This is a genomic window from Polaromonas sp. P1_H6 (assembly GCF_056405195.1).
Genome location: NZ_JBFUCN010000026.1, coordinates 1 through 56622, shown reverse-complemented (window position 1 = coordinate 56622; position 56622 = coordinate 1). Strand labels below are relative to the sequence as shown.

The window sequence follows — 56622 nt, the reverse complement described above, 5'->3', positions numbered from 1 at the left end:
GGAGTTCGCATTGCTGTCATCCGTGTCCGATCCCGTCCGCCCCGACGCGCCCAGCCCCGCCGGGGCGGGCGTACTGTTGCGCCTGGAAGGGATCACCAAACGCTTCCCGGGGGTGCTGGCACTGGACGGTGTGAGTTTTGAGGTGCGAAGCGGCGAGGTACACGCGGTGTGCGGCGAAAACGGCGCCGGCAAATCGACGTTGATGAAGGTGATCAGCGGCCAGTACCAGCCCGATGCGGGAACCCTGCACTACCACGGCGAGGTCTGTCAGTTCCAATCCACCGCCGAATCCGAGGCTGCCGGCATTGCCATCATTCACCAGGAACTGAACCTGGCTCCGCACCTCACGGTGGCCGAAAACATTTACCTGGCCCGCGAGCCGCGCAAAGGCTGGCTGATTGACCGGGCGGCGCTGCGCCGCCAGGCACGGCAATGCCTGGACCGGTTGGGGCTGGACATTGCCACGGACGCTCTGGTCAAAACCCTGTCGGTAGCCCAGCGGCAGATGGTGGAAATTGCCAAGGCGCTGTCGCTCAACGCCCAGGTGCTCATCATGGACGAACCCACCTCGTCCCTCACGGAGTCGGAGACCGAGAGGCTGTTTGCCATCATCCACGAGCTCAAGCGTACGGGGGTGGGTATCGTCTACATCTCGCACCGCCTCGACGAACTGGCGCTCATCGTGGACCGGGTCACTGTCTTGCGTGACGGACGCTACGTGTCCACCGAACACCTGGCCGACACCAGTGTGGAAGAGATCGTGGCCAGGATGGTGGGGCGCTCGCTGGACGATGTATTCCCCAAGAGAACATCCGTGCCCACTACCGACGTGTTGTTGCGCGTGCAGGGCCTGACACGCCAGGGGGTGTTTCACGACGTGAACTTTGAGCTGCGCCGCGGCGAAATCCTGGGCTTTGCGGGGCTCATGGGGGCCGGCCGCACCGAAGTGGCTCGCGCCATTTTTGGTGCCGACCCCATCGACGCCGGCGAGGTGTTTCTGGCCGGGCAGCGTCTCACCATTCACTCGCCGCGGGATGCCGTGCGCCAGGGGCTGGCCTACCTGTCGGAGGACCGCAAGCACGACGGGCTGGCATTGAAGATGACTGTGGCACAGAACATCACACTGGCCAACATGGAAGCCGTGTCCAACCGTGCGGGCATGATCCAGTTTGCCAAAGAGCAGGATGCCGCACGCCGCTACATCGGCGCACTCGACATCCGCACGCCCAGCAGCAACCAGGTCGTGCGCCTGCTCTCGGGCGGCAACCAGCAGAAGCTCGTGATCAGCAAATGGCTGTTCCGTGAATCACGCGTGTTGTTCTTTGACGAGCCCACGCGCGGCATCGATGTGGGCGCCAAGTACGCGATCTACCAGTTGCTGGACCAGCTCGCGGGCCAGGGCATCGGCGTCGTGATGATCAGCTCCGAGCTGCCCGAAATCATGGGGATGACGGACCGTGTCGCGGTCTTCCATGAAGGCCGCCTGGTCACCATCCGCCCCACCCGCGAGACCCACCAGGAGGAGGTCATGCACTACGCCTCCGGCCGCAGTGTGCCGCCTCTGCCAGCCGACCAGCTGGCCAGCTGAGCCCTCCAAGACCCTTTCCCCGGACCACACCAATGACCGAACAACAACAAGACCTGTTTCAAAAATTTGCCGCGCTGGCCAGCCTGCTGGGACTCATCGCCATCTTCTCGTTCACCAGCAACGCCTTCTTCAGCGTGGGCAATGGCATGACCGTGGCGCTCCAGGTGACGTCCATTGCCTACCTCGGCATCGCGGCGACCTGCGTGATCATCACCGGCGGTATCGACCTCTCGGTAGGCGCCATCCTGGCACTGTCCGGCGTCGTGGCGGCCATGCTGGTCAAGGCGGGCGCGCCCGTGCCTGTGGGCATGTTTGCCGGCCTGCTGGTCGGGGGCCTGTGCGGGCTGATCAACGGCCTGTGCGTGACGGTGCTCAAACTGCCGCCCTTTATTGCCACCTTGGGAATGATGCTGGTGGCACGCGGCGTGGCCTTGCAGCTGACCGATGCCCGCGCCATCAGCGGCCTGGGCGACAGCTTCGCGGAGCTGGGCAACGGAGCTTTGTTCCGCATCGTCAATATCGGTGCGGACGGCTTCCCCGATGTGGTGTTCGTCGGCATTCCTTACCCCGTGGTGCTCATGATCGTGCTGGCGCTGGCTGTCTCCATCCTGCTGAACCGTGCCACGTTGGGGCGCCATCTGTACGCCATCGGCTCCAACCTCGAAGCCGCCCGGCTTTCGGGCGTGAACGTCAAGGGCGTGACGCTGTTTGCCTATGTGCTGTCCGGTCTGCTGGCCGGGCTGACCGGCTGCGTGCTGATGTCACGCCTGGTCACGGCCCAGCCCAGTGAGGGCCTGATGTACGAACTTGATGCCATTGCCGCCGCGGTGATAGGCGGCACCTCGCTCACGGGCGGTGTGGGCACGGTGTCGGGCACCGTCATCGGCGCCTTCGTGATCGGCATCCTGCGCAACGGTTTGAACATGAGCGGCGTGTCCGCTTTCACCCAGCAAATTCTGATTGGCGTTGTCATCCTACTGGCCGTATGGATCGACCAGATGCGCCATCGCAAGTGATCCCTACCGGCAGGGCTTACCGGGACTTCGAGAGACAACCTCCACAACCATTACCCATGAGGAAAGAAATGAAAAAATTTATCCACACACTGATCGCAGCCGCCCTGGTGGCTGCGTCGTCGATGGCCCTGGCCGCCGACAAGGAAATTGCCGTCATCGTGAAGACCGCCAACTCGGACTTCTGGCAAAACGTGAAGAAGGGCTCCAACGCTGCCGTGGGAAATCTCAAGGGCTACACCGCCACCTTCCAGGGCGCGGCATCCGACACCGACCTGGCCGGGCAGGTAGCCCTGGTGGAAAACGCCGTGAACCGCAAGGTCGCCGGCATCGTGCTGGCCCCTTCGGATCCGGATGCCCTGATCCCCGCCATCAAAAAAGCCTGGGAAGCCAAGATTCCTGTGGTGCTGATTGACTCCGCCGCATCGGATGCCGGCAAGGCTTACTACCAATCCTTCCTGGCCACAGACAACAAGACTGCCGGAGAAATGTCCGCCAAGACGCTGATCGACAAGATCGGTACCACCGGCAAGATTGCCATCATGTCCTACACTGCGGGCTCGGGTTCCGAAATCGGCCGCGTGGGAGGTTTCACCGACTACATCAAGAAGCACTCCAAGCTGCAGATCGTCGGCCCGTTCTACTCCAACTCGCAGATGGGCACCGCACTGAACCAGACCACCGACGTGCTGGCTGCCAATCCCGACCTCAAGGGCATCTTCGGTGCCAACGAACCCACCGCTATCGGCATGGGCCGTGCACTGGTTCAGTCGGGCAAAGCCGGCAAAGTGGTGGCCATCGGCTTTGACGGCAACGCCGACCTGCAAGGCTTTGTGAAAGACGGCACCATCGAGGCGATTGCCGTGCAAAGCGCCTTCGAGATGGGCAACCTGGGCGTAAAGACCGTGGCGGAAATCGTGGCAGGCAAGAAAGTGCCCGCCTTCCGCGATACCGGTGTGTTGATGGTGAACAAGAAAAACATCGACACGCCCGCTGCCAAGAACGTTCTTTACTAAACCGCTCCAACCCAAGGACCCCTCCGGCACCGGCTGCCGGAGGATGGGCATATGCACACCACGGATTTGAAATCCCTTTCCCGCGTGGACCTGCGGCTGACCGCCTTGGGCCTGGGCTGCGCGCAAATGGGCGGCCTGTACCACGCCACCAGCGCCCGCGAGGTGGAGGATGTCTTTGCCAGCGCCTGGGCGGCCGGCGTGCGCTATTTCGACACGGCGCCTTACTATGGCTACACCCGCTCCGAGCACCGCCTGGGAGCCCAGCTGGCCGATTGCCCTCGTCATGAGTATGTCGTCAGCACCAAGGTGGGCCGCCTGCTGCGCCCCGATGCCAGCATGGCTCCCGGCGATGGCGGTTGGGCCAACCCCTACCCGTTTCGCCCGCAGTATGACTACAGCTACAGCGGCGTGATGCGCTCCTTCGAAGACAGCCAGCAGCGGCTGGGCCTGGCCCACATCGACATCCTGTACGTACACGACATCGGCCGCGACACCCATGGCGAACAGCATGCGCATTACTGGCAACAACTGACCACGGGAGGCGGCTTCCGCGCGCTGGACGAATTGCGCGGCAGCGGTGCCACCAAGGCGGTGGGCCTGGGCGTGAACGAATGGCAGGTGGTGATGGACAGCATGCAGGAGTTCGACCTGGACTGCACCATGCTGGCTGGGCGCTACACCCTGCTGGAGCAGGACTGCCTCACGCCCTTTCTGGACGAGTGCATGCGCCGCGGCAACGCCATCGTGGTGGCCGGGCCGTTCAACTCCGGCGTCCTGGCGGGCAACGCCAAATTCAATTATGCGGAAGCCCCGCCCGCCGTGTTGGCACGCGTGCAGGCGCTGGCGCTGGCCTGTGAGGAATTCGGCGTGCCCCTGCAGGCCGCCGCATTGCAGTTTCCACTGGCGCACCCCGCGGTGGTGAGCTGCGTCACCGGCACCCACACCGCAGCCCAGCTGCAACAGAACGTCGCCTGGCTGGAGACGCCCGTTCCCGCCACGCTGTGGCAGGCCCTGCGCACCCGCGGCCTGCTGAATCCCGATGCGCCGGTGCCACCTTGACCAACCTATAAACGGAAATTGACATGCAACGAATGGGATGGGTCATTGGTATCGACCCCCAGCACATCGCCGAATACAAGCGCCTGCACGCGGCCGTCTGGCCCGCTGTGCTGCAGCGCATTCGGCAATCGCAGCTGCGCAACTACAGCATTTTTTTGCGTGAGCCGGAAAACCTGCTGTTCGGCTACTGGGAATACCACGGCCAGGATTTTGACGCGGACATGGCAGCTATCGCCGCCGATGCCGAGACGCAGCGTTGGTGGACCCTGTGCGGCCCCTGCCAACGCCCCCTTCAAACGCGCGGCCCCGGCGAGCACTGGGCCGCCATGGAATCCGTATTCCACATTGACTAACCACTTCCACCCAAGGACATCTATGCTGACAGTCATTTGCGAAACCCCCGGCGTGCTGCGCACGGTCGAAGCGGCTATGCCCATCCGCAATGAAGGCGATGTGCTGCTGCGCATCCGCCGCGTAGGGGTGTGCGGCACCGATCTGCACATCTTCACTGGCAAACAACCCTTCCTGGCCTATCCGCGCGTCATGGGCCACGAAATCGCGGGCACCGTGGAGGAAGCTCCGGCGGACAGCCCCCTTCAGGCCGGTGACAGCGTCTTCGTCATGCCTTACCTGTCGTGCGGCCGGTGTGTAGCCTGCCGCCAGGGTAAGACCAACTGCTGCGTCAACATCCAGGTATTGGGCGTGCACCGCGACGGCGCCTTCACCGAATATCTCAACGTACCCGCGCAGTTTGTGCGCAAGGCGGAGGGGGTCTCACTGGACCAGGCCGCCATGCTGGAATTTCTGGCGATTGGCGCCCACGCCGTACGCCGCGCCGACGTGCAGCCCGGCCAGCGTGTACTGGTGGTAGGGACGGGCCCCATCGGCATGGCCGCCCTGCTGTTCGCCGGCCTGCGTGGCGGCCAGGTCACAGCGCTGGACACGCGAAAGGAGAGGGTGGAATTCTGCAAACAACACCTGGGTGCGCACGCGGGTGTTGTGATCGGTGACAAGGACCTGGACGAGCTGCGCGCGCTGACCGATGGCGATTTTTACGATGTCGTTTTTGACGCCACGGGCAACGCAAAGGCCATGGAGCGCGGCTTCCAGTTCATTGCCCATGGCGGCAAGTATGTGCTGGTGTCGATCGTGCTGGATAACATTACCTTCGCCGATCCGGAGTTTCACAAACGCGAGGCGACGCTGCTGGGCAGCCGCAATGCCACCATGGAAGACTTCGAAACGGTGCTTGAGGCGATGCGGGGCGGCAAAATCCCCACGGCGGCACTCAACACCCATCGCATGGCCCTGGCCGATGTACCCGCCCAGTTCGCCACCCTGCTGGACCCCACGCAGGGCGTCGTCAAGGCGCTGATCGAATGCTGACCGGAGCCCCCGCTTGAGCACGCCCATCCTCCAGTTCGGCACCGGGCGCTTTCTGCAGGCGCATGCGGACCTGTTTGTGTCCCAGGCCCTGGCCCAAGGCCAGGCACTGGGGGGCATCACCGTCGTGCAGAGCACAGACAGCCCGCAGAGCAGTGCGCGCGCCGCGGCACTGGCACATGGCTACCGCGTGGAATTGCGCGGCATGCAACACGGCCGGCGTATCGAGGAAACCGTGCAGGTCAACGCAGTCCAGGCCGTCTGGCATGCCCGCCGCGACTGGACACAATTGCGCGATGCCATGGCCACCACCGTGCAGGCCGTCATCTCCAACACCGCGGATACGGGCTATGTGCTGGACGACGCCGACACCGCGGCGCTGCTGGATAGCCCCACGACGGCGCCTCGCAGCTATCCAGCCAAGTTGGTGGCGCTTCTGCACCACCGCTGGCAGCAGCAGCCGGAGGCTGCCCTGACGCTGTACCCCTGCGAACTGGTCAGCCGCAACGGTGACACACTGCGCGACCTGGTATCCACGCTGGCACAGGGTTGGGGCGCTACGCCCGCCTTTCTTCGTTATGTGCGGGAGCACTGCGTGTGGGTCAATTCACTGGTGGACCGCATCGTGTCGTCTCCGCTGGAACCCGCCGGTGCGGTGGCCGAGCCCTATGCGCTGTGGGCCGTCGAACGCCAGCCGCGCATGGTGCTTCCTTGCAGCCACCCGGCCATGGTGGTGACGGATGCATTGGCACCCTTCGAGCAACGCAAGCTCTGGCTGCTGAACCTGGGCCACACGATATTGGCCGAACGCTGGCAGCTGCTGGGCGGTGCCGCGGACATGACCGTGGTGCAGGCCATGCACACCCCGGCGCTGCGCATCCCACTGGAGGCCGTCTGGGCCGACGAGGTGCTGCCGGTATTTGACGCCGAGGGCACAGGCCCCGAGGCCCGCGCCTACCTGGTGGAATTGCGCGACCGTCTGCTCAACCCGTTTCTGGAACACCGCCTGGCCGACATTGCCAAGGACCACGCGCAGAAGAAGCTGCGCCGACTGGCACCCGTGGTGGAGCGCGCCGTGGCGCTGCAACTGCCCATCGCACAGACCCAGCTGCGCAATGCCTTGGCCGGAGATGTTCTTGCTCTCTCTCCCTCTGGGAGCGGGTTGGGGTGAGGGCACGCGGCCTTTGAATACATGCTGCGGCGCAACATCCAACGCCATGAGTCTTCACGCCTGCCGAAATTCGCCACAATTGCACCTCTCGGGGTTACGATGCGTGAACCATTCACTCCGTTGGTGGTTCCATGGTGGCACTAGCCGCACAACTCGATCCGCCCCGCCGGCTGAATAAGAAGGCCAGTGACCGGCCGCAGGACTGGCTAGGCACGACGCCCCTGCTGGACCTGGACGACTCCAAGCTGCGTCTGAAGGCTCGCGCGCTTGTCCAGCTGTGCCGCACCGACAGGGACAAGGCACTGGCCATCTATCGCTTCGTCAAGCGCCTGCCCTATACCAAGAGAGTCAAGCTGCAGTACCCGACGGCCCGCGATGTACTCGAGGCGCGCGGGGGCGACGGCGACGACAAGGCGACCTTGCTGATCGCACTGATGCGCTCTGCCGGCATCCCGGCGCGATTGCGCTACATGGAGATGCGCGGCGAGATGCTGCGCGGCCTGATCCCCAGAGCCACGCCGGCTGCGCGCCCGCTGGCGGAAATCTGGCTGGGCCGTTGGGTGCGTACCGACACCTACATTTTCGATGCCGAATACGTGGCTGCCGCCCGTGAACGCCTGCAGGCGAACGGCTGGGAATGCGGCTGGGGCATCCATATCAATGCCCAGCTTCTGTGGGACGGGAAGAACGACGCCTTTCTCGGCGGCGTGCCTACCGACCAGGACCCCATGCTCACGCGGCTTCTGTGCGTGGTGAGCGATCCCCTGGAACTGGTGTCGGAATCCCTGCGGGCCAGCGGGCTGCGTTACCGCCGGTCGGTACGGGCCCTGCAATGGAATATGCTGGCGCCCACCATGATGCGGGCCATTCGCGAGCTACGGGCCGGCTCCCGTTTTAATTGAAATGCGCTGCGCCCAACTTTATTTTGTGACGCACCAAGCAAAAATAGCCCCGCACACGTGAGCGCTAGTACTTTGAGCTTGGATGCGGCAGGCAGCGCGCGCTGGTGCAAACAGGTAGAACGATTATTTGCATTCATCTGTTTGACACCAGGATTTGAGTTCTTGAGTCCGTTGAATGATTTGTTTCTTCAAACACGTGTGATAGGTGTAAGCGCGCGTCGCTGCTGACCCTGCATGGATTGCCACTGTAGCGCTGCAATGCATCTCAAAGTATTTAACCCAGGCTCTCTGCGCATTTATCCAGGTTTGCCTGGTATCGCCATTCAGATGAGCAATGAACTTTTTATAAGTTTCATTGAGTTTCTTGTCCGCCTCACCTTTTTCGTATTCAGCAATAGTGGCTTCACACCATTCCATCGACAAGGGGTCGGTTTTGCAAACCGGCTGGGCAAAGATGACGCCGGGTGCGAGGTACAACACGAGGGCAAGAACGTGTGTGGATATGGAAGCGCGGGACCCCATGTCAAGCGTGTAATGCAGCGCGTTGTTCGACAAGAGCTTGTACATCTGGAATTTCCCCCTCCAATAGATGGACCACTATCTGAGCATCACGATTCTAGGTGGCGTTCTGTTCAGTGCCCGCCCTCCGAATAGAGGAGGGCCATCACGGTCCAGCGTCTTAACCCATCCGCCCCAACAAGCCCGGCACGGATGACACCAGCATCGCCAGGCCCGAACAGGTCAGCAGGCTCAGCACCAGCTTGCGAAAGGCCAGGTCGCTGATGCCCATGTAAACCCGTCCACCCAGCCAGGCGGGAATCAGCGCGGCAGGCGCCACGATGGCCAGCATGGGAAGCGTCTCGCGGGTGACCAGGCCGGCGGCGCCATAGCTGGCCATGGTGACCGTCAGCACGGCCAGGTTGAAGTTCTGGATGACGGCGCGCTGGGCACTCTTCTCGTAGCCCCGAAGCGTGCACCACAGCGTTGGAATCACACCGCTGAAGCCACCCAGGGCCCCCATAAAACCGCCAGCGGCGCCTATCATGCCGTCGGCGATGCGGCCGCCATGGTGGATGCGCGGAAGCTTGCCCGAAAACAGCGTGGCCGGGCACCATAGCGCCAGCAGCACGCCGAGAAACAGCTTGAACAGCTGGACGTCAAGCCGCGGCAGCAACAGTAAACCCAATGGCAGCCCGAGCAGGCCGCCTGCCAGGAATGGCAGCAGGCGCTTCCAGTCAGTATTGCGGCTGACCGTGAAGGCCGCCATGACCTGGCCTGTCAGCCCACCGAACACGGCCATGACAGCCGCCAGTTTCGGGTCTATGGCCCAGGCCCAGAAAGACATGGCCACCAGGCTGAAGCCAAAACCCGACAGGCCCTGGACAAACCCCGCCGCCGCCGCGCCCACAATGATCAGGACGAGCGTGGCGTCCATGCGGCGGGCAAAGTGGCGTGGAGCAAGAGAAGCGTTTTAAGCGTAGTCGCTCACCGGCACGCAGCTGCAGAACAGGTTGCGGTCGCCGTAGACGTTGTCGACCCGGCCCACGGGCGGCCAGTACTTCACCAGCTTGAGCGAAGCCAGCGGGAAGGCGCCGGTCTCGCGCGAGTAAGGCCTGTCCCAGTCGGCGCCCAGCAGGCTGGCTGCGGTGTGCGGGGCGTGCTTGAGCGGGTTGTTGTCCTGCGGCCATTGCCCGGCTTCGATCTTGCGGATCTCGTCGCGTATCGCGATCATCGCGTCAATGAAGCGGTCCAGTTCGGCCAGGGTTTCGCTTTCAGTCGGCTCGACCATCAGCGTGCCGGGCACGGGGAAGCTCAGCGTGGGCGCGTGAAAACCGTAGTCCATCAGGCGCTTGGCGACGTCCTCGGCGCTGACGCCGCTGGTTTCTTTCAGCGGGCGCAAATCGAGAATGCACTCGTGGGCCACGTGGCCGTTTTCACTCGCGTAAAGCGTGGGGTAATGGTCTTTCAGGCGTGAGCTGATGTAGTTGGCGCTCAGGATGGCGACCTCGGTGGCTTGGGTCAGGCCCTCGGGGCCCATCATGCGGCAGTACATCCAGCTGATGGGCAGCACGGCTGCGTTGCCCAGGGGGGCGGCCGAAACGGCGCCCACGCCGTTGACGGGAATGCCGGCCGTCGCATGGCCGGGCAGGTAAGGTACCAGGTCGGCCACCACACACACGGGGCCCACGCCCGGGCCGCCGCCGCCGTGCGGGATGCAGAAGGTCTTGTGCAGGTTCAGGTGGCTCACGTCGCCGCCGAACTCGCCCGGCGCGGCCACGCCGACCAGCGCGTTCATGTTGGCGCCGTCCACGTAGACGCGGCCGCCGTGGCTGTGCACCATCGCGCAGAGTTCCTTCACCTGCGTTTCAAACACGCCGTGCGTGCTCGGGTAGGTGATCATCACGCAGGCCAGCCTGGCGCTGTGCTGTTCGCACTTGGCTTTCAGGTCGGCCATGTCGACGTTGCCTTGCGCGTCGCAGGCGGTCACAACAACGGTCATGCCCACCATCTGCGCGCTGGCCGGGTTGGTGCCGTGGGCCGACGAGGGAATCAGGCAGATATTGCGGTGGCCCTGGCCCTTGGCTTCGTGGAAGGCCTTGATGACCAGCAGGCCCGCGTATTCACCCTGCGAACCGGCGTTGGGTTGCAGGCTGATGCCGGCATAGCCGGTGGCCTGGCACAGCCAGTCGCGCAGCTGCTTGTCGAGTTCGGCATAGCCCTGCAACTGCTCGGCGGGCGCGAAGGGGTGGATGTTGGCGAACTCGGGCCAGGTGATGGGGATCATCTCGCTGGTCGCGTTGAGCTTCATGGTGCAGCTGCCCAGCGGGATCATGCTGCGGTCCAGGGCCAGGTCCTTGTCGCTCAGCATGCGGATGTAGCGCAGCATGCCGGTTTCGGAATGGTGGGTGTTGAACACCGGGTGCGTGAGGAAGGCCGTCGTACGGCGCAGCTCGGCGGGGATCAGCGATTCCACGCCTTTTTCGAAAGCGCTGACCACGGGAATCGTCTGGCCGGGCCTGGCGAAGAAGGACCAGAGCAGTTCGATGTCCTTGCGGCTGGTGGTTTCGTCCAGCGACACGCCCAGGTGGTTGTTCAGGCGAAAGCGCAGGTTGGCGCCGGCCTGGCGCGCGCGCTCGGCGATCGCATTGGTCGCCTCGCCGGTCTTCACCGTCACGGAATCAAAAGCGCCGGTATTGGTGATTTCATAGCCGAGTTCCTGCAGGCCGCGCACAAAGACGGCGGTGTAGGCCGCCACGCGTTCGGCGATGCGCTTCAAGCCTTGCGGGCCGTGGTAGACCGCGTACATGCTGGCGATGACGGCCGGCAGCACCTGCGCGGTGCAGATGTTGGAGGTGGCTTTTTCGCGGCGGATGTGCTGCTCGCGCGTCTGCAGCGCGAGGCGGTAGGTCGGGTTGCCGTGGCTGTCGACGCTGACGCCGACCAGGCGGCCCGGCAGCGAGCGCTTGAACTCGTCGCGGCAGGCCAGGTAGGCCGCGTGCGGCCCGCCGTTGCCCATGGGCATGCCGAAACGCTGGGTGTTGCCCAGCACGATGTCGGCGTCCCATTCACCGGGCGGGGTGAGCAGCGTGAGCGCCAGCAGGTCGGCTGCGACGCACAGGGCCGCGCCGTCGACGTGGGCCTGGCCCGCGAGCGGACGCAGGTCGTGGATGCTGCCGGTGGTGGCCGGGTACTGGGCCAGCACGCCGAAGTAGTCGCCCTCGGCCATCAGCAGGGGCAGGGTGGCCGACGCCGTGCTGACCTTGACCTCGATGCCCAGCGGCTTGGCGCGGGTCTGGATCACTTCAATCGTCTGCGGATGGCAGTCGCCGGCCACGATGAAGACATTACTCTTGCTTTTGACACTGCGTTTGGCCAAGGTCATGGCTTCGGCGGCGGCGGTAGCCTCGTCGAGCATGGAGGCGTTGGCGATCGGCATGCCGGTCAGGTCGCAGACCATGGTCTGGAAGTTGATCAGCGCCTCCATGCGGCCCTGCGAAATCTCGGCCTGGTAAGGCGTGTAAGCCGTGTACCAGGCGGGGTTCTCGAGGATGTTGCGCAGGATCACGCCCGGCGTGCAGGTGCCGTAGTAGCCCTGGCCGATGAAGTTCTTGAACACCTGGTTCTTGGCCGCGATGGCTTTCAGCTGCTTGAGCGCGGCGGCTTCCGTGACCGGGGCCGGGATGGCCATGGGCGTGCTGCGCGCGATGGAGCGCGGAACGATGCCTTCGACCAGCTCGCGGCGCGAGGCCGAGCCCACGATGCTGAGCATGTGGACTTCGTCGGTCTCGTCAATGCCGATGTGGCGCGCGATGAATTCGGAAGGGTTTTCAAGGTCGCCCAGGGGCTTGGCGGTTTGCATCAACATGTCGGGTCCCGTGTCAGGCTTGGCAGCCAGGAGTCAGAAAACAGAGAAAAAAGATCGGAAAAAAATCAGGCCGAGAAGGCGGTGTAGCGGGTCTCGTCCATCAGCGCGTTGAGCTGCGATGGGTCGGACAGCTTGATCTTGAAGAACCAGCCGGCGCCCATGGGGTCGCTGTTGGCCAGGGACGGGTCGTCCTTCAGGGCTTCATTGATGGCGGTCACTTCGCCGCTCACAGGCATGTAGACGTCGGCGGCGGCCTTGACCGACTCGACGACGCCGGCGGTTTCCTTTTGCGCGAAGGTCGTGCCCACGGCTGGGAGGTCCACAAACACCACGTCGCCCAGCGCGTCCTGCGCATGCACGGTGATGCCGACGGTGGCGATGTCGCCCTCAATCTTGAGCCATTCGTGGTCTTCGGTGTATTTGACGGTCATGAGAATCTCCAGGGGTTAAGGGGTGGGGATGGCAGGGGTCAGCCGCGGAAGTAGCGGTTGGGGACAAAAGGCATGGCCGCGACTTCCATGGGCACGGGCTTGCCGCGCACGATGGCGTTGATGCGCGTGCCCAGGGCGGCGAATTCGGGCTTCACATAGCCCATGGCGACCGGCTGGTTGATCGTGGGGCCCAGCAGGCCGCTGGTGACTTCGCCTATTGAAGCGCCGTCGGTGCTTTGCAGTTCGGTGTGGTCGCGCACGGGCACGCGCTCCAGCGCCACCAGGCCCACACGCTTGCGGGCCAGCGTGGCGGGGTCGGCCAGCTGCGCCAGGATTTTGTCCGCGCCCGGGAAGCCGCCCGCGCGCGCGCCGCCGGTGCGCCGCACTTTTTGCATGGCCCAGTTGAGGTTGGCTTCGATCGGCGTGGTCGTTGTGTCGATGTCGTTGCCGTAGAGGCACAGGCCCGCTTCCAGGCGCAGCGAGTTGCGTGCGCCCAGGCCTATGGGCTTGACCTCGGGCTGGGCCAGCAGCGCGCGTGCCAGCGTTTCGGCCTGCGAGGCGTGCACGGAGATTTCAAAGCCGTCTTCGCCGGTGTAGCCGCTGCGCGTGAGGAAGCAGTCGCAGCCGGCGACGCTGAAGCGCCCGCCGGTCATGAACACCAGTTTTTCGACACCGGGCGCCAGGCGCTGCAGCGCGTTGACGGCCTGCGGGCCTTGCAGGGCCAGGAGCGCCATCTCGGGCATGGGAATGACTTCGCAGCGCGAGCCGATTTTGGCCTGGATGTGCGCGATGTCTCCCACCTTGCAGGCGCCGTTGACGATGACGAAGAGGTCGCCGCCGTTGGCGTAATCGCGGTTGAAGAACATCAGGTCGTCGATGATGCCGCCCTCGTCATTGAGCAGCAGGCCGTAGCGCTGCTTGCCGGCGGGCAGGTCGATCACGTCGACCGGGATCAGCGATTCGAGCGCCGCCGCGGCATCGGCGCCCACCAGGCGCAACTGGCCCATGTGGGACACGTCGAAGAGGCCGGCGGCCTGGCGCGTGTGGAGGTGCTCGGCCATCAGGCCCGCGGGATATTGCACCGGCATGGAATAGCCCGCGAAGGGCACCATGCGCGCGCCGAGCTCCACATGCAGCTCGTGCAGAGGTGTTTTCAGCAGGGTTTCAGGGGCGGCAGCGGAAGAGGTGGACGAATCGGACAAGGCATTCTCCGGGGGGCAAACAGGTTCTAAATCCATGAGCTTGCCCCTGCTGTCCACTTTACCTGAGAGATTCACCCGGCGATGCGGGCTTGCTCCTTCGGTGGGCCGCTTTGAAAACGGCCTCTCTCCAGTAGGGAACGCCTTGCCGCGTGGTGCGCCGCAGGGCGGTTGCCAGTCCTTTTGCCTGAGCGTTCAGTGCACCAAAAAGGGTTGCCCCGGGGTGTACGTGCGCCTTCGGCGGTTTTCGCGCGGAAAACTCTCTCCTGACCCCGTCGAGTGTAACGGATGCTGCCGTCGGCCCGGTCAGGCCGCCTGGTGCTGCGGCAGCAGCATGGCGATGCGCTCGCTGATGGAGTCGGCACGCTCGTGGCCCGCGATTTTTTCGATTTCTTCGATCATTTCGCGCGAGGCCGCCAGCATGCTGTCGCGGTCCTTGGCGTTGCGCAGCGCTTCGCGGAAGCGCTCGGCCATCACCGGGTCGCGCCGGGCGAACATGCGCTCGCAGATGTCGAAGAGGAACATGCGGGTGGTGGCGAGTGAGCGTTTGCCTTCAAACTGGTCGGCCGAAACCTGGATGGCCTGTGTGGTTTCGGGGCTCGGGAAATTTTGCAGCTGGGCCGGCGTGGGTTTGGGGACGGGCACCGGTGCAGGCACTGCGGCGGGCGGGGAGGTTTTGCCCGGGTGCGCTTCCAGAAAGCCTTCGCGCAACAGCCGCAGGGCGATGGCCTCGCCGTCGCCGTCGAACAGCGGGCGGAAGTCCTGGGCTGACTTGCTGCCGTCGGCCATCAGCAGCAAGGTGCGCTCGCGCTGGCCTAGCGTTCTCACGCCGGGCTTGAGCTCGGCGCGGGCACGGTCGGTTTTGTGGAGCTGCATGGATTTCATCCTGAAATGAAAGCCTGAGCATTACCTCCATAGATGACAAAGGCGTGAAACCCAGCCTGAAAAAAAGCTATTTGGCGTAGACCAGGTCGCGCAGGCCGAGCGAGAGTTGCGGTACGTAAGTGATCACCATCAGGCAGACCAGTATGACCCCTACAAAGGGCAGCAGGTGCGTCACGATGCGGTCCAGCGATATCCTGGCGACGGTGCAGGCCGCGAACAGGTTCACGCCGAAAGGCGGCGTGATCATGCCGAGCGCGAGGTTGACCACCATCACCAGGCCGAAGTGCACCGGGTCGATGCCGAAGTGCACCGCCACCGGCGCCAGGATGGGCGCCAGCACAATGATGGCGGCGCTGGTCTCGATGAACATGCCGATGATGAACAGCGCCGCGTTGACGCCCAGCAGGAAGAGGGCGGGCGACTTCAGCACCTCCTGCAGCCAGTGGCCTATGGCGTCCGGCACGCCGGCGCGGGTGATCAGGAAGGCGAACAGCCCGGCGTTGGCGATGATGAACATGATTACCGCGCTGGAAATCACCGACTTGCGCAAGATGACATACAGGTCCGCCAGCTTGATCTCACGGTAGATCACGATGCCGACGACCAGGGCGTAGAAGACCGCCACCGCCGAGGCTTCGGTCGGCGTGAAAATCCCACCGTAAATGCCGCCCAGGATGATCACCGGCATCAGTAGCGCCCAGCCGGCCTGCCAGGTCGCCTTGCCGAAACTCAGGCGGCCGTCGCCATCCTGTTTGCCCCAGCCCTTCCAGCGGCAGTACAGGTGCACAAACAGCATCAGCGCGAAGCCTATCAGCAGCCCCGGGCCGAAGCCAGCGATGAACAGTTCGCCAATGGAGACCTCTGCGCTCACGCCGTAGAGGATCATGGGGATGGACGGCGGGATGATCACGCCCAGCTCCGCGCTGGTGGCCTGCAGGGCCGCGGCGTAGGCCGTGGGGTAGCCGTGCTTGATGAGCGCCGGTATCAGGATGGCGCCTATGGCAAAGGTGGTGGCCACGGACGAGCCGGAGACGGCCGCGAAAATCATGCAGGTCAGCACGCAGGTCATGGGCAGGCCGCCCTGGACGCCGCCGACGATGCTTTTGGCGAACTCGACCAGCCGGCGCGAGATGCCGCCGGTTTCCATCAGGTTGCCGGCCAGGATGAAGAAGGGGATCGCGGCCAGCGGGAATTTGTTGATCGAGGAGAACATCTCCTTGACGGAGATCAGCATGTTGGCATTGGACGCCTGGATGCCGAAGATGGAGGCCAGGCCGATGGACACGGCCACGGAAACGGTGAGCGCAAAGCACAGCACCATCGTTGAAATCATCACCGCGGTCATTGCGCCGTCTCCAGTTCGTTGCGTTGGGGATCCAGCAGGTTGCCGATGATGCCGATCACGCAGAACATGCCGCCCACGGGCATGGCCACATAGCCCCAGAACATCGAGACGGACTCCAGACCGGCCATGGACTGCACGCGGCCGCGCAGCGAATAATCCCAACCCCACCAGACGATGACGGCGATCAGCGCCAGGGCGGCCAGGCACACCAGCCAATCCAGTACGCGCCGGATGCGCGGTGGGCTCCAGCGGTAAAGCACGTCCACGCTGACCATGGCGCCCTGCCGGAAGGCCATGGGGATGCCCATGAACACCATCCAGATCAGGCTCAGGCGGATCAGGATTTCGCTCCACTCGGCGGGCTGTTCAAGCACGAAGCGGGTGACGATCTGGAACATGCCGAGCGCCGAGGCGATGACCAGCATCAGGCAGGCCACCAGCATGGAGAAGCCGGTGGTCCAGCGTTCAAATGTGAGGAAGGCTTGTTTCATGAGGTGCGATAGAGAAGGGGGAAGAGCCGGTGCATGGAAAGCGCCCGCCAGTACGATGCCTGCGGGCGCGTTCGGTGAAAAAAAAGTGCGCAGGCCGGGCAGGGAAGCCTGCGGCCCGCGTGCCTTGCACTTACTTGTAGTTCCGGATCGCGTCGATGTTTGCCTTGCCGAACTGCTTCTCGAAATCGGCATTGACGGGTGCCAGCATGGCCACGAATTTGGACTTGTCGACGTTCTCGATCACGGTCATGCCCTTGGCGCGCAGCTCGGCCACGCCGTTGGCATCGTCCTGGTCGACGCGCGCGCGGTTGACCTTGGTGGCCTCCTTGGCCGCATCGACGAAGGCGGTCTTGTCGGCGGCGCTGAGCTTGTCGAAGGCCGCCTTGTTCATCACAAAAATGCAGGGCGAATAAACGTGGCCGGTCAGCGACAGGTGTTTCTGCACCTGGTCGAACTTGGCGGACATGATCACCGACAGCGGGTTCTCCTGGCCGTCGACCGTGCCTTGCTGCAGCGCGGTGAACACCTCAGGAAACGCCATCGGCGTGGTGATGATGCCCAGGCCCTTGTAGGCCGCGATGTGCACGGGGTTTTCCATGGTGCGCATCTTCAGGCCCTTGAGGTCTTCGGGCAGCTTCACGTCGCGTTTGCTGTTGGTCATGTGGCGAAAGCCGTTTTCGGCCCAGGCCAGCGCCTTGAAGCCTTTGGCGTCGAACTTGGTCAGCAGGTCCTGGCCGATAGGGCCGTCGAGTACCGCGCGCGCATGCGCCTTGTCGCGAAACAGAAAGGGTACGTCGAGGATTTTGGTCTCGGGCACGAAGTTGGGTATCGGGCCGGTGGACGAGAAAGCCAGCTCCTGGGTTCCCAGCTGCACGGCTTCAATCGATTCGCGTTCGCCGCCCAGTGCGCCGTTGTAAAAGGTCTGGACCTTGTAGCGGCCAGCCGTGCGTTTTTCGACCTCCTTGGCAAAGGTGTCGATGGCCACGCCCTGGTGCGAATTCTGCGCCGTGGAAATGCTGATCCGCATGGTGGTCTGCGCGTTCGCCGCCGCGATGAAACCCAGGCCCAAAGCCATGCCGACCAGCAGTTTTGAAATTTTCATGGTGTCTCCAAAATAATCGTTGTTCAGAAAATCCGCGATGACGGCGCCCGGCCGTATGCACACCTATTATTGCGTCGCTACCTTGGGCGCAGTGCGCGGGTTTTCGCTTAAATAGGCCGCAATAATGCTGTCAAAGTCGGGGTCGGGCAAGAGTCCCAGTCCCCGGGCCCGGCCCGCATCGATGACCGCCGGCCAGTTGGCCACGATGTTGGCGATGGCAGGGTCCGGCGTCCAGTCGATGAGGCCGGCGGCCTCTTTGCCCGCCACGCGCGCCAGCGCCGCGGCCATCTCGCCCACCGTGGTCTTCAGCGCCGGCAGGTTGATCGCCGTGCGCGCACCCCACTCGGCATCACCGGCCTCCGCCGCGCGTACCAGTCCTTCAATCGTTCGCGCCGGCGAGGCCAAGGCCACGGCCGTTTCGCGCGGCACCGGGCAGGCCGCGCGCTGGCCCGCCAGCGGCTCACGGATCATGCCGCTCAAGAAGCTCGAGGCCGCGCCGTTGGGCTTGCCGGGCCGCACGCTGACCGTCATCAGCCGCACGTTGCGCCCGCGTATGAAACCCTTGCGCGCGTAGTCCGCCACCAGTTGCTCGCCGATGAATTTCTGGATGCCGTAGCTGTTCTGCGGCGTGGGCAGCGTCCTGTCGTCGATCACCGGCGGCAGGGGCTGCGCGGGCGAATTGCCGAACACCGCGAGCGAACTCGCGAACACCACGGTGGGCGAGCTGCCCAGCTTGCGGCAGGCCTGCAGCAGCGCGCGCGTGGCGTCGACATTGCTGCGCATGCCGAGGTCGAAGTCGGCTTCGCATTCGCCGCTGACGGCAGCGGCCAGGTGAAAGACCAGCGCGTCGTCGGCGCGCACCACCTGTGATGCTGTGTCGCTGGTTTCGAGGAGTTGGTTAAGGTCGCCGACCACCGCACGAATCCGCGAATCCGCCGCCAGCGCCGCGGGCGGTGCAACTCGGTCGATCAATGTGATGGTCTGGATGATTTTCGGCGCGCCGCCCGCAAGAGAAAGTTTCCCCTGTTCGAGTAGCTGCCGTGCCAGCCTGGCACCCAGGAATCCGGCGCCGCCGGTAATAACGATGTTCATGTATCTTTTGTCTCCGTACTCTCTGTTTTATTCACCGCGGTTTGCTGCCGGGCGCGCCGCACAGTTTAGGTTTTTTCCTTCATCTGCGTAAATCTGCGTAATCTGCGGATAAAGAATTTCATCCACAGATTACGCAGATTAAAACAAGACGCCTGTGGATATGCCGGTACCAAGTCTTACCGCGACCTGAGCTTGAGCAACCGATCACGCGCGGCCGCCAGGTGTTCACGCAAGGTGTACCAGCGCTCCGAGAACTCATCGGGCAAATCCAGCGCCACCACCTGGCGCTCGATGTTGTCCAGCCGCTCCAGCAACTGCCGCAGCGCCATCGGGTTGTCGGCGGCGACTTCGTCCATGTCGTTTTCCAGGAACTTCAGGTCGCCGTAAAAATGATTGAGCGCCGAGCTGATGCGCCAGTCGAACAGCTTTGGAATCCACGCCAGCATCAGCAGGGCGATGGCCAGGATGGGCCCGATGGCATAGAACACCAGTTCCGCGTACTGCGCCGTGCGGTAGGGCAGCAGGGTTTCCATCCAGGGGCGGGCGCCCAGGCTGTAGGCGCGGGCCGTGGGGGACAGCGGGAAGTCGCTGCCGCGAAAGCTCGGGAACTGGCCGTGGCGCTGCAGGAAGTTGGGTATCTCGTGGATCTCGACGGCGGCGTCGAGCAGGGCGCGCTGCAGGGCCGGGTGCACGTCGGGCCGTACCAGCAGGTGGGTTTGCAGGCTCATCAGCGTGAGGTCTTTGGGCGGGATGTCGCCGCGCAGCTCGATCGCGCCTTGCGGCAGCAGCAGCGGCTGCAGGCGCGGGTTCTGGGCGGCCAGCGCGCCGGCGTGTTCGGCGCCCAGCAGCAGGATGCCGCTGCTGCGTGTCAGCAGCTGCACGGCCTGCGAGTCGTCACCGGCCGCCTGGAACACCAGGTCGACCTTGCCGTCCATTAGCGCATTGGCGGCAGCTACGCCGGTGGCATTGTCGAACTGGACGTCCGCGGGCCGCACGCCGGCGTGCGCCAGCATCAGCCTGGCCGCGATGAAGGACGAGGACGAAGCCGGCCCCGCCGCGATGCGCAGGCCCCTGGCCTGCGCCAGCGACGAGGGCCCGCCGGTGGTGGAAAAAATCCATACCGGCTCCTGGCCGACGACGGCCAGCGCCTGCACGGGGGTGTCGGCGTTCGCGTAGATGCCGTGGGCAAAGCCTATGCTGGTGGTCTCACTCGTCCGCGTCAGCCGGTCCAGCGAGCCTTTCTGCGTGTCCGAATACACGACCTCGGCGCGAACGCCTGTGCGCTCGAGCTGCTCGGCGTAGCGCTGCGCCAGCATCGAATAACCGTCTTGCGGCGAGCCTGCACTTATCACCACTTCGGCGGGCGGCAGCACCTTCCATTGGGTGGCGGACCACCACAAGGCCAGCGCCGCGCACAGCAGCACGGGTACGTAGAACAGCCACCAGCGCCGGCGGTAAAGCAGCAGCAGCTTCATCGCTTACCGCCCCCTCATCCGGTAAAGCCGCTGGCGCACGAACTCGATGTGCTGGTGCAGCGTGTAGCAGCGCGCCATCAGGTCGCGCGGCGTGGCAAAAGCCATCATGGCCTTGTCGATGCCGTTCAGGCGGATCAGGAAACGTGTCAGGTCCAGTCCCGAGAGCGATTCCTGGCCCAGGTCGTTCTCAATGAACTTGAGCTCGCCATACCAGCGGTTGACCCGGCTTTCCAGAACCCAGCGCAGGTAGGCCGGGACCAGCCGCATCAGCCACAGGGCCAGCAATGCCAGCGGCAGCACGATCAGCAGGATGCGCTCGGTGACCTGCGCCCACCAGAAGGGCAGCACGCGTTCCAGCCAGGGCAGGCCGTGCGTCAGGGTCTCGCGCGCCTGCGGTGCGGTGGGAAAGTCGATGCGCCGCAGCGAAGGGAAATCGCCGGTGCGGTGAAACAGTCCGCCGCCGGCGTGCACGTCCATGGCCACCGCGATGGCCAGGCGCTTGAGGGCGGGGTGCAGGCCCTCGCGCGCCACCAGGCTGGCCGAAGTGGTCAGCAGCGTGATGTCGCGCGGGGGAAGCCGTGCGTCCAGCGTGCCCTGCGCCAGCAGGCGCGGCTCGAGGTAGGGGTTGCGCTCGGTGATGGCGGCGGACTTGCGGATGTTCGCCAGGTGGATGCCCGGCAGGCTCAGCATGTTCTGCACGGCGAAGGACTCAGGCGCGGCGACCAGGAAGACCACGTCGATCGCGCCCTGCCGCAGCGCCTGCACGGCCGGGCTGCTGGTCAGCGGCGAGAGCGTCAGGTCCTTGGCCTCTATCCTGGCCTGCTCCAGCAGCCTGAGCGCTACCTTGCGGGTCCCGCTGCCCTCGGGGCCTATGGCCACGCGCAAGCCTTGCAACTGATTGAGCGAATCGATCTCGCGGCCGCGCGTGAAAATCCACACCGGCTCCACGTCCACATTGACCAGGGTCTCGACGCGGCTGCGGTCGCGCCTTTCCAGCGAGGTGCCCAGATAGCCGAAGCCGCCCTGCATTAGGGCCAGGTCGACGGGTGTGCCGGCCCGGCGAAGGCGTTCAAGGTTTTGCTGCGAACCGGCCGAGGTCTGGATCTCCAGCGTGATGCCGTGGTCGGCGAATTTTTCGGCGTAGCGCTGGGCGTGAAGGTAATAGGCGCCGTCCGCGGCGGCGGTGCTGATGCTCAGCCGGTCGGGCGGCATGGGGTAGGCGAACATCCACAAACCGGTGGCCGTGGCGGCGGCTGCGAGGACGATCGGAAACCGGATCCACAGCCATTTGCGTTGGTATAACTTCGCCATGCGCACAGGGAAGAGTCCTGTAAAAGGTTGTACCTTTATAACGCAAAGCTGTTACTTTCCTCACGCGGAGTAACGCGAAGGATGAAGCCGGAAGCGCCGCCGCCTCATTGCGCCCATCAAAGGCGTGTCAAGCGGGTGCTGTTTTCGTTTCTTTTGGTTTGGACCTGGAACCGGTCGTGCCCAGCAGCCAGAGGTTGAGGCCCGCATGCCGGCTGATGAGCAGCGCCGAGACGATGGGGCCTGCAAGGCCTGCGGCCAGGCCGGCCATCATCAGCACATAGGTGTCCGTGACACCTATCTTCTTCAAAAGGATGCGGCTTGCCGCGGTGAAGAACACATGCAGCAGGTAGATCGCGAATGAATAGGAGCCGACGTAGGCCATACGGGGAGAGCTCCATCCGCTGCGCAACAACAAAAAGGCGCTGCAAACACCGAGCCCGAGCGCAGGTATGGAGGTGCCCTGTTCGGAGAACTGTGGAAGCAGCATGGCCGCGGTGGCGGCGCAGATGAAGACGGCCGCCGCGATGCCGCGCGCGGCGGGGCCGCCTATCTCGAAGCGCTTGCAGGCCAGGCCCGCGAGGAAAAACGGCAGCAGGTAGACCGCGCCCTGGGCGGCAAAATAATTCGGCGGGCTGAAGTAATCGAACAGCACCGCGCTCAAGGCCCAGACCAGCGCGAAGCCGGCCGGCGTGGCAAGCGCTTTCAGGTGCTCCAGCAGGATGACAACCAGGAAGACGATGAACAAGGCTTCCAGGAACCAGAAGTGCCCCACCGGCACGATGTGCAGCAGCCACCAGCGGTCGACGGCGTTGTTGGCACCCGGCGTGAACGCCTGTACGACCGCAAAAAGGGTTCCCACCGTGACCAGCGGAAGCAGCAGCCTGCGCACCTTGCCCTTGATAAAGCCGAGCGGGCGGCCCTGGTAGGGACGAAAGGCGTAGACGTAGCCCGAGATAAACGAGAACAGCGGCATGCGGATGTAGGCCAGCGCTTCATTGAAGATCTGCAGCCAGTGCCCTTCGGGGATCCTCAATCCGGTGGTGGGGGTGTCTCCCACCACATGGAACAGGACCAGCAGGACGCAGGCAATGCCTCTGAGCGTATCCACCTCAAGGCTGCGTTTCATTTTCTGGCCGGTCATCGGATGCGGGTTCCTCTCTTGATGGTGCGCAAAATATCCCGACACCCGGATCGCGGGGTCGTGTGAGCGCGTGTCTCTGCGCGCATGTCTGCGTTGGAATGCCTAGAGCGTAATCAAGCAAGGCGGCAACTTCGGGTCCGAAAAAAAGCAAACTGTTGCAAGCCGTATCGTTTTATGCGGCATCCCTCATCAAGCAAACAGCTGTTACGTTGTTGCAACGAATGCGCAACCTTTTCGTCAAATGAATCAATCGGGAAAACCCTAAACTGGGCTCGTCTCCTACATCAACTGTCTCGCTTGGCGCATGGTGCCTCCCGGCGATTTGTTCGATCCTCAATCAGCCGTTCAGTAGCGCCCCCTTACACAGGCGAGCTCGTGGAACAAATACAGGAAGTGACCTCCAGACATGAATTTTCAGACTCCGCTTTCAAGCGAAGATTCCGCGCGCTATGCGGCGCTGGTCGGCCAAAGCGCGGCCATCACGCGGCATGCCGAACTGCTGGCCTGGCTGCAGGGCGACATGCAGCAGTGCCTTCCCCACGACATCCTGCTGGCGGGCTGGGGGAATTTCCAGGAGGGCGCTGTGCAGCACGACGTGGTGTCCAGCTTGCCGGGCGCGCGCTCCTATGCCCCGGGCACGGACGGCCTGCCTTTTCTTCTGGGAAAGTTCCACGAATGTTGGCTGGCCGCCGGCCGGCAACCCTGCAGCCTGGACTTCAGTGAATTCGAATACCTGCTGGGCCAGGCGAGCCTGCCGGGCTCTTTTAGCGACAGCCTGCGCGGCATGCGCTCGGTGCTGATCCACGGCTTGCAGGATGAGCGGGCGCAGCAGGACTGCCTTTATGTCTTGATGGGTGCCCGGCATATTCCCATGGAACCGGCGCGCACGGCCATGCGCATGCTGATGCCCAGCATGGACGCCGTGCTGCGCCAGCTGGCGCCCCTGCCGCAGCAGCGCCGCCCTGCGCCGGCTACGCGCGGCGCCGCCGAGGACGCCTGCGGCCTCAGTGAGCGTGAGACGCAGATCATGGCCTGGGTGGCCATGGGAAAAACCAACTCCGAGATAGGCGCCATCCTGAACATCAGCGGCTTCACCGTGAAGAACCACATGCAGCGCATCTTCCAGAAGCTCAATGTCTTTAACCGCGCGCAGGCGGTTTCCAAAGTGACGAGGGTCAGTATCTATGGCTGAAGCCAACCAGCTCCAATCCGCGTCCGCCTGGCTCAACCAGCGCGAGCCCCGCTCCATGGGCCTGGGGCGCAGCCACCTATTTACCGCCGTCGAAGCCGGGCTGGACCCGCTGGTGCTGGTGTTCTCGCTGTGGGCGCTGGCGTTTTATTTTGAGGGCTCGGTGCGGCCCGCCTACCTGATCCTGTCCGTGATCGTGTTCTCGCTGACGTTTCCGGGCAGCTCCCAGTTGCGCCTGCCGGTGTGGAAGGTGTTCTCGACCATCGCCTTTCACTGGATATGGATCGCCGGCCTGCTGCTGCTGACCGGCTATGTGACGGAGTACTTCCACAAATTTTCCATGACCGTGCTGATGCACTGGCTGTGGGTCGCGCCCGTGGCCCAGGCCGGCGCGCACCTGGCGCTCAGGGCCGCGGCGCCGCAGCTGCTGAAACTGCAAGGGCCGGCGCGCGGCGCGGTGATCGTCGGCATGAACGAGCAGGGTGTTTCGCTGGCCAGGCACATCGCCGGCTCGGCCTACTCGGGCATTGAACTGAAGGGCTTTTTCGACGACCGCGGCGAGGAGCGCCGGGAAGCGCAAGACGAGCACCGGCTGGTCGGAAAGATCGACGACCTGCCGGCCTACGTCAAGCAGCACCGCATCCAGTTCATCTACCTGTCGCTGCCCATGGCCTCGCGGCCGCGCATCCTGCAGGTGCTCGACGGCCTCAAGGACACCACCGCCTCGATCTACTTCGTGCCGGACATGTTCATTACCGACCTGATCCAGGGCCGCAGCGACACGGTGTGCGGCGTCACGGTGATCTCGGTCTGCGACACGCCGTTCCGCGGTGTCAACGGCTTCCTCAAGCGGGCCAGCGACATCGTGCTGTCGCTGCTGATCCTGCTGCTGATCTTTCCCGTCATGGGGGTCATCGCCCTGCTGGTGAAGCTGGACTCGCCGGGCCCGGTTATCTTCAAGCAGCGCCGCTACGGCCTGGACGGCGAGCAGATCCTGGTCTACAAATTCCGCTCCATGGCCGTCACCGAAGACGGCGCCGCGATACGCCAGGCCAGCAAGAACGACATGCGCGTCACCCGCCTGGGCGCCATCCTGCGCAAGACCTCGCTCGACGAACTGCCGCAGTTCATCAATGTGCTGCAGGGCCGCATGAGCATCGTCGGCCCGCGCCCGCACGCCGTGGCGCACAACGAGATGTACCGCTCGCTCATCAAGGGCTACATGGTGCGCCACAAGGTCAGGCCCGGCATCACGGGCTGGGCCCAGGTCAACGGCCAGCGCGGCGAGACCGACACGCTGGACAAGATGCAGTCGCGCATCGACTGCGACCTGGACTACCTGCGCAACTGGTCGCTGCAGCTGGACTTTTTCATCATCCTGAAAACCATTCGCCTGGTCTTCAAGGATGGCGCGGCGTATTGATATTCAGAGTTGAGAGATTCGGGATTCGCCGAAGTTTGTTGAGTTTTTTGAGTTTGTTGAAGTGTTGAGTTTTTTTGAAGTTTGTTGAAACCGGAATAACCAAAAAAAAGAAAGGAAAAAAGGCGTGGCCTTGCCAACCCATTAGGACAAAAGGACTATCGCCTCCCCATCATGAATCCGCTATCTTCATCTCATCCCCCCGCGGCTCCCACTCCATGCGGCGACTGCGGGCTGCCCACGACTCCCAGTCTTGCCGTTTCCGGCGCGGAGGGCCCCCTTTCCTTGAGTCCCCATCGCAAACTCCTCCCGATTCCTTTACTGCTGCTGAGCCTGTTCCCGCTCGCCACGTACGCCGACGACCTGGACACGCTGCAGTTCCGGCTGGGACAAAGCATCACCCACGACAGCAATGTCTTTCGGCTGTCCGACTCCGCCAACACGCAGGCGCTGCTGGGAAGGCCGGAGCGCGACGACAACGTGTCGGTGACGACGGCGGGCTTCAAGATCAACAAGCCCTTCGGGTTGCAGCGTTTCGAGTTCGACGCCAATATCGAAGACCATCACTACAGCCGCTTTTCCTACCTGGATTTCACGGCGGTGAACTACGCGGCCGCCTGGCGCTGGAGCTTCACGCCGGCCCTGCATGGCAACCTGACGAGCGACAGCCGCGAGTACGTCGACACCTACGCCGACGTGCAGGGCGCCGGGCAGATCAACCGCCGGACCAACCGCTCGACTATTTTTGACGCGGAATATGAGCTCGACGGCGCATGGCGCGTGGTGGGCGGATTGTTCGAGCGCACCAGTACCAACAGCCAGCCCAACACTTTCGAAGGCGACACCAGGATCCACGGCGCCGAGGCCGGCGTGCGTTATGTTTATCCCTCCGGTACTTCCATGGCCTACCGCTTCAGGGAGGGCAAGGGCGAATACCCGGGCCGCTTCCTGGCGCCGGGGGTTGGCGGCGATTTCACCGACCGTGAGCATGAGTTCCGTGTTGACTGGGCGCCCAGCGCCAAGACCATGCTGCGGGCCAAGGTCGCGCACCTGGACCGTAACCACGACGGCCTGGGCGCGCGCGACTTTTCCGGTGTGACCGGCCAGCTCGACGCGGCCTGGTTCATCACGCCGAAAACCACCCTGGCCGGCGGCCTGGTGCGCGAGCTGGCCAGCTACCAGACCACCACCGCCAGCTATTACGAGGGCTACCGCTTCTTCATTGCCCCGACCTGGAAGCCCACCGAAAAAACCGCCGTGCGCCTGCGCTACGACCACGGCGCGCGCGACTTCAAGGGCCCGCTGCCGGGCTTCGCGGCGACCAACCGCCGCGATACCACCAACCTGCTGTCGCTGGCGCTGGAATGGCAGGCGATGCGCGCGCTCAAGTTGACCGCATCGATGCAGAGTGACAGGCGCAAATCGAATGAGCCGGGTTTTGACTACAAGAGCAATTCCTTCGGTCTGTCAGCCGACGCAAGTTTTTGATGAGAGCTTCCCATGGCCGGCCCTTCCTGCTTTTGAATTTTCCTGAATCCACGCTTTCCCGAGAGGCCACAAGATGAACCCGCTGATGCTGAAATCCATGACCCGATACCTTCTGGCTCCGCTGCTGTGCGCGCTTGCCGCGCCGCTGTGGGCTCAAACCGCCCCGACGGCCCCGCCGCCGCCCGCGGCGCCTCCTGCCGTGCAGGCCGCGGCGACAACGACGCCGGTGGCGCCGGCTTCGGTGGCGGCCACGCCCAGCCTGCCCAACAGCCAGGACTACCGGCTGGGCGCCGGCGACGCCATCGGCGTGCAGGTCTACCAGAGCCCGGATCTTTCCATCGATGCGCGTGTATCCGAAAGCGGTGTGATCAGCTATCCGCTGGTGGGCAGCGTGCAGCTCGGCGGGCTGACGATCGCCGAGGCCGAGAAGAAGATCGGCGACGCGCTGCGCAGCGGCGGCTTCGTCAAGGTGCCGCAGGTCAACATCGTGCTGCGCCAGGTGCGCGGCAACCAGGTGGCGGTGCTGGGGCAGGTGAGCCGGCCCGGCCGCTTCCCGCTGGAGACCTTCAACACCCGTGTCAGCGACATGCTGGCCGCAGCCGGCGGCACCACCCCGACCGGTGACGACGTGCTGATCGTCACCGGCCAGCGCGACGGCAAGCCGTTTCGCAAGGTCATCGACATCCCGGGGCTGTTCCTCAACGCCAAGTCGGACGAGGACATTGTGGTGACCGGCGGGGACACCCTGTACGTCAACAAGGCCCCCATGTTCTACATCTACGGCGAGGCGCAGCGCCCCGGCCCCTACCGCATCGAGCGCGGCATGACGGTGATGCAGGCGCTGGCCCAGGGCGGCGGCCCCACGGTGCGCGGCAGCCAGAATCGCCTGAAGCTGCATCGCCGCGACGCCTCGGGCAAGGTGGTGGAGACCACGCCGAACCTGAACGACCCGGTACGTCCCGAGGACGTGCTGTACGTCCGTGAAAGCCTTTTCTAAACAGCCATGACTGGAAAGCCATGACACTCCATCAATTTTTACTGATCCTGCGGGCCCGCTACGGCGTGGCCCTGCTGGTGATTCTGCTGGCCATCTCGGCGGCTTTGGCGGTCAGCCTCGTGCTGCCGAAAAAATACACGGCGCAGACCGCCGTGCTCGTCGACGTGCGCTCTCCCGACCCGGTGGCCGGGGCCGGTAGCGCGCCCATACAGGGCCTGGTGGCGCCCAGCTACATGGCCACGCAGGTCGACATCATCGGCGGTGACCGCGTCGCCCAGCGCGTGGTGAAGACGCTCAAGCTCGACGAGAACCCGCGCACCAAAGAGCGCTGGCTGGAAGCAACGGAAGGCCGCGGCACGCTCGAAGGCTGGATCGCGGATTCGCTGCAGAAGCGCCTGGACGTGCGGCCCGCGCGCGAAAGCAATGTGATCAACATCACCTACAAGGGCAGCGAGCCCGAAGAGGCCGCCAACGTCGCCAACGCCTTTGCCCAGGCTTACCTCGACATCAACCTGGCGCTGAAGACCGAACCCGCCCGCATCTATGCGGAATGGTTTGACGAGCAGACCAAGGCCTCGCGCGCCAAGCTCGAAGAAGCCCAGGCCCGCCTGTCCGAATATCAGCAAAAGGCCGGCATCGTCAGCAGCGACGAGCGCGTGGATTACGAAACCACCAAGCTGGCGGAGCTGTCCTCGCAGCTCACGACGGTGCAGGGCGACACCACCGACAGCCAGAGCAAACGCGGCTCGCGCGGCGACACCATCGCCGAGGTGATGCAAAGCCCGCTGATCAACGGCCTGAAAGCCGACGTGGCGCGGCAAGAGGCCAAGGTGCAGGAGATCGGCGTGCGCCTCGGGGAGAACCATCCCGAGCGCCAGCGCGCCGAATCCGAACTGGCCGCCCTCAAGAGCCGGCTGGCCAGCGAAACCGGGCGCATCAATGCCTCCATCGAAACCACCTACCGCGTCGGCAAGGACCGCGAACGCGAACTGCAGGGTGCCGTCGGCGCGCAAAAAGCCCGCGTGCTGGCCATCAACAAGCAGCGCGACGAACTCAACGTCTACCGCCGCGACGTCGAGTCGGCCCAGCGCGCCTACGAAACCGTGAGCCAGAGCGCCTCGCAGACGCGCCTGCAAAGCCTGACCAACCAGACCAATGTGGTGCGCCTCAATGTGGCGACGCCGCCCGTGATGCCGTCCAGCCCGAGGTTGCTGGTCAACCTGCTGGTTGCCGCGTTCGGCGGGACGCTATTGGGCATCGCCTGCGCCTTGCTGCTGGAGCTCGCCAACCGCCGCGTGCGCTCCGCCGAGGACCTGGTGCAGATGCTGGACCTGCCGGTGCTGGCCAGCATTTCTTCGAGCACGGGCAACACCCGGCTCAGCGGTCCGCGCCGGCTGGCGCTCGGTATGGGAGGATAGACATGAACCGAAACAACAACGCAACGGTGGCGCGCCCCGTTCCCCTGACGGTGCCCAGCAAGCCGGCCACCGGTTCGGCTCGCTCGATAGGCGCCATCCTGGTCGATGCCGGGCGGCTCTCGCCGCTCGATGCCGAGCGCATCGTGCATTTCCAGAAGGACCGCGGCGCCCGCTTCGGTGACTCCGGCAAAGCGCTGGGGCTGCTCACCGACGACGACGTGCGTTATGCGCTGTCGGTGCAGTTCGACTATCCCTACCTGGCCCGCGAAAGCAATTTGAGCCGCGAACTGGTGGCGGCCCACCACCCGAACAGCCAGCCTGTTGAGCAACTGCGCGCGCTGCGCAGCCAGCTGATGCTGCGCTGGTTCGACACCGGCCCGGACCGCCGCGGCCTGGCCATCGTCAGCGCCGGCTCACGGGAGGGGCGCAGCTATATCTCGGCCAACCTGGCCATCGTGTTTTCGCAGCTGGGCCTGCGCACCCTGCTGATCGACGCCGACATGCGGGCACCGCGCCAGCACCTGCTGTTCAACCTCGGCAAGGGCGCCGGCCTGTCGGACATGCTGGCCGGCCGCGCCGGGCTGGAGGCCGTGGTCAGTGTCGCGGCGCTGCAGGACCTGTCGGTGCTGCCGGCCGGTGTCATTCCGCCGAATCCGCAGGAGTTGCTGGGCCGGCAGGAGTTTTCGCGGCTGCTGCAATCGCTGGGCCAGGACTTCGACATCATCATCATCGACACGCCGCCCGCCAGCGAGTGCGCCGACGCCCACACGGTGGCGGTGCGCGCGGGCGCGGCGCTGGTGGTGGCGCGTCAGAACACCAGTTCGGTGCCGCAGATGACGCGCTTCACGCACAGCCTGCGTGAGTTCGGCGTGGCGATGGTGGGCTCGGTGCTTAACGATGCTTGAGGCGATGCAGGAGGCGTCCGCCCGAGAGGCGGTCCGCCGCAGCCAGCAGCGCCGCGCCCAGCAGGCCGCCGGCCGCGTCGGCGGCCAGGTCGGCCCAGCTCGCACTGCGGCCCGGCAGGAACACCTGGTGCAGCTCGTCCATGCCACCGACAAGGAGGGCACCCGCGAGGCAGCACAGGACCATGCGCCAGCCGCGCATGCCGCCAGCCAGGCCGGCGGCCATGCCGACCACGGCAAAGGTCAGCAGATGGGCCAGCTTGTCCCAGGGCGCGGGAAACAATCCCACGGCCACCGGCTGGGCGCCGCCCACGTACAGCACCGCGGCGCTCATGACGACCGTCAGCGCCGCGAGGACGCGCACGGTGCGCTGGAAATTTTCAAGGGAAAGTGCTTTGGCCATGAGCCCGATTTTCTCATGGCGCAGTCCCGCGAGCGGAGAGTTTCATGCTGAATCCCGCTGTCGACAGCCCGACCGACTGGCGTGGGCGCTGGTCGCTGCTGCTGGAGAAGATCGAGCGTGTGCAAAGCCCCGCCCAGGGACAGGCCTTGCTGGCTGAATTGAGCCAGCCCCGCGCGCCGACGGTGCTGGCCTTCGCGAACGCGCACGCGATGAATTCCATGGCGGTGTCGGCGCCTTTTTTTGACGCGATGCAGTCGGCCGACAGGGTGCTCAGGGACGGCTCGGGCATGGCCACGCTTTTCAAGCTGCTGCGCATGGAGCCCGGCCTCAACCTCAATGGCACCGACCTGATTCCGCAATTGATACGCGCATTCGACGGCCGCGGCATCGCGCTGTTCGGCACGCGCGAGCCTTACCTCGACAAAGCCCGGCAGCGCGTGCGTGAGGAGCTTGCCCCGCACAGCGAGGTCATACACGCCCACGGTTTTCTCGACGTGCATGCCTACGCCCTGCTGGCGGCGGAGCACCGGCCGGCGCTGATCGTGCTCGGCATGGGCATGCCGCGGCAGGAAGAAGTCGCGGCCCAGCTGCGCAGCGTACTGGGCTTTCCCTGCCTGATCGTCTGCGGCGGCGCCATCATCGATTTCCTGGGCGGCAAGACACCGCGCGCGCCGATGTGGATGCGCCGGGCCGGGCTGGAGTGGGTGTTCCGCCTTGCGCTTGAGCCGCGCCGGCTGTTCCAGCGTTATGTGGTCGGCAATCCGCTGTTCCTCACGCGGGCACTGCGGCTGGCGTCACTTAGCCGGCGCTGATCCGGAGCCGCTCAAAAACCCTCCTGGCGTTGTTGCAGCCGCCTTGCCGTGCTGGAGCACTGTCTGCGGCGTCGCGCCTAGCCAGGACCGCTTCGCTGGGTTTTGTGAGCAGCTCTAGCTGGCGTTAATGCCAGCGTCCGTAGCTGCTGTTGCCGAATGGGCGGCCTGGGCCACGGGAATGTCTTCCTCGTCGTACCGGTTGTCCACGTCGGGCGTGCAGTCGCGCCTGACGATCTTCCCGGGATTGCCGAGCACCACTGAATAGGGCGGAACATCCTCGAACACATAGGCGCCGCCGGCAACACGGCTGCCTTTGCCCACGGTGACGCCGCCCACGATGATGGCGTGCGGGCCTATCCAGACCTCGTCTTCGATCACCGGGTACAGGGTGTGCCTGCGGCCCTGCGCATCGATATGGTCGCGCTGGCCCAGCGTGACGCCATGGAACAGCGTGACGTTGCGGCCTATGCGCGCGCCTGCGTTGACGACGATGCCGCGCCCATGGGTGAGCGCCAGCCCAGGGGCGATCTCGGTGCGCCAGGGAATCTCGATGCCGGCCAGCTGGCTCGCCAGGCGGTAGAGCAGCCGCGCGGGCAGCACGGCCAGCAGGCGCCAGCTGGGCGGCAGTTGCTGCGCGGCCTGGCACAAGCGCAGGCAGGCGAGCACACGAAACGCCGGGTCCAGCAGCGCGGCCTTGAGGGTGGACTGGGCGTCGGTTTGCCCGGACTTTCGGTAGGTGTCGGCTTTCAGGGCGTGCATATCATGTTGTCCAGGGTGGGCTGGCTGGCGGCGGGTGCGCAGAACCACAAGGCGGAGTCGCGCAGGCCGTCGGCATAGGGTGTCCATTGCACGCCCAGCTGCCGGGTGGCCGCCTGCGTGTCCAGGTGTATGTGCTGCGACCACAGGCCCAGCAGGCCCGGCGGCAGGGCGTCGGGCAGTTTCAGGCCGTGGCTGCCCAGCCGCCTCAGGGCCAGCTCGGCCGCCTTGAGCGGAGGGCCGCAGAGCCAGGCGTCAAGCTGGAGCCGGCGCCGGCCCAGGCGGCGCACGGGCGTAGCCTTGATCTCCAGGGCCAGGTCCACAAAATACTCGTTCCAGCGCGGGCTGTCGGGCGTGGCCAGATTGAACACCGGCATTTCGCCCGGCGCCACCGGCAGTTGCAGCGCCAGCAACAGCGCCTGGCAGACGTCGTCGACGTGGACCAGGTTGGCCCAGCCGTCGCCCGCGATGCCCAGGTCGCCCAGGCGGCCGGCCTGCAGCCAGCGGCCTATGCGTCCCACCCACAGCTGGCTGCCAGGGCCGAAGACGCAGCCGGGCCGCAGCAGGACCGCCTCGCCGCCGTGCTGCACGAAGTCGCGCATGGCGGCCTCGGCCTCGCATTTGGCCTTGCCGTACCAGCCCAAGCCCGGATCCAGCGGCGCGTCCTCACGCACATTGCCTTCGGCGGGGCCGTAGACGGACATGGTGCTCAGGTGAACAATGCGCCGGCAGTCGGCCTGCAGCGCGGCCTGCGCCAGCGCGCGCGCGCCGCCGGCGATCGAGGCCGCATCGCCCGCCACGCAGTTGACGACGGCATCAAAACCTTTCAGCGCCGATGCCAGTTCGCGCGGGTCGCGGCTGTCGAGTTCCAGCCAGCTCGCGGTGTTTTTCATGTGCCGGGACGCGCCCGTGGCCACGGCCCAGGGCGTGGCGTGCAGCATCTCTAGCAGGCGCGTGCCTATGTGGCCGGAGGCGCCCAGTACCAGGACTTTCATGCGGCCTCCTTCATCTGCAGCGGCGAGCGCTCGGCGCGCAGCTGCCGCGACAGGAAGTCGCCCAGCCGCAGCGACAGCGCGATCAGTGTCAAGGTCGGGTTGGCCTGGCTGGAGGTCGGGAAGACCGCGCTGCCGGCGACAAACAGGTTGCGCACCGAATGCACGCGGCAATCCGCGTCGACCACGCTGCTGCGCGGGTCAGTGCCCATGCGCGCCGTGCCGATGTGGTGGCCGCCGTAGGCGCCGAAGCGCATCAGGTCTTCTTCCAGCGTGTGGCGGTTGTAGTCGAAGCGGGCCTTGCCGCTGCGCTCGAATTCCTGGGCCATCACGTCCAGGGTCGCGCCCACGGAGTCGATGTCGGCGCGGCTGTAGCGCCAGTCGACCTTGAGGCGCGGCATGCCCAGCGCATCGACGCCGCCGGCCAGCGTGACCCGGCTGTGGGCCTGGGGGATCTGTTCGCCGTGCACTTCCAGGCTGAAACGGTTGCTGCGGTTGCGCAGGATCACCGAGGGAAATTTTCGCTCCGCCAGGGTGCGCTTTGCCAGCCAGTGCGCCAGGAAGGCCGTGGTGTCCAGCGGGTCGGCGACGACGTTGAGCAGGTGGCGCGCATAGACGCCGGCCGTCGGCGGCGCGCCGTCCTTCAGGCGCTTGCTGTATTCGTAGCTGATCATCTTGCGCGCCAGGAACAGGCCCGACAGCACGCCGCTGCGGTGGGCAGGGTCGGTGATGCGCGGGAAGTGCAGGCGCGCCACCGCGTTGGCCAGGCCCAGGCGCTGCTGCTCGCTGGCCGCGACCGAGAGGCGGCGCCGGCAATAAATGCCTTCAGGCGAGATCTCATAGCCGTGCCGCACGTCGCGCGTCGGCCCGTGCACCGTCAGCATGCCGACGTTGCCGGCGATGTGGCACATGTAATAACGGCCGACCACGTCGTGCGTGTTGCCCACACCCTGCGGCGCTACGTCGCGCGAGGCCAGCAGCAGCCGCGCGGTCTCAAGCCCGCCCGCGGCCAGCACCGTGCTGCGCGCGGCGACGGTAAATTGCGTGCCGGCCAGCGTGCGCACTTCGAGTTCACGCAGCGCCTGGCCGTCGGTCTGCAGCCCCAGCGCGGTGCAGTTGGCGCCCGTCAGGACCTCGAGCGTGGGCGCCAGCGCCAGCCGCTTGGCATAGCGGCTGCCGAAATGCGTGGGGCAGGAAAAGCGCTCCAGCCCGTTGCTGAGCACGCGCGGGCTGTCGAAGCCGGCGATCAGGGGACCTGTCCCCGGCTCCAGGGCCTCATTCGCGTCATACAGAAAACGCCCGGCCTCGGCCAGGGCGTTGGCGCGCGGGTACCAGGGCAGCAGGTCGCCGTAGGACAGCGGCCAGCCGCTGTGCGGAATATGGGCGCGGGTTTCAAAGTCGATGGGATCGAAAGGCATGCAGCGCCCGCCCCAGATCGCCGAGGAGCCGCCCAGCCGCCGCTGCCGGTATTTGCCGGGCGGGCTGTGCAGCTGTTCGTCGGCGACCTCGCCTTCGTACAGGTCTTGCGTGGGCGCATGCGCCTGCAGCTGGCCCGACTCGAGCAGCAGCACGGCGTGCCCCTGGTCGCTGAGCGACAGTGCCAGCGCGATGCCGGCCGGGCCGCTGCCGACCACGCAGACGTCCGCCTCCAGGCGGCTGCCGTTGGGGATGGCGCCGGCGTCGCGGATCATGCCGCGCCTTCCTGTGAAGCCGCGGCAGGGCGCAGCAGCCGTCCGGCCACGCCGAAATCGCGCTGGTGGATATGGGCCACGCTGGAGAAAAAATGGGCGATGGAAAAGGTCTGCTCGTACAGCGCCCTGCCGTTGCGTTCCAGCGCAGCGCGCAGTTCCGCATCCTGCAGCACGCGGCGCAGGCAGGCCGCGATGCCGGCCACGTCGCCGGGCTGCACAAAGCAGGCATTGACGCCGTCGCTGAGCACCGTCGGTATCTCCCCGACGGGGCTGCACACTACCGCAACACCGTTGGCCAGTGCCTCCAGGATCACCAGCGGCAGGCCTTCATCGTAAGAGGGCAGGACCAGCACGTCGGCGCGCGCCATCAGCCGGGCCACCTGCTGCTGGTCCGACCATCCGGCAAAACGCACGAAGCTGTCTATGCGCAACTGCCGGGCTTTGGCCTCATAAGCTTCGACGTCACCGCCGCCGGCCAGGGTCACTTCCAGGCGGGCCGTGTCGAGGCCGGGCAGGGCCAGCGCCTGCAGCAGGTCGGTCACGCCCTTGCGCTCCGACAGGTTGCCCACGAACAGCACGCGCTGCATGGCGGAATCGCCGGCGACGCGGCGCGCATGGGTGGGCTCGGGCACGCCGTTGATGACGATGTCGACGCGCTCGGGCGCCACGCCCAGCTCCTCGATGACAAAGCGCCGCGCGGCCGAGCCCAGCACCACGACACTGGCCGGCAGCGAGAACACCCAGCGCGTCAGCGCCCGCAGCGGGCGTGGCAGCGACTGGTAAAAATGGTGCAGCTGCGCGGCATGCAGGTGTAGCACCACCGGAACGCCCAGGGCGCGGCAGGCGGCGATGACGGCGCCCTTGCGGAACAGGCTCAGCCGCTCCGCCATGTTGACGTGCACACCGGCCAGCCGGCCACTGAGCCTGCCGCGCGCTATGCGGGCCAGCGCGGTGGCGAGCACCCAGAAGGAATACAGGGCGTTGGCGCCGCCGCGCGTGTCGAGCGGCCTGAGCTCGGCGGCTTCCGCCGAGGCAAGGCTGGCCGAAGAGGCCTGGGCCTGGATCAGGTAATCCGCCACCTTGAACATGCCGCCGCCCAGCGGCGTCCAGGGGCAGGCGATGTAGATGTAGCGGCCTTCGCGTTCGCGGATGGCGGTGCGTGGCAGCGATTCGGTTCGCATCGGGTGATTACTTTCCGGGATGTTGGTAAGAGAGCTTGGGCGCGCCGAACAGGGCGCGCTTGAAGAAGGCGGTCATGGGCCGCTCCAGCCACACATAGGAGAGGCAGCCCGCCACAGCCACGGCCAGGCCGACGGCCAGCATGATGGCCAGGCTGTCCTGCACGCCCAGGCGCTTGAGCGCCTGCACGCCGGCCGGCACCACAAAGGTGTGCGACAGGTAGATCGAATACGAGGCGTCGCCCAGGAAGGACAGGCGCGAAGCCAGCGGCGCGCGCACGGTCCAGGGTTCCATCCAGACGGCGCCCAGCACGATGAGCGCGGCGCCGCAGCCCCAGGTGGCGAAGCGGTCGGCCGAGTGCCCCCAGTCGGGCGCGAACATGTACAGCGCGCCGGCCGCCATCGCCACCAGGCCCGCCAGCGGCCCGGGGCGGCGGAAGTGCAAAAAGGCATGGGCGATGCAGACGCCGAGGATGAACTCGAACACGATGGTCTGGGCGTAGAAGTTCAGCGCGACCGATTCCGGCAGCAACCGCCCCGCCGCGAAGATCAGCACAAAGGCCGCCAGGCAAAACCGGATGCGCGGTGCGCCCAGGGCGATGGCCACGGCGAACACCGCATAAAACAGCATTTCAAAATTCAGGGTCCAGCCGACAGGCAGCGTGGGCTGCACCAGGCCCCAGGGGCTCATGCTGGGGATGAAGAGCAGCGAGGCCGCAAGGTGGCCGGGCTCCACCGAGGAGCGCGCGGCCAGCGCCGGCATGGCCAGCAGCAGGGCCACCTTGAGCAGGGTGTAGAACCAGTAGAGCGGCGCGATCCTGACCAGGCGGCGGCGCATGAAGACCCAGGCCGCGTCCATGCGCGCCGGCCCGTCCGCCGGCAGCGAGGCGGTCGACATGGCCATGACAAAACCGCTGATCACAAAAAAGATGTCCACCCCCGCCGAGCCCGCCCCCCAGTAATGGCTGGGCCCGGTTCCGCTGATGTGCATGGAGATGGCCTGGGTGATGTGCATCACCACGACCAGCATGGCCGCGGCGAAGCGCAGCACCTGCACGCCGGTAAATTGCTGCGTTTCGCCTTTCAATGGGCGGCCCCCTGGATTGCAGGGTGATGCGTCATTGCCGAGTCCTTGACAATCCGGCTTGCGATGGCCTCGCGGGCCGGCCGCTGCCGGCGAAGCAGGCCGCGTATGAGGCCTGCGGCATTGAAACACCAGGAAACCACTGAATAAAGTGCCTTGGTTGCGGACCGTTTTCGCCAGGTCATCAACAGCACCGGCGCCGTGGCGATGGCGCAGAAAAACGCCAGGCGCAGGGATGCGGAAACCGGCCAGAACACCAGGCTCGCCATGACCGCCCACCAGCCGAGCACTGCCAGGTACAGGCGCAATTCCCGCAATCCCTCCAAAGCCAGATGCAGGCGCGGCTTGCCCGCCGCCGCGCGGACAAGTTCACCCAGTCCGCAGATATACCGGGTGCGCCAGCGCCGCATCAAAAGGCGATAGGGTGGTGCGTCGTGCCCGAAGTGATTGACGGCATCCACCGGCAAGCGCCAGAGGCGCCAGCCGAGGGCGCGTAGCCTGATGGCCAGGTCAAATTCTTCGTAGCTGTGAAGGTTTCGGTCGGAAAGATAGCCTGCGGCCTCGATGGCGCTGCGGCGGTAAAGCCCGCCGCCGTCGAGCCTGTCCACTTTGCCCGGCCGCAGGTGCGGGGAGTCCCGTTCACCACGCGCCATGTACTCGAGGCTCTCGGTGTTTTGCTCCACCACGCGTCCGCCCACGCCTGCAACATCCTCATGGGCCTCCAGGAAGGCGAGGGCTTTCTCAAGAAAGCCCTCCTGCATCTGCATGTCGCCATCGAGGATATAAATGAAGTCGCCATGCGAATGCTGGTAGCCGAGCTGCGGACCGACGCCGCAGCAGCGCTCATTGGGATTGGCCAGCTGGACGATGCGTATGGGATACGTGCAGGCCAGCTCCACCGTGCGGTCCGTCGAGCAGGAGTCGGCCAGGATGACTTCTCCGCCAACGGCGGAGACGGCGCGCAGCGCACTTTCAATGGTCGCCCGAATGCGTTGTTCTTCGTTCAGGGCCTTGATGACCACGGAGACCCGGCACGAGTGCCAGAGGGGTGTCATTTTTCGGGGCAATTTCTGGTTCATTTTTTATCCTGCTTCGGCGGGGCTGGCCGCCGGTACGGTGCGGCGCACACGCCAGCGCTGCCAGTTCCTGACCAGCGGGCCCGGCATGAAGAGGGCCATGGCAGCCGTCAGCCACCAGCGCTTTCCGCCGGCCGCGCGGCGCGCCTTGATCAGCCAGGCCCAGCCTTCGCGACGATTGCCGACGGCCAGCGCCTGCCGCGCCAGCGTGAGCTGGTACTGGGCCACCAGCCACAGTGCTGAACCGCGCCGCGCGGGTGGCATGGCGCCGGAAAGCGCGCGCTGCTCCATGCGCTCGAGAAAAGGCGGCATGGCCAGCGGCGCATGTCCGCTGCTGAGGCCGCCCTCCACGGCGAGCCGGTAGGCCATCAGCGGCGTGTGGACCAGCGCCACCGGCGCCTGCTCCGCCAGGCGGAACCACAGGTCCACGTCTTCGCCATGCGATTCACCGGGGGGAAAGCAGGGCTGCATCGCCAGCAGCCGCGTGCGCCGTACCGAAACGGCGCTGGTGCACAGCGTGGGCGAGGCCATCCAGCGCCGCGGCAGGTCGGTGACGACTTCGATGTCCGGGTTGCTGTCCATCGCGGGCCAGCGCGGCGGCCACATGTCCAGGGTGTCGGGCACCGGCAGGTAGTCGGTGGCCACGGTGTCGGCCTGGGGGCAGCGCGCCTGTGTCCACACCAGCGTAGCGAGGTAGTCGGGGTGGTGCCAGTCGTCGGCGTCGAGAAAGGCTACCCACTCGCCGCGCGCCAGCGCGATGCCGTGGTTGCGCGCCGCCGAAACGCCGGCGTTGGCCTGGCGCACCAGGCGCACGCGCGGGTCGGTGATGAAGCTCACGAGCTCGGCGCCGCCGTCGGTGGAGCCGTCGTCCACCACGATCACCTCGAAGTCGGTGAAGGTCTGCGCGAGCACCGACGCGAGCGTGCCGCTGATGTAAGGCGCCTTGTTGTAAAGGGGAATGACGATGGAAAATTTCATGGCTTCATCGGTGCAGCCGCGCGGCGGCCAGCGGAGCTTGGGGGGCTCTGGGGTCTCGGGAAAAAGCCGATGCGGCGCGCGGCGCCGGCTGGCGTTTGCGCTCGCGGGCTTCGCGCACGGCGGCGGCCAGCGTCATCAGCAGCAGCACGTGGGCGATCAGTTCAGGGCCGTAGCCGAAGAGCAGCAGCGGCACCTCGCTGATGGCGCGCAGCACCAGCGCCACGAACAGCGCCAGCGTGAGGCCGCCGCTGGCGCGGGCGTAGCGGATGGACAGCACCAGCAGCACCAGCGCATACAGCACCAGCGCCACCGCGCCCACCGTGCCCGAGCGCGACAGCGTGTCCATGAACTGGTTGTGCGCATGGGTCGCATTGGGCATACCTATGGCTTCGCGAAAGGTCGCGTCCCACAAGGTCGGCCCGTAACCGAACACCGGGTTGCGCTGCCATTCGTCATAGGCGATGGCCCAGATCTGGTCGCGCCCCGTCATGGACGCCAGCTGCGCGCCCTGGGCGCTGTCGAAAAAGCTGCTCAGGCGCGCATCGATGTCGCCGAACATCAGCAGGGCGGCAAGGCCGACGACGGCGGCCATGAAAGCCAGCAGCGAGACGATGCCGAACTCCGGCCTCACCGGGTCGCCCACACGGCGCATGAAGCTGGGGCCCTGGCGAACGATGAGGATACAGGCGGAGCATAGCGTGAAGGAAATCCACGCGGTCTTGGATTGCGCGAGGAACAGCACGAACAGGCCCATGGCCCAGGCCAGGCGGTTGAGCCACACACGCTGCAAGGGGCGCGCAAGCAGGCACAGCAGGCCGAGTTGCGCCAGCATGCCCAAGGACACGGCATGGGGCGCCAGGCCCGCCAGGCGCGGCACACCCGGCAGCAGGCCCTGGGTGTAAGAGGCGTCCAGCACCAGGCTGGGCTTGAAAGGAACCAGCAGCAGCCCGGCGGCGATGAAGAGCAGCAGGGCGTTGCGTGCCGCGCTAAAGGCCAGGTCGCGTTCGGTGGCCGTTGCCAGCACGGCCGCGAAGCCTATCACCAGCGGGTACACATAGTCGTGCGACAGATGCGGGTGCGCCCCCAGCAGTGCCGGCGCGGCCACGGTGCCCAGCCAGAAAAGGAGAAAGGCCACCGGTAAAGCGGAGGGCGCCTGAGCGGCCTTGCCACGGCGTATCCAGTGCGTGATCACGCGTTCGCCGGCGAGTGTGAGCAGCAGCAGCGAGGCCATTGGTTGCATCAGCGACACCAGCGGGTGGCGCACCACCACCGCCACTTCGTCGAACTTCATGTTGCTGCTGGACAGGTCGCGGCCCGAAAGAAAGTTGGCCATGGCCACCATCAGCAGGATGGCGTAGAAGATGAAGTGCATATAACCTTGCGCCCGGCGCGAGGTCACATGGACCGCGCCCGCCATGCCCAGCGCCGCGGTGAGCGCCGCCAGGATGGCGCCGGCGACGAGGACTGTAATGACGATGGGCTGGTCCATGTGAGCCGCCTTAAGGATGCTGTTCGCCCAGGGACGCGGGCAGGGCGGAAGCGGCCGTGGGTCGGCGCAGGAACTTCGCCGCGCCGGGCAGGAAACGGATGACCATGTCGGAGGCGTCCGGGCCCAGCACTTGCGGCCGCAGCAGCAGCAACAGCGCCGGCAGTACACCGGCCGCGAGCGCGCCGGCGGCCAGCGAAATCAGCGGCATGTTGAATGTCGCCACGGCGTGCTGCCCAGCCAGCGCGCCGCCGGCACAGAGCGCGCTCAGCAGCAGGCCGCGCCAGGCGTGCGGCAGCAAGGCGCTTGCGCGCAGGTCCAGCGCGCGGAAGGCCGCAGTGGTGATGACGGCCGCGCGCAGCACCAGCAGCCCGCCCGCCACGGCCGCGGCGACATGGATGCCCTGGCCGGCCAGCAGGTAAAAGCCCAGCGCGCCGGTGACGACCAGCGGCAGCTGCAGGATGAACTCATAACGTTTGCGGCCGGTGTTCCACAGCACCGGCGTCGACAGGCCCCAGATGACATAGGCCGGCATGCACAGGAACAGCGCGCCCAGCACCCAGGCCGCGTCGCTCCAGGCCGGCCCGTAGAGCACACGCACGATGTCGCGCGAAATAAACGCCAGGGTCACAAAAGCCGGCAGGCCCAGCACCATGATGGTGGCCAGCATCTGCAGGTAGGCGCGGCCCAGCCGCGGCAAATCGTTTTGCAGGCGCGCGCCGGCCGCCAGGAAAGCCGGCTGCAGCGCGCCCAGCAGCAAGGTGTTGGGCATGGTCGCCAGGTTGTAGGCGACGTTGTAGAGGCCCAGCGCCTGCGCATTGAGCAGGCGCCCTATCAGCACGCGGTCCAGGTTGTTGAGCACCCAGTTGACGATGTTGGTGAAGAACACCGTGTGCCCGGTGCCCACGGCCGAGCGCGCATCGGCATACCAGAACAGCGGGCGTACCGCGTGCGGCTTGAGCGCATAGCTGGCCGCCAGCTGCACCGCCACTTGGACCAGCCAGGCCGCCACCAGCGAGGCCTCGCCCTGGCCCGTCAGTGCCATCGGCAGGCCCACCGCGATATAACCCGCCGCGTAGCTGCCCACCTGTACCAGGCCTACGGCGCGGAAGTTGAGGTCGCGCTGCAGCAGGTAGGTGGCCGGCTGCGCGGCGGCGCCCAGCAGACAGGCCAGCGACAGCCATTCAATGACGGCCAGCGCGCGCGGCTCGCGGAAATAGGCGGCCAGCAAGGGCGCCAGGAGGTAAACGGCCAGCGTTGTCGCCAGGCCCACGATGAGCTGCCAGGTCCAGGCAAAGCGCACGTCCTCGTCGCTGAGTTTTTCGCGCTGCAGCAGGCTCCAGCTGAAACCGAAGCCGGACACAAAGGTGGCAAAGGTCAGCACCACCATACCGATGGCGAACACACCGAAGATGTCCGGGCCCAGCGTGCGGGCCAGGACGACCTGGGCCATCAGCTGAAGCGCGAAGCGGGCAACCGTGGACGCTGCGCTCCATTTGACCGCTGCGACGCCGGGCCGGCCGAGTCCGCTTACGCTCAATGCCTTCCCTCCTTGTAGCGCCGCACGGCGATCACGCCCATCAGCACCAGGGTGGCCAGCAGCATGCCGTAGGAGCGCCAGCCGGACTCGCCGGCCTCCGGTTCGTCATCGGCCGCGAAGGCCTGTGGCGGGTTGGGGCGTGGGCGTATGTCCGGGCTGTAGACGGCGCGGACCTTGACCGTATCGGCGTCGGCCTGCAACTTCATGGGCGTGTTTTTGGCGGCGCTTGCCTTGGCGGCGAGCGCCTGCGGTGGCGGCTGGTCGGAAGAATCGGAGTAGGCCGATGCTGACGCCATCCAGGTGGCCAGAATGGCGGAAATGAGGGCTTTAAGCATGAATTTCTCCTCGGTCAAAGCAGGAGATGAGTGTCTTGTGCAGTGCAGCAATCGGCAATAGTCCGAACGGCTCATGGCCTGTTTTGTGCTGGTGAAAGCAGATGTGTTTTGTGCGCATGGGGCACCTGTTTTGCGCCGTGGCGAATCACACGCTGACCGCTGGGCGGATGGGTCCGTTCGGGCTATTGCGCACGGGCGCCGGGGCGTGCGTGGCGGGGCTGCCGGAGGGCAAGGTCCGGTAGCCGTCGGGGTTGCGTTGCTGCCAGTGCCAGGAATCGCGGCACATGTCGTCGATGTTGCGCATGGCGCGCCAGCCCAGCAGGCTGCCGGCCAACGATACGTCGGCAAAATACTGCGCCACGTCGCCCGCGCGCCGCGGAGCGAATTCAAACGGGATGGGCTGGCCGCTGGCGCGCTCGAAGGCGCGCACCACGCCCAGCACGCTGGTGCCTTCACCGGTTCCCAGGTTCACTGTGAAGCTCTCGCCCTTGGCCAGCAGCGCCTGCACGGCGGCCACATGGCCGGCGGCCAGGTCGGACACGTGCAGGTAGTCGCGCACGCCGGTGCCGTCGGGCGTCGGGTAGTCGCTGCCGAAGACCTGCAGGCGAGCCCGCTTGCCCACGGCCACCTGAGTCACGAAAGGCATCAGGTTGTTGGGGATGCCGTTCGGATCTTCGCCGATCAGGCCGCTGGGGTGTGCGCCCACCGGGTTGAAGTAGCGCAGCACGCCGGTGCGCCATGACGGATCCGACACGCGCAGCGAAGCCAGGATGTTTTCGCACATGAGCTTGCTCTCGGCATAGGGGCTCTCGGGCGCGCAGGGGAAACCTTCATCAATCGGCACGCTGGCCGGGTCTCCGTAGACGGTGGCGCTCGAGGAAAACACCACGGAGCGGCAAGCGGCGGTGGTGGCCATGGCCTCCAGCAGGCTGAGCAGGCCGCTCACGTTGTTGCGGTAGTACATCAGGGGCTGCTGCACGCTTTCGCCGACGGCCTTGAAGCCGGCGAAGTGCACGGCGGCGACACAGCGGTGGCGCCGCAGCACCTCGGCCACAAAGGCGGTGTCCAGCACGTTGCCTTGTTCGCAGGGAACGCTGCGGCCCGTCAATTGCGCCAGCCGCTCCAGCACGGCCGGGTGGCTGTTCGAAAAGTCGTCGAGGATGACCGGCTGCAAGCCGGCCTCCACCAGGGCCACAAAAGTATGGCTTCCGATATAACCTGCGCCGCCGGTCAGCAGCACGCTGGGAATGTTTTTTGTCATTGGATCAATAGATATGAAGCTGACGGGCAGCGGGTAGATGCGCCAAAAAACGCTGACACATACGGCCTGGCCGCCGGTGAATTGGCGCGGCCACATCCCGTACCTGGGATAGCTCCAGTGTCTTTGTGGCGATGAGGGAAGGCGTGTCAGCGTAAGCCGCAAGCCTGCGTCGGATGCCCGGACACAGGCCTTAAAGCGTGTCGAATCGTTCGGTAAGCACTTGTGAATGGCGCGCCGAAACCGCCTGCGGACGGGGGCGTTTGCCGTGCGCTCGCTGCAGGGCGCGTTTTGCCGCGCCGACAGAAAGTCACAAAGGTTTCCAGGCTTGTGCCGCGTATCTGTGGCGTGCACGCGACTGAAAGGCAAAGGCCGCATGCAGGATGCGGCCTTTGGAAAATCGCGCGGGTTCTTCCGGATACTTCCGGGTTCTCCTGCTTTGGCAGAGAGCCGGAAGAATGCCTGTCAGACCTATCGCTATCGCATCTCGAGAGAAAGATGCGTGGGGCTCAGCGATGCCAGGAAGTCCCCCGCATCGAATGCTTCACCCGCGGTCAGGACGCCGGTGGTTTTGACCTGGCCGCCGAGGACGCGTGCCATGGCCTCGACCACGAGGGGAGCGGTGAAGCCGTAGATGTCCCGCCCGCGGGCGGTGGCGCGGCGTTCCTCGCCGCCGCGGCGCGCGAGCACTTCCACCACAAAGGTTTGCGTCGACAGCCCGCTGTCGTCACCGGCCACGGGCGCCTGCGGGTTCGGGTCGGTCAGGTCCTTGACGGCCGTGGCCGTCATGTAGGAACGGATCTCGGGAACCTTGAGGTGGCGTGAGATCGTCACCGTGTCCGCCATGGTGAATTCCGCGATGACTGGTTGCTTTCCCAGCGGCGCGGCAAAGGTCCATTCAGCGGCCGGTGCTGCTTCCGTGGTGTAGCCGATTTTTCCGTCCGCGAAAACGACCCGGCGGCCGTCCCGGCGCTGCTTGGATACTTGGCCGGCGATCAGGGTCCCCGGCGTTGGCCGCCAGCTGTCAAGCCCGTAGGCGATGGAAATTTCGTCCGCCGAAGTCCAGTCGCCCATGGCCGCGGTTGCCAGCAAGTCGCCGAGTCCGCCGAAAAAGGCCATGGCGTGCACCACAACGATGCCGGCTTCACGTGCGCGATCCGCGAAGAGATTGAAGGTGTCGATGTTGGCTTCTATTTCGGCCGCGACATCCAGGTAGGGAATCCGCGCGCGCATGGCGGCTTCGATCAGCGGTGCGGAGGTGCTGGCAAACGGGCCGGCGCAGTTGATGACCGCCGCGGCGCCCGCCAGCGCACGGTCCAGCGAGATGGGGTCGTCGACCGATGCGGGCCGCAGTGCCAGACCGGGGTATTCCGTGCCGAACGCTTGCAGCTTGCCGGCATCGCGCCCCGAGAGGATGGGCGTCCAGCCTCTGCGGCGCAACTCCTTGACCACGAATTGCCCGGTATGCCCATAGGCGCCGTAGACGGTCACTGTCTTGTTGGATGTCATCACGAATTCCCCTTGTTGAAGTTATTTGTTGAGCTGTTTTTGTCAAAACGATACAGATCTGTAGCGTTTTGGATAATGTAAAGTACAGATCTGTAGCGTGTCAAGCGGAGCCGTCCAAAAATCCCTCCTGGCGTTGTTGCGTCGCCTTGCCGTGCTGGTGCACTGTCTGCGGCGACGCGCCTAGCCAGGACCGCTTCGCTGGGTTTTGTGAACGGCTCTTAAAGGAAATATCGTGAAAAAAAGTCTTTCGGTAGCCAATAGAGTGAGTGACGAACAGGGTGTTCTGAGCGTGCGCGACCGGGTGTTGGAGACGGCGGCGACGCTGTTCTACCGGGAGGGCGTCAGGGCGGTCGGCGTCGACCTGGTAGTGGAACGCTCAGGCGTCGCCAAGACCAGCTTGTACCGGCACTTCGCGACCAAGGATGATCTTGTGGTGGCATTCCTCGAGCGCGAGGACGCCGAATATTGGGAGGACTGGGAAAGCGTCGCGGCGCGGGAGCCGGACGATGCCGAGGCGGAACTGCAGGCGCACCTGCGCTGGATCGCCGAGCACATCGCCGCGCCCAGGTACCGCGGCTGCCCCTTCCTCAATGTAGCGACCGAGTTCCCGGAACCAAGCCATCCCGCCCGCGCGGTTTCCATGCGCAACAAGATGGAGTTGCTGCGCCGCCTGGCCGTGATGGCAAAGAGGATGGGGGTTCGCAAGCCCGACGATCTGGCCGGCCAGCTTGTGCTGCTGATCGACGGCGCATATATGAACGGCCCGCTGCTCGGCAAGAAGGGGCCTGCGAACTCACTCGTGACGGCGGGACAGGCCTTGATGGCTGCCGCGCCGCGCCGCTGATACCAGGACAAAAGAAAAAGCCCTTCTCAAGACGAGAAGGGCTTTTTTGATGGAGGCGCTTCGGTGTTTACATGCCGGCGTAATTCGGCCCGCCACCGCCTTCGGGCGTGACCCAGACGATGTTCTGTGTCGGGTCCTTAATGTCGCAGGTCTTGCAGTGCACGCAGTTCTGCGCGTTGATCTGCAGGCGGTCGGAGTTGTCGGGGTTCTTCACGAACTCGTAGACGCCGGCCGGGCAATAGCGGCTTTCAGGGCCGGCGTATTTGGCCAGGTTGATGCTGACAGGCACGCTCGCGTCCTTGAGCGTCAGGTGCGCGGGCTGGTGTTCTTCGTGGTTGGTGTTCGAGACAAAGACCGAGCTCAGGCGATCGAATGTGATCTTGTTGTCGGGCTTGGGGTACACGATGGGCGTGCACTCGGCGGCCGGCTTGAGTTTGGCGTAGTCGGGAATGCTGTTGTGGATGGTCCAGGGCGGGCTCTTGAAGCCCAGCTTGGGCAGCAGCCAATGCTCGATGCCGGTCATGAAGGCGCCGACGTAGAGGCCCTTCTTGAACCAGGACTTGAAATTGCGCGACTGGTTCAATTCCGCCGCGAGCCAGCTTTTGGCATAGGCCTCGGGGTACGCGGCCAGCTCGTCGTGCTGGCGGCCGGCGGTGACGGCGTCATAGGCGGCTTCGGCGGCCAGCATGCCGGACTTGATGGCCGCGTGGCTGCCCTTGATGCGCGCCGCGTTGAGGTAGCCGGCTTCGCAGCCGATCAGCGCGCCGCCCGGGAACACGGTTTTGGGCAGGCTCAGTGCGCCGCCCGCGGTGATGGCGCGCGCGCCGTAGCTGATGCGCTTGCCGCCTTCAAGATACTGCTTGATGCTGGGGTGGGTCTTCCAGCGCTGCATTTCTTCAAACGGGCTCAGGTAGGGGTTGCTGTAATCCAGGCCGGTGACCATGCCCAGCGTGACCTTGTTGTCCTCGAGGTGGTACATGAAGCCGCCGCCGTAGGTCTGGCTGTCCATGGGCCAGCCGGCGGTGTGGATGACCAGGCCCGGTTTGTGTTTGGCCGGGTCGATTTCCCAGAGCTCTTTGACGCCGAGCGCGTAGCCCTGCGGGTCGCGGCCTGCGTCGAGCTTGAAGCGGCTGATCAGCTGGCGGCCCAGGTGGCCGCGCGCGCCTTCGGCGAACACGGTGTATTTGCCGTGCAGTTCCATGCCGAGCTGGAAGTTGTCGGTGGGCTGGCCGTCCTTGCCGATGCCGAGGTTGCCGGTGGCCACGCCCTTGACGGAACCATCGTCGTTGTAGAGCACTTCGGCCGCCGCGAAGCCCGGGAAGATTTCAACGTCCAGCGCCTCGGCCTGCTGCGCCAGCCAGCGCACCACATTGCCGAGGCTGATGACGTAGTTGCCTTCGTTGTGAAAGCAGTCCGGCACAAAAAAGGCCGGTGTCTTGATCGCGCTTTTTTCGCTGAGGAAGAGCACCTCGTCGGCGGTGACGGGCTGGTTCAGCGGCGCGCCCTGAGCCTTCCAGTCGGGCAGCAGTTCGGTCAGTGCTTTCGGGTCCATCACCGCGCCCGAGAGGATGTGGGCGCCGGGCTCCGATCCCTTTTCGAGCACCACGACGGAAACGTCCTTGCCTTTTTCGGCCGCGAGCTGCTTGAGCCGAATCGCGGTGGCCAGGCCGCCGGGGCCGCCGCCCACCACGACCACGTCGTATTCCATCGCCTCACGGGGGCCGAACTGGGCCAGAATTTCTTGGGTATTCATCGGGGACTCGCTGATAATGATTTTCAGGAAGGATTGTCGGTCTCGCGTTGGATTTTATGTCGCGAATGCAGCGATGCGAACGGTCGTTCTCTTTTGTACGGTTTAAATTGAGAGAGGAGCCTCTAATGGCTTACAGCATTGATCTGTCGGGGCGTGTCGCCCTCGTGACCGGCGCCTCGGGCGGGCTGGGCGCCCAGTTCGCCAAAACACTGAGCGCCGCCGGTGCAGCCGTGGTGCTGGCCAGCCGCAGGCTGGACAAACTCAAGGACCTGCGCGCGCAGATCGAGGCGGCCGGCGGCGACGCGCACGTGGTGGAGCTTGACGTGACCGACCACGCCAGCATCAAGGCCGGCGTGGCCCATGCTGAAACCGAAGTCGGCCCCATCGACATCCTGGTCAACAATTCGGGCGTGAGCAACACGCAGCGCATCCAGGACGTGGATGAGGAAGACTACGACTTCGTCTTCAACACCAATGTGAAAGGCGCCTTCTTCGTGGCGCAGGAAGTCGGCAAGCGCATGCTGGCCCGTTCGCGCGGCGCCGGGCCCGGCAACTATGCCGGCGGCCGCATCATCAACATAGCCTCCATGGCCGGGCTGCGTGTGCTGCCGCAGATCGGCGTGTACTGCATGAGCAAGGCGGCCGTGGTGCAGATGACCAAAGCCATGGCGCTGGAGTGGGGCAAGTTCGGCATCAACGTCAACGCGATCTGCCCCGGCTATATTGACACCGAGATCAACCACCACCACTGGGAGACCGAGCAGGGCAAGAAGCTGGTGCAGATGCTGCCGCGCAAGCGCATCGGCAAGCCGCAGGACCTGGACGCGCTGCTGGTGATGCTGGCCAGCGGTGAGAGCCATTTCGTCAACGGCGCGGTGATAGCGGCGGATGACGGCTTTGGCGTTTGAACCGATTCACAACGTCAATCAATTCGGAGAGAGAGAGAACAACATGATGGATTCCGTAGTGCCTTACCTCGGCCCGATAGGCCTGATCTTCCTGGCCTTGCTCGCGGGCGTGGTCAGCCCCGGCCCCAGCTTTGTGCAGGTCGCGCGCATCGCGGTTTCGCGTTCGCGCGCCGACGGGCTGGCCGCCGCGCTGGGCATGGGACTGGGCGCGCTGGTGTTTGCCATGCTGGCACTGGCCGGGTTGCAGGCGCTGCTGGCGGCTTTGCCTGGCGTCTACATGGCGCTCAAGGTTGTCGGCGGCCTGTACCTGATGTGGATCGCCGTCCAGATCTGGCGCGGCGCGCACCAGCCGCTCGAGATGGGCGGCGACGAAAAGGGCGCCTCGCGCCGCACGGTGCTGCAATCGTTTCGCCAGGGGCTGGTGACGCAGCTCAGCAATCCCAAGATCGTGGTGGTCTACAGCAGCGTGTTCGCGGCGCTGCTGCCCGCGCGGTTTCCCCTCCCGGCTGCCTTGCTGGTGCTGGCCGGCGTGCTCGTGATGGAAACCGGCTGGTATGCCGTGGTGGCGGTGGTGCTGTCTTCGTCCGTGCCGCGCGCCGCCTATCTGCGCAGCAAGGCCGTGGTGGACCGCACAGCCGCCGGCGCCATGGGCTTGCTCGGGTTGCGCCTGGTCGCGACCGCGCACACCGCCTGATGCCTGATAGATGCTGACGGGCATTCTGGCCGGGCTCGCGGCGGGTGCGCTGTGGGGCCTGGTGTTTGTGGCACCGCGCATGCTCGAAATGGGCGTGGGCGGCTATTCTTCGATCGACCTCACGGCCGGGCGCTTTGCCGTCTACGGCGTGCTGGCCGTGCTGGTGATGCTGGCGGGCCTGCGCAGCCGCCGCCTGCCCACGCTGCGCCAGGCCTGGGCCGCGCTGTTCATGAGCATCCTCGGCTTCAGCGGCTACTACCTGCTGCTGGTACTGGCCATACGCGACGCGGGCACTGAAGTGCCTTCGCTCGTCATCGGCACCATCCCTATCTGGGTGATGCTGCTGGGCAAGCCGCGGAGCCTGCGCTGGGCCGCGCTGCTGCCGGGGCTGGCGCTCACGCTGGCCGGGCTGGCGCTCATGATGGGGTCCACACACGAAGCCGGCCAGGGCACGGCCACGCATTTCTGGCGCGGCATGCTGTTCGTGACGGCCTCCCTGGTGTGCTGGACGGCTTTCGCCATCCTTAATTCCGCCTGGCTCAAGCGCCATCCTGAAGTCAATGCCACCGACTGGGCCAACTGGCTGGGCGTGGCCACCGGCCTGGGCGCGCTGCTGATGTGGGGCGTGGCGGGCTCGGATGCCGGCGTGCTGGCCGGGCGTGAAGACCGATGGATGTTTGTGCTGCTGTGCGTGGTCGCGGGCGCGGGTTCGACCTGGCTGGCCACCATCCTCTGGAACATGGCCAGCCAGCGGCTCAGCGCCAGCCTGTGCGGCCAGCTCATCGTCAGCGAAACAATTTTTGCGCTGCTGTATTCCTTTGCCTGGGACGGCCGCTGGCCGACCCTGGTACAGCTCACCGCCTGCGTGTTGTTCACGCTGGGCATTCTTGCCTCCATACGGGCGCACCGCTAGGTGCGATGGCCATCATGAAGATTGAAATCCCCGAGAAGAAAAAGCTGGTCCATGAGATGGTCATCCCGATCCGCTGGGGCGACATGGATGCCATGGGCCACCTCAACAACGGCAGCTACTTCCGTTACCTGGAAACCATACGCATAGACTGGATGTACGGCATCGGCTGCAAACCCGATCCGTTGGGCGAGGGCCCGGTCATCGTCAACGCTTTCTGCAACTTCTACAAGCAGCTCGAATACCCGGGCGACGTGCTGATGAAGATGTATGTCAGCGACCCGGGCCGCAGCACTTTTGAAAGCTGGGCGACGATGGAGCGCAGCGATGCACCGGGCGTGATCTGCGCCGCGGGCGGCGCCACCACCATCTGGGTGGATTTTCCGGCGCAGAAGTCAAGGCCGCTGCCCGACTGGATGCGCAAGCTGATCGAGGATTAAGTTCTCAACGAACTACGCGAAACTTGTCGGCGTGCTCCTTGAACCAACGCTGGGCAAGGCTGCGCGTCTGCTGCCCGGGCTCCACAAACGCTTCCTGGTCCGGATGGAAGCCGCGCTTGAAGTAGGCCAGCAATGGGCCCGTGGTGTACCACATCGCCCCCTTGCGGCCCCAGAAGAATTTGAGTGCGCTCCACCAGGTCCCGGGCTTGAACAGGGTGCCGTCGTGCCACAGGTTGAGCACCGTCTGCCGTCCTGAGTCGAAGGTGAACAGCAGCACCGCGTAGATGTACCAGCGTATGCGCCAGGCGTAGTTGCCCTGCACGGCCTGGTAAAGGTCATAGGCGACGGCACGGTGCTCGGTTTCCTCGGCCGCGTGCCAGCGCCAGAGGGTTTGCATTCTCGGGTCGGCGCTGTCCAGCGTGTCGTTGTGGCGCAGCAGGTAGTCGGCCAGCACGGCGGTGAGGTGCTCGTAGGCGGCCGTCACCGCCAGGAAGTGGCGCGGCGCGATGCCTCTTTTCTTCGCGAAGTCGATGCGCGCCGTGGCCCAGTGCTGCCAGCGGTTGACCAGGCCCTGCGTTTCCAGGTGCGCGTTGTAGAGCGCGTGGATGTGGCGGTGCGTGGCCTCCTGGCCTATGAACTGCGCCGCGGCTTCGTGCAGCAAGGCATGCTCGGGCGTCTGCGGCAGCAGCTTCGCGCAGTCGCGCACGGAGTCGATAAAGGATTGCTCGCCGACCGGAAAGCTCATCGACAAGGCATTGTGGTACTGGCTCAGGAAGGCGTCGCCGCCATACCAGTGGCGGTCAAAGCCCTGGCCCAGGTCGACCTCGAGCTTGCGCACGGTCAGGCCGGAGGGGTTGGCCGCTGCGGGATTGGGCGCGGCCGGGGCGATGGGGGGAGCGGTGGCGGTCGAAGTCATGAAATCCTCAGGCCGGCTTGGGCGGTTTGGGCACGCGGCCCATCAAGTAAAACTCGGGGTTGGGTTGCATGTCGCTGAAGCTGGCCATGCGGTTCGAGAGGCCGAAGAAAGCCGTGATCGCCGCGATGTCCCAGGCGTCCTCGTCGTCAAAGCCGTGGCCGTACAGCGCCTCGAAGTCGGCGCCTTCAATCCGGTCGGCCTGCAGGCAGACCTTCATGGCGAAGTCCAGCATGGCGCGCTGGCGCGGCGTGATGTCGGCCTTGCGGTAGTTGACCGCCACCTGGTCCGCGACCAGCGGCTTCTTTTCATAAATCCGCAGGATGGCGCCGTGCGCCACCACGCAGTACAAGCAGTTGTTGGCCGCGCTGGTGGTGGTGACGATCATTTCGCGGTCGCCCTTGGTCAGCGTGCCGCTGGGGTTGGAGCCTTCTTCCTTGAGCATCAACGCATCGTGGTACGCAAAGAAGGCGCGCCATTCGGCGGGTCGGCGCGCCAGTGCCAGGAAGACATTGGGCACAAAGCCGGCTTTTTCCTGTACTTCCAGGATTTTGGCCTGGATGTCTTGCGGCAGGTCTTTCAGTTCGGGCGCAGGATAGCGGGGCGCCGCGCCGGAAGTTTTGGGGCTGGTCATCAGGTCTCCTTCAAGGGCTTTATGAATAAGTGGCTCGGCTTCAAGCGTAAGGCAAGAGGGCGGGTTCGGCGGCGCGGAAGCAGGGCAGCGGGGATGTCATTAATAAAAGCTATGAGATAAATATTTTTAATTGCCTTTGATTATTTTGTTGCGAAACCTAGACTGTGCTTCACAGGCCAACCGCCTGGCAAGCCCAAGCCCTCCAAGTCCTCCAAGCCCTTACACGGCGCCACTTACTCAATAGAAGGTAACCCATCATGGCCGATCACAACACGCAAAGCGAAGCCTCTTGCCCATTCTCGGGCGGCGCCCGCAAACACGCACTGGCTGGCGTCGCAACCAATGCCGCCTGGTGGCCCGAGCAGCTCAACCTCAAGATCCTTCACCAGAACTCCCCGCTGTCCGATCCCATGGGCCTGGCGTTCAACTATGCCGAGGAGTTCAAGACCCTGGACCTGCATGCCGTCGTCAAGGACCTCCATGCGTTGATGACGGATTCGCAGGACTGGTGGCCCGCGGACTACGGCCATTACGGCCCGTTTTTCATCCGCATGGCCTGGCACAGCGCGGGCACTTACCGCATCGCCGACGGCCGCGGCGGCGCGGGTTCCGGCACGCAGCGCTTCGCGCCGCTGAATAGCTGGCCCGATAACGGAAACCTCGACAAGGCGCGGCGCCTGTTGTGGCCGATCAAGCAGAAGTACGGCCGGAAAATCTCCTGGGCCGACCTGATGGTCCTGGCCGGCACCGTGGCCATGGAATCGATGGGATTGAAGACCTTCGGTTTTGCCGGCGGACGTCCCGACGTCTGGGAGCCGGAAGAGATTTACTGGGGACCTGAGTCCGAGTGGATGGGCGACAAGCGTTACACCGGCGATCGCGAACTCGAAAACCCCCTGGGCGCGGTCCAGATGGGCCTGATTTACGTGAACCCCGAAGGCCCGAACGGCAAGCCGGATCCGCTGGGCTCGGCACGCGACATCCGCGAGACCTTCGCCCGCATGGCCATGAACGATGAAGAGACCGTGGCGCTGACCGCCGGCGGGCACACCTTCGGCAAATCCCATGGCGCGGCCAATCCCGGCGAGCATGTCGGCCCCGAGCCCGAGGGCGGCAGCATCGAGGACCAGGGCTTTGGCTGGATCAACAAGTTCGGCGCCGGCCACGGTGTCCACACCATCACCAGCGGTATCGAAGGAGCCTGGACCAAGAACCCCACCAAGTGGGACAACGGCTATTTCGAGAACCTGTTCGGCTACGAGTGGGAATTGACGAAGAGCCCCGCCGGTGCGCACCAGTGGAAACCCAAGGACCCGGCCGCCGCGACCACCGTGCCGGATGCCCATGACCCCGCGCTGCGCCATGCCCCGATGATGACCACGGCCGACATGGCCATGCGCATGGACCCGGCCTACGAGAAGATCTCGCGGCGTTTCATGGCCAACCCGCAGGAGTTCGCGGATGCCTTCGCCCGTGCCTGGTACAAGCTGACGCACCGCGACATGGGCCCGGCCGCGCGCTACCTGGGCCCGCTGGTGCCGAAGGAAGAATTGATCTGGCAGGACCCGCTTCCCGCAGTCGACCACCCGCTGGTCAATGAGCAGGACATCGCGGCCCTCAAGGCCATGGTCCTTGCCTCCGGACTGTCCGTCTCCCAACTCGTCACGACGGCCTGGGCGTCCGCCGCGACCTTCCGCGGCAGCGACAAGCGCGGCGGTGCGAACGGGGCGCGCATCCGCCTCGCGCCCCAAAAAGACTGGGACGCCAACCAGCCGGCCGAGCTGGCGAAAGTCCTGAAAGTGCTGGAGTCCATCCAGGCCGGTTTTAATGGCGCGCAGTCCGGCGGCAAGAAGGTGTCGCTGGCCGACCTGATTGTTCTCGGCGGCTGCGCGGCCATCGAGGCGGCCGCCAAGAAGGCCGGCCACGACGTGAAAGTGCCTTTTTCGCCCGGGCGCACCGACGCTTCGCAGGAACAGACCGATGCGGCGTCGTTCGCCGTGCTGGAGCCGACCGCGGACGGCTTTCGCAACTACGGCCGCAAGGGGCAGGAGAAGCGTGCCGCCGAGCAGCTGGTCGACCGCGCCAACCTGATGACGCTGACCGCCCCCGAGATGACGGTGCTGGTCGGCGGCATGCGCGCCTTGAATGCCAACGCTGGGCAGGCCCAACATGGTGTATTCACCAAACGGCCCGGGACATTGAGCAACGACTTCTTCGTGAACCTGCTCGACATGCGCACGAAGTGGCAAAAGTCCGCCGAATCCGAAGGCGTGCTCGAGGGGCGCGACCGGACCACGGGCAAGCTCAAGTGGACGGCGACGGTGACCGACCTCGTCTTCGGCTCGAACTCCCAGTTGCGCGCCATCGCGGAAGTCTATGGGTCCAGCGATTCGCAACAGGTGTTCGTGCGCGACTTTGTGGCCGCCTGGACCAAGGTCATGAACCTGGACCGTTACGACCTGGCTTGACCCGAACGAAGTTGATCCCTGCCCGCCCCGGTGAAAGCCTGGGCGGGCTTTTTTGTTTTCCACTACGCTTGGGCTTTGAGAATTTTTTCCAAGGAGCTCACGTGACCTCGACATCTTCCAGCGACTTCGACAAGGGCCTGGCCACCCGCAAGCAGGTGATGGGTGAAGACTTCGTGGCCAATGCCTTCGGCAAGGCGACCGACTTTTCCCTGCCCATCCAGCACTACATCACGCGCAACGCCTGGGGCGACGTGTGGCAGCGGCCTGGGCTGGACCTGAAGACGCGCAGCCTGGTCACTGTGGCCATGCTGACCGCCCTGGGCAAGCAGCATGAACTCAAGGGCCATGTGCGCGGCGCCCTGAACAACGGCGTGACGCCGGAGCAACTCCAGGAGGTGCTGCTGCACGCCAGCATCTACTGCGGCCTGCCTGCCGCGGTCGAAGCCTTCCGCACGGCCGCCGAAGTGGTGGACGCCCCCAAGCCATGAGCCCGACACAGATTCGCCGCTGCGAAGAAGCCGACTGGCCGGCCGTCTGGCCGCTGCTGCGCGCCACCTTCGAAGCCGGCGACACCTACGCTTTTTCGCCGGACAGCACCGAAGCCGAAATCCATGCCGTATGGATGGAAGCGCCCCGCGCCACCTACGTGGTGCGCGACGGCGAAGGACCCGTGCTCGGCACCTATTTCATCAAAGCCAACCAGCCCGGCCTGGGTTCGCATGTCTGCAACTGCGGTTATGTGGTCGCGCCCGAAGCCCAGGGGCAGGGCCTGGCGTCGGCGATGTGCGAACACTCGCAGCGCGAGGCGCTGGCCATGGGGTTTCTGGCGATGCAGTTCAACCTGGTGGTGTCGACCAACGAACGGGCGGTTCGGTTGTGGCAAAGGTTGGGGTTTGGGGTGGTGGCGACTTTGCCTCGGGCTTTTCGGCATTTGAGGTTGGGGTTGGTGGATGCTTTTGTGATGTTCAAGACTTTGGGGTAGGTCGTTTTTGTTTTTGTTTCCGACGGAGTGCCCTCTGCTTAAGGTTGCTGGCCGGGGTCGCCCGGCGGCGACTCACTTTTCTTTGCTTCGCCAAAGAAAAGTAAGCAAAAGAAAGGCGACCCGCAGTCTGGGTCCCTACGCTTCGCTACGGGCAACCTGCGGTGCTCGAGCCAAGCGGGGTCCGGCTAAACTCGCCTTCGGCTCAGACAACGCCGGCCCTGATCCGCTTGTCTCTGCGCTCCTCGGCCCAGCCAGGACGGGGCAATCGGGAACAGGAGCGGGGACAAATACCAAAGAGACAAACCAAGACAAACAAGGACTCGCCAAGGCGAGTCCTTGTTTCTTCAGGTTCGGTATTGGTATTCGGCTGTTTGGATTTCATTTCCCCGCGCCCACCCTTGTGGATGCGCCGAGGAGCGGAGGTCCAGACGGATCAGGGATCGCGTTGTTTGAGGTTCTATATTTGTTGTCAAACAGTTTTCGGCAGCAGCTTGGCCGGATCCCAGGGCTGACCCGTCTTCCAGACGGCAAACGCCACCCGCAACAGCTTTCGCCCGAGGATGACGAATGCCTCCGTTGTGGCAAAGCCCTTGG

General features: G+C 65.1%; 52 protein-coding genes and 2 riboswitches. Of the genes, 23 read left to right on the top strand and 29 right to left on the bottom strand.

Going from position 1 to position 56622, the window contains the following annotated elements:
- Positions 1–13: 13 nt before the first annotated feature.
- The 8 genes from AC1D1F_RS20195 to AC1D1F_RS20160 all read left to right on the top strand — a co-directional run bounded on the left by AC1D1F_RS20195 (position 14) and on the right by AC1D1F_RS20160 (position 8132).
- A complete protein-coding gene (locus tag AC1D1F_RS20195) occupies positions 14–1588 on the top strand; it encodes a sugar ABC transporter ATP-binding protein (RefSeq protein ID WP_477700813.1) in 1575 nt (524 codons plus the stop codon).
- A 32-nt stretch (positions 1589–1620) separates the two neighbouring features.
- A complete protein-coding gene (locus AC1D1F_RS20190; protein WP_477677649.1) occupies positions 1621–2604 on the top strand; it encodes an ABC transporter permease in 984 nt (327 codons plus the stop codon).
- 68 nt (positions 2605–2672) lie between these two features.
- Positions 2673–3617, top strand: coding sequence for a substrate-binding domain-containing protein (locus tag AC1D1F_RS20185; RefSeq protein ID WP_477654760.1), 945 nt, complete (start codon positions 2673–2675; stop codon positions 3615–3617).
- A 51-nt stretch (positions 3618–3668) separates the two neighbouring features.
- Positions 3669–4676 (top strand): aldo/keto reductase, encoded by a 1008-nt coding sequence (locus AC1D1F_RS20180; protein ID WP_477677650.1) that lies wholly within the window; start codon positions 3669–3671, stop codon positions 4674–4676.
- Positions 4677–4699: 23 nt separating this feature from the next.
- Positions 4700–5029, top strand: coding sequence for an L-rhamnose mutarotase (locus tag AC1D1F_RS20175; protein WP_477696789.1), 330 nt, complete (start codon positions 4700–4702; stop codon positions 5027–5029).
- 22 nt (positions 5030–5051) lie between these two features.
- Positions 5052–6062: a zinc-binding alcohol dehydrogenase family protein gene (locus AC1D1F_RS20170; RefSeq protein ID WP_477696788.1), complete on the top strand. Its 1011-nt coding sequence runs from the start codon at positions 5052–5054 to the stop codon at positions 6060–6062.
- A gap of 13 nt (positions 6063–6075) precedes the next feature.
- Positions 6076–7230, top strand: coding sequence for a mannitol dehydrogenase family protein (locus AC1D1F_RS20165; RefSeq protein WP_477678008.1), 1155 nt, complete (start codon positions 6076–6078; stop codon positions 7228–7230).
- A gap of 131 nt (positions 7231–7361) precedes the next feature.
- A complete protein-coding gene (locus AC1D1F_RS20160) occupies positions 7362–8132 on the top strand; it encodes a transglutaminase-like domain-containing protein (RefSeq protein ID WP_477678007.1) in 771 nt (256 codons plus the stop codon).
- 123 nt (positions 8133–8255) lie between these two features.
- Here AC1D1F_RS20160 and AC1D1F_RS20155 read toward each other — a convergent pair whose 3' ends face one another.
- The 13 genes from AC1D1F_RS20155 to AC1D1F_RS20095 form a co-directional block, all read right to left on the bottom strand.
- On the bottom strand, positions 8256–8699 hold the full coding sequence (locus tag AC1D1F_RS20155; protein ID WP_477678006.1) for a lysozyme inhibitor LprI family protein: 444 nt from the start codon (positions 8697–8699) through the stop codon (positions 8256–8258).
- 112 nt (positions 8700–8811) lie between these two features.
- Positions 8812–9567, bottom strand: coding sequence for a sulfite exporter TauE/SafE family protein (locus AC1D1F_RS20150; RefSeq protein WP_477678005.1), 756 nt, complete (start codon positions 9565–9567; stop codon positions 8812–8814).
- A 36-nt stretch (positions 9568–9603) separates the two neighbouring features.
- Positions 9604–12498, bottom strand: coding sequence for an aminomethyl-transferring glycine dehydrogenase (gcvP, locus tag AC1D1F_RS20145; RefSeq protein WP_477678004.1), 2895 nt, complete (start codon positions 12496–12498; stop codon positions 9604–9606).
- 65 nt (positions 12499–12563) lie between these two features.
- Complete coding sequence (gene gcvH, locus AC1D1F_RS20140; protein ID WP_477678003.1) at positions 12564–12929, bottom strand: glycine cleavage system protein GcvH; 366 nt, start codon at positions 12927–12929, stop codon at positions 12564–12566.
- Between the two features lie 38 nt (positions 12930–12967).
- Positions 12968–14131 carry a glycine cleavage system aminomethyltransferase GcvT gene (gcvT, locus tag AC1D1F_RS20135; RefSeq protein WP_477700812.1) on the bottom strand — a complete coding sequence of 388 codons (1164 nt, stop codon included), beginning with the start codon at positions 14129–14131 and terminating at the stop codon, positions 12968–12970.
- Positions 14132–14170: 39 nt separating this feature from the next.
- A riboswitch (glycine riboswitch) is annotated at positions 14171–14272 on the bottom strand.
- A 21-nt stretch (positions 14273–14293) separates the two neighbouring features.
- A riboswitch (glycine riboswitch) is annotated at positions 14294–14407 on the bottom strand.
- Positions 14408–14434: 27 nt separating this feature from the next.
- Complete coding sequence (locus AC1D1F_RS20130) at positions 14435–15004, bottom strand: hypothetical protein (protein WP_477696786.1); 570 nt, start codon at positions 15002–15004, stop codon at positions 14435–14437.
- Between the two features lie 76 nt (positions 15005–15080).
- Entirely contained in the window at positions 15081–16358 is a 1278-nt protein-coding gene (locus AC1D1F_RS20125) for a TRAP transporter large permease (RefSeq protein WP_477676244.1), read from the bottom strand.
- Complete coding sequence (locus AC1D1F_RS20120; RefSeq protein WP_477676243.1) at positions 16355–16849, bottom strand: TRAP transporter small permease; 495 nt, start codon at positions 16847–16849, stop codon at positions 16355–16357. The genes AC1D1F_RS20125 and AC1D1F_RS20120 overlap by 4 nt, the downstream gene beginning before the upstream one ends.
- A gap of 130 nt (positions 16850–16979) precedes the next feature.
- Complete coding sequence (locus tag AC1D1F_RS20115) at positions 16980–17951, bottom strand: TRAP transporter substrate-binding protein (protein WP_477676242.1); 972 nt, start codon at positions 17949–17951, stop codon at positions 16980–16982.
- A 66-nt stretch (positions 17952–18017) separates the two neighbouring features.
- Entirely contained in the window at positions 18018–19043 is a 1026-nt protein-coding gene (gene denD / locus AC1D1F_RS20110; RefSeq protein ID WP_477676241.1) for a D-erythronate dehydrogenase, read from the bottom strand.
- 176 nt (positions 19044–19219) lie between these two features.
- A complete protein-coding gene (locus AC1D1F_RS20105) occupies positions 19220–20518 on the bottom strand; it encodes a TAXI family TRAP transporter solute-binding subunit (RefSeq protein WP_477676240.1) in 1299 nt (432 codons plus the stop codon).
- A gap of 3 nt (positions 20519–20521) precedes the next feature.
- Entirely contained in the window at positions 20522–21829 is a 1308-nt protein-coding gene (locus AC1D1F_RS20100; protein WP_477676239.1) for a TAXI family TRAP transporter solute-binding subunit, read from the bottom strand.
- Positions 21830–21956: 127 nt separating this feature from the next.
- Positions 21957–22955: an acyltransferase family protein gene (locus tag AC1D1F_RS20095; protein WP_477676238.1), complete on the bottom strand. Its 999-nt coding sequence runs from the start codon at positions 22953–22955 to the stop codon at positions 21957–21959.
- Positions 22956–23376: 421 nt separating this feature from the next.
- Between AC1D1F_RS20095 and epsA the strand changes: the two genes are divergently transcribed.
- The 6 genes from epsA (at position 23377) to epsG (ending at position 30387) form a co-directional block, all read left to right on the top strand.
- Positions 23377–24162, top strand: coding sequence for an XrtB/PEP-CTERM-associated transcriptional regulator EpsA (gene epsA / locus AC1D1F_RS20090; protein ID WP_477676237.1), 786 nt, complete (start codon positions 23377–23379; stop codon positions 24160–24162).
- On the top strand, positions 24155–25582 hold the full coding sequence (locus AC1D1F_RS20085) for an undecaprenyl-phosphate glucose phosphotransferase (RefSeq protein ID WP_477676236.1): 1428 nt from the start codon (positions 24155–24157) through the stop codon (positions 25580–25582). Before epsA ends, AC1D1F_RS20085 begins: the two co-directional genes overlap by 8 nt.
- A gap of 282 nt (positions 25583–25864) precedes the next feature.
- The gene (gene epsL, locus AC1D1F_RS20080; protein ID WP_477676235.1) at positions 25865–27067 is read left to right on the top strand and encodes an XrtB/PEP-CTERM-associated polysaccharide biosynthesis outer membrane protein EpsL; all 1203 of its coding nucleotides are present in this window, start codon (positions 25865–25867) and stop codon (positions 27065–27067) included.
- 97 nt (positions 27068–27164) lie between these two features.
- Complete coding sequence (epsE, locus tag AC1D1F_RS20075; protein ID WP_477676234.1) at positions 27165–28064, top strand: polysaccharide export protein EpsE; 900 nt, start codon at positions 27165–27167, stop codon at positions 28062–28064.
- A 20-nt stretch (positions 28065–28084) separates the two neighbouring features.
- On the top strand, positions 28085–29482 hold the full coding sequence (epsF, locus tag AC1D1F_RS20070; RefSeq protein ID WP_477676233.1) for a chain length determinant protein EpsF: 1398 nt from the start codon (positions 28085–28087) through the stop codon (positions 29480–29482).
- 2 nt (positions 29483–29484) lie between these two features.
- A complete protein-coding gene (epsG, locus tag AC1D1F_RS20065; protein ID WP_477676232.1) occupies positions 29485–30387 on the top strand; it encodes a chain length determinant protein tyrosine kinase EpsG in 903 nt (300 codons plus the stop codon).
- Here epsG and AC1D1F_RS20060 read toward each other — a convergent pair.
- Complete coding sequence (locus AC1D1F_RS20060) at positions 30374–30787, bottom strand: VanZ family protein (RefSeq protein WP_477676231.1); 414 nt, start codon at positions 30785–30787, stop codon at positions 30374–30376. The genes epsG and AC1D1F_RS20060 overlap by 14 nt on opposite strands.
- Positions 30788–30831: 44 nt before the next feature.
- Between AC1D1F_RS20060 and AC1D1F_RS20055 the strand changes: the two genes are divergently transcribed.
- Positions 30832–31599 (top strand): WecB/TagA/CpsF family glycosyltransferase, encoded by a 768-nt coding sequence (locus AC1D1F_RS20055; protein WP_477696784.1) that lies wholly within the window; start codon positions 30832–30834, stop codon positions 31597–31599.
- A gap of 114 nt (positions 31600–31713) precedes the next feature.
- Here the strand turns inward: AC1D1F_RS20055 and AC1D1F_RS20050 are convergent, their stop codons facing one another.
- The 12 genes from AC1D1F_RS20050 to AC1D1F_RS19995 form a co-directional block, all read right to left on the bottom strand.
- Positions 31714–32358, bottom strand: a complete 645-nt coding sequence (locus AC1D1F_RS20050; protein WP_477696783.1) for a serine O-acetyltransferase — start codon at positions 32356–32358, stop codon at positions 31714–31716.
- The gene (locus tag AC1D1F_RS20045; protein WP_477676228.1) at positions 32346–33350 is read right to left on the bottom strand and encodes an NAD-dependent epimerase/dehydratase family protein; all 1005 of its coding nucleotides are present in this window, start codon (positions 33348–33350) and stop codon (positions 32346–32348) included. Before AC1D1F_RS20045 ends, AC1D1F_RS20050 begins: the two co-directional genes overlap by 13 nt.
- Positions 33347–35038 carry an FAD-dependent oxidoreductase gene (locus AC1D1F_RS20040; RefSeq protein WP_477676227.1) on the bottom strand — a complete coding sequence of 564 codons (1692 nt, stop codon included), beginning with the start codon at positions 35036–35038 and terminating at the stop codon, positions 33347–33349. Before AC1D1F_RS20040 ends, AC1D1F_RS20045 begins: the two co-directional genes overlap by 4 nt.
- Positions 35035–36219: a glycosyltransferase family 4 protein gene (locus AC1D1F_RS20035; protein WP_477696782.1), complete on the bottom strand. Its 1185-nt coding sequence runs from the start codon at positions 36217–36219 to the stop codon at positions 35035–35037. Before AC1D1F_RS20035 ends, AC1D1F_RS20040 begins: the two co-directional genes overlap by 4 nt.
- Before the next feature lie 7 nt (positions 36220–36226).
- Positions 36227–37303 (bottom strand): acyltransferase family protein, encoded by a 1077-nt coding sequence (locus AC1D1F_RS20030; RefSeq protein WP_477676225.1) that lies wholly within the window; start codon positions 37301–37303, stop codon positions 36227–36229.
- A complete protein-coding gene (locus AC1D1F_RS20025; RefSeq protein WP_477696781.1) occupies positions 37300–38379 on the bottom strand; it encodes a glycosyltransferase family 2 protein in 1080 nt (359 codons plus the stop codon). The genes AC1D1F_RS20030 and AC1D1F_RS20025 overlap by 4 nt, the downstream gene beginning before the upstream one ends.
- Positions 38380–38382: 3 nt before the next feature.
- Complete coding sequence (locus tag AC1D1F_RS20020; protein ID WP_477676223.1) at positions 38383–39354, bottom strand: glycosyltransferase family 2 protein; 972 nt, start codon at positions 39352–39354, stop codon at positions 38383–38385.
- 4 nt (positions 39355–39358) lie between these two features.
- Positions 39359–40843 carry an O-antigen ligase family protein gene (locus tag AC1D1F_RS20015; protein WP_477676222.1) on the bottom strand — a complete coding sequence of 495 codons (1485 nt, stop codon included), beginning with the start codon at positions 40841–40843 and terminating at the stop codon, positions 39359–39361.
- A 10-nt stretch (positions 40844–40853) separates the two neighbouring features.
- Positions 40854–42380 (bottom strand): lipopolysaccharide biosynthesis protein, encoded by a 1527-nt coding sequence (locus AC1D1F_RS20010; protein WP_477676221.1) that lies wholly within the window; start codon positions 42378–42380, stop codon positions 40854–40856.
- A complete protein-coding gene (locus tag AC1D1F_RS20005; protein WP_477676220.1) occupies positions 42377–42715 on the bottom strand; it encodes a hypothetical protein in 339 nt (112 codons plus the stop codon). Before AC1D1F_RS20005 ends, AC1D1F_RS20010 begins: the two co-directional genes overlap by 4 nt.
- Before the next feature lie 145 nt (positions 42716–42860).
- Positions 42861–43976 carry a UDP-glucose 4-epimerase GalE gene (gene galE, locus AC1D1F_RS20000; protein WP_477696780.1) on the bottom strand — a complete coding sequence of 372 codons (1116 nt, stop codon included), beginning with the start codon at positions 43974–43976 and terminating at the stop codon, positions 42861–42863.
- 474 nt (positions 43977–44450) lie between these two features.
- Positions 44451–45482: a saccharopine dehydrogenase family protein gene (locus AC1D1F_RS19995; RefSeq protein WP_477676218.1), complete on the bottom strand. Its 1032-nt coding sequence runs from the start codon at positions 45480–45482 to the stop codon at positions 44451–44453.
- Between the two features lie 232 nt (positions 45483–45714).
- Between AC1D1F_RS19995 and AC1D1F_RS19990 the strand changes: the two genes are divergently transcribed.
- Complete coding sequence (locus AC1D1F_RS19990) at positions 45715–46326, top strand: TetR/AcrR family transcriptional regulator (protein ID WP_477676217.1); 612 nt, start codon at positions 45715–45717, stop codon at positions 46324–46326.
- 67 nt (positions 46327–46393) lie between these two features.
- On the opposite strand, the gene AC1D1F_RS19985 is transcribed toward AC1D1F_RS19990, so the two are convergent.
- Positions 46394–48079 carry an electron transfer flavoprotein-ubiquinone oxidoreductase gene (locus AC1D1F_RS19985; protein WP_477697331.1) on the bottom strand — a complete coding sequence of 562 codons (1686 nt, stop codon included), beginning with the start codon at positions 48077–48079 and terminating at the stop codon, positions 46394–46396.
- A 125-nt stretch (positions 48080–48204) separates the two neighbouring features.
- On the opposite strand from AC1D1F_RS19985, the gene AC1D1F_RS19980 reads away from it, so the two are divergent.
- From AC1D1F_RS19980 to AC1D1F_RS19965, 4 genes are read left to right on the top strand one after another with little or no spacing between them, the layout of a single operon-like run.
- A complete protein-coding gene (locus tag AC1D1F_RS19980) occupies positions 48205–48987 on the top strand; it encodes an SDR family oxidoreductase (RefSeq protein ID WP_477676215.1) in 783 nt (260 codons plus the stop codon).
- 43 nt (positions 48988–49030) lie between these two features.
- Complete coding sequence (locus AC1D1F_RS19975) at positions 49031–49681, top strand: LysE family translocator (RefSeq protein WP_477676214.1); 651 nt, start codon at positions 49031–49033, stop codon at positions 49679–49681.
- Between the two features lie 10 nt (positions 49682–49691).
- Positions 49692–50594: a DMT family transporter gene (locus AC1D1F_RS19970; protein WP_477676213.1), complete on the top strand. Its 903-nt coding sequence runs from the start codon at positions 49692–49694 to the stop codon at positions 50592–50594.
- Between the two features lie 14 nt (positions 50595–50608).
- Entirely contained in the window at positions 50609–51031 is a 423-nt protein-coding gene (locus AC1D1F_RS19965) for an acyl-CoA thioesterase (RefSeq protein ID WP_477697332.1), read from the top strand.
- A 4-nt stretch (positions 51032–51035) separates the two neighbouring features.
- Here the strand turns inward: AC1D1F_RS19965 and AC1D1F_RS19960 are convergent, their stop codons facing one another.
- Together AC1D1F_RS19960 and AC1D1F_RS19955 are read right to left on the bottom strand one after the other, a co-directional pair.
- Positions 51036–51947 carry a metal-dependent hydrolase gene (locus AC1D1F_RS19960; protein WP_477697333.1) on the bottom strand — a complete coding sequence of 304 codons (912 nt, stop codon included), beginning with the start codon at positions 51945–51947 and terminating at the stop codon, positions 51036–51038.
- A 7-nt stretch (positions 51948–51954) separates the two neighbouring features.
- Positions 51955–52578: a peroxidase-related enzyme gene (locus AC1D1F_RS19955; RefSeq protein ID WP_477697334.1), complete on the bottom strand. Its 624-nt coding sequence runs from the start codon at positions 52576–52578 to the stop codon at positions 51955–51957.
- Between the two features lie 257 nt (positions 52579–52835).
- Here AC1D1F_RS19955 and katG point away from each other — a divergent pair, with 257 nt between their 5' ends.
- The 3 genes from katG to AC1D1F_RS19940 all read left to right on the top strand — a co-directional run bounded on the left by katG (position 52836) and on the right by AC1D1F_RS19940 (position 56028).
- Positions 52836–55046 carry a catalase/peroxidase HPI gene (katG, locus tag AC1D1F_RS19950; protein ID WP_477697335.1) on the top strand — a complete coding sequence of 737 codons (2211 nt, stop codon included), beginning with the start codon at positions 52836–52838 and terminating at the stop codon, positions 55044–55046.
- Positions 55047–55204: 158 nt separating this feature from the next.
- Positions 55205–55534, top strand: a complete 330-nt coding sequence (locus tag AC1D1F_RS19945; RefSeq protein WP_477697336.1) for a carboxymuconolactone decarboxylase family protein — start codon at positions 55205–55207, stop codon at positions 55532–55534.
- Positions 55531–56028: an N-acetyltransferase family protein gene (locus tag AC1D1F_RS19940; protein WP_477679394.1), complete on the top strand. Its 498-nt coding sequence runs from the start codon at positions 55531–55533 to the stop codon at positions 56026–56028. The genes AC1D1F_RS19945 and AC1D1F_RS19940 overlap by 4 nt, the downstream gene beginning before the upstream one ends.
- Positions 56029–56622: the final 594 nt, after the last annotated feature.

Coding starts and splice junctions, on each gene's coding strand:
- AC1D1F_RS20190 (WP_477677649.1), top strand. CDS start 1,621: ATGACCGAACAACAACAAGACCTGTTTCAAAAATTTGCCGCGCTGGCC.
- AC1D1F_RS20185 (WP_477654760.1), top strand. CDS start 2,673: ATGAAAAAATTTATCCACACACTGATCGCAGCCGCCCTGGTGGCTGCG.
- AC1D1F_RS20180 (WP_477677650.1), top strand. CDS start 3,669: ATGCACACCACGGATTTGAAATCCCTTTCCCGCGTGGACCTGCGGCTG.
- AC1D1F_RS20175 (WP_477696789.1), top strand. CDS start 4,700: ATGCAACGAATGGGATGGGTCATTGGTATCGACCCCCAGCACATCGCC.
- AC1D1F_RS20170 (WP_477696788.1), top strand. CDS start 5,052: ATGCTGACAGTCATTTGCGAAACCCCCGGCGTGCTGCGCACGGTCGAA.
- AC1D1F_RS20160 (WP_477678007.1), top strand. CDS start 7,362: ATGGTGGCACTAGCCGCACAACTCGATCCGCCCCGCCGGCTGAATAAG.
- AC1D1F_RS20155 (WP_477678006.1), bottom strand. CDS start 8,699: ATGTACAAGCTCTTGTCGAACAACGCGCTGCATTACACGCTTGACATG.
- AC1D1F_RS20150 (WP_477678005.1), bottom strand. CDS start 9,567: ATGGACGCCACGCTCGTCCTGATCATTGTGGGCGCGGCGGCGGCGGGG.
- gcvP (WP_477678004.1), bottom strand. CDS start 12,498: ATGTTGATGCAAACCGCCAAGCCCCTGGGCGACCTTGAAAACCCTTCC.
- gcvH (WP_477678003.1), bottom strand. CDS start 12,929: ATGACCGTCAAATACACCGAAGACCACGAATGGCTCAAGATTGAGGGC.
- AC1D1F_RS20130 (WP_477696786.1), bottom strand. CDS start 15,004: ATGCAGCTCCACAAAACCGACCGTGCCCGCGCCGAGCTCAAGCCCGGC.
- AC1D1F_RS20125 (WP_477676244.1), bottom strand. CDS start 16,358: ATGACCGCGGTGATGATTTCAACGATGGTGCTGTGCTTTGCGCTCACC.
- AC1D1F_RS20120 (WP_477676243.1), bottom strand. CDS start 16,849: ATGAAACAAGCCTTCCTCACATTTGAACGCTGGACCACCGGCTTCTCC.
- AC1D1F_RS20115 (WP_477676242.1), bottom strand. CDS start 17,951: ATGAAAATTTCAAAACTGCTGGTCGGCATGGCTTTGGGCCTGGGTTTC.
- denD (WP_477676241.1), bottom strand. CDS start 19,043: ATGAACATCGTTATTACCGGCGGCGCCGGATTCCTGGGTGCCAGGCTG.
- AC1D1F_RS20105 (WP_477676240.1), bottom strand. CDS start 20,518: ATGAAGCTGCTGCTGCTTTACCGCCGGCGCTGGTGGCTGTTCTACGTA.
- AC1D1F_RS20100 (WP_477676239.1), bottom strand. CDS start 21,829: ATGGCGAAGTTATACCAACGCAAATGGCTGTGGATCCGGTTTCCGATC.
- AC1D1F_RS20095 (WP_477676238.1), bottom strand. CDS start 22,955: ATGAAACGCAGCCTTGAGGTGGATACGCTCAGAGGCATTGCCTGCGTC.
- epsA (WP_477676237.1), top strand. CDS start 23,377: ATGAATTTTCAGACTCCGCTTTCAAGCGAAGATTCCGCGCGCTATGCG.
- AC1D1F_RS20085 (WP_477676236.1), top strand. CDS start 24,155: ATGGCTGAAGCCAACCAGCTCCAATCCGCGTCCGCCTGGCTCAACCAG.
- epsE (WP_477676234.1), top strand. CDS start 27,165: ATGACCCGATACCTTCTGGCTCCGCTGCTGTGCGCGCTTGCCGCGCCG.
- epsF (WP_477676233.1), top strand. CDS start 28,085: ATGACACTCCATCAATTTTTACTGATCCTGCGGGCCCGCTACGGCGTG.
- epsG (WP_477676232.1), top strand. CDS start 29,485: ATGAACCGAAACAACAACGCAACGGTGGCGCGCCCCGTTCCCCTGACG.
- AC1D1F_RS20060 (WP_477676231.1), bottom strand. CDS start 30,787: ATGGCCAAAGCACTTTCCCTTGAAAATTTCCAGCGCACCGTGCGCGTC.
- AC1D1F_RS20055 (WP_477696784.1), top strand. CDS start 30,832: ATGCTGAATCCCGCTGTCGACAGCCCGACCGACTGGCGTGGGCGCTGG.
- AC1D1F_RS20050 (WP_477696783.1), bottom strand. CDS start 32,358: ATGCACGCCCTGAAAGCCGACACCTACCGAAAGTCCGGGCAAACCGAC.
- AC1D1F_RS20045 (WP_477676228.1), bottom strand. CDS start 33,350: ATGAAAGTCCTGGTACTGGGCGCCTCCGGCCACATAGGCACGCGCCTG.
- AC1D1F_RS20040 (WP_477676227.1), bottom strand. CDS start 35,038: ATGATCCGCGACGCCGGCGCCATCCCCAACGGCAGCCGCCTGGAGGCG.
- AC1D1F_RS20035 (WP_477696782.1), bottom strand. CDS start 36,219: ATGCGAACCGAATCGCTGCCACGCACCGCCATCCGCGAACGCGAAGGC.
- AC1D1F_RS20025 (WP_477696781.1), bottom strand. CDS start 38,379: ATGAACCAGAAATTGCCCCGAAAAATGACACCCCTCTGGCACTCGTGC.
- AC1D1F_RS20020 (WP_477676223.1), bottom strand. CDS start 39,354: ATGAAATTTTCCATCGTCATTCCCCTTTACAACAAGGCGCCTTACATC.
- AC1D1F_RS20015 (WP_477676222.1), bottom strand. CDS start 40,843: ATGGACCAGCCCATCGTCATTACAGTCCTCGTCGCCGGCGCCATCCTG.
- AC1D1F_RS20005 (WP_477676220.1), bottom strand. CDS start 42,715: ATGCTTAAAGCCCTCATTTCCGCCATTCTGGCCACCTGGATGGCGTCA.
- galE (WP_477696780.1), bottom strand. CDS start 43,976: ATGACAAAAAACATTCCCAGCGTGCTGCTGACCGGCGGCGCAGGTTAT.
- AC1D1F_RS19995 (WP_477676218.1), bottom strand. CDS start 45,482: ATGACATCCAACAAGACAGTGACCGTCTACGGCGCCTATGGGCATACC.
- AC1D1F_RS19985 (WP_477697331.1), bottom strand. CDS start 48,079: ATGAATACCCAAGAAATTCTGGCCCAGTTCGGCCCCCGTGAGGCGATG.
- AC1D1F_RS19980 (WP_477676215.1), top strand. CDS start 48,205: ATGGCTTACAGCATTGATCTGTCGGGGCGTGTCGCCCTCGTGACCGGC.
- AC1D1F_RS19975 (WP_477676214.1), top strand. CDS start 49,031: ATGATGGATTCCGTAGTGCCTTACCTCGGCCCGATAGGCCTGATCTTC.
- AC1D1F_RS19970 (WP_477676213.1), top strand. CDS start 49,692: ATGCTGACGGGCATTCTGGCCGGGCTCGCGGCGGGTGCGCTGTGGGGC.
- AC1D1F_RS19965 (WP_477697332.1), top strand. CDS start 50,609: ATGAAGATTGAAATCCCCGAGAAGAAAAAGCTGGTCCATGAGATGGTC.
- AC1D1F_RS19960 (WP_477697333.1), bottom strand. CDS start 51,947: ATGACTTCGACCGCCACCGCTCCCCCCATCGCCCCGGCCGCGCCCAAT.
- AC1D1F_RS19955 (WP_477697334.1), bottom strand. CDS start 52,578: ATGACCAGCCCCAAAACTTCCGGCGCGGCGCCCCGCTATCCTGCGCCC.
- katG (WP_477697335.1), top strand. CDS start 52,836: ATGGCCGATCACAACACGCAAAGCGAAGCCTCTTGCCCATTCTCGGGC.
- AC1D1F_RS19945 (WP_477697336.1), top strand. CDS start 55,205: ATGGGTGAAGACTTCGTGGCCAATGCCTTCGGCAAGGCGACCGACTTT.
- AC1D1F_RS19940 (WP_477679394.1), top strand. CDS start 55,531: ATGAGCCCGACACAGATTCGCCGCTGCGAAGAAGCCGACTGGCCGGCC.